The sequence below is a fragment of the Curvibacter soli genome, from assembly GCF_029211125.1.
Lineage (GTDB): Bacteria > Pseudomonadota > Gammaproteobacteria > Burkholderiales > Burkholderiaceae_C > Curvibacter_A > Curvibacter_A soli.
On sequence record NZ_JARGEN010000031.1, the window covers coordinates 54,644 to 111,515 of the forward strand.

Genomic DNA, 56,872 nt, shown 5'->3' on the forward strand with positions numbered 1-56,872 from the left:
GCACCCTGCTGTACCCCGCCTTGCAGGCCGCCGAGGCGCTGGACGCCACCGCGGTCAACATGCGCTGGGCCAAGCCGCTCGATGCCGGGCTGCTGCTGCAGGTGGCCGCCCAGCACGAGGCGCTGGTGACGGTGGAGGAGGGCGCGGTGATGGGCGGGGCCGGCAGCGCCGTGGCCGAGGCGCTGGCCGCCGCCGGCGTGGTGAAGCCGCTGCTGCACCTGGGCCTGCCCGATGCGTTCATCGAGCACGGCGACGCGGCCAAGCTGCTGGCTCTGCAGGGGCTGGACGCGGCGGGCATGCAGCGCTCCATCGAGGCGCGCTTCGGCGCCGCCGCGAACCGGCCATCCGTGAGCGCCACCGGCACCTGAAGCGGCGGCCCATCCGCCGGATGGCTGCCATCGCCGCCCCATCTTCTGCGCTGGGGATTGCGCAACTGCGGCGCAGGCGTTCAGCGACGGCGGGCCCCGTTCGGCTCGCGGCATGCGATGCCAGGACTTCTGTGAAGCGATTGCTGGGATTTGGCTCCACCCTCCCCCGTTTCCCCTGAGCCTGTGCCCGTGGAGCTGGGGTATCGCGCCTACTCGGAAGCACCAAATGCCATGTGGTTCCCTGGACTGTCTTGGCCGCCCACCGTTTGCACTGGAAACCATGCTGCGAGCGCCATCTTTATGCAGCAATGGTTCAGCCTGTCGAACCCAGCCATGGAAGAAGCCTTCTTTGACACGCATTCTTATTCAAATGCGATGAATTCTTATTTATAATGGACGCATTCATCAGCCAGCCGTCTGCGTTCCGCTCCATGATCGTCTGCGTATGCCACCGGGCTTCCGACCGCGAGATCGTGCGCCATGCGCATGCGGGCATGAACTTTGACGACATCCAGTTCGAATTTGGCATGGCCACACAATGCGGGCGCCGCGAGAGTTGCGCCCGCGACGCGGTGGCCCCATGCAGTGCAACCCGCCCTGTGGCGGCGCTGCACGACACCCCGGCAGAACTTGCGATCCAGCTCGCCGCCTCCAGCACGCAGAGCAAGGCATGGGCTTCCTCGGCACTTTCGCTGGCAGTCTGATGCTGGTTCTGGTCGTGGGCTGTCTCTGGTGGGTCTTCCGCAAGTAAAGTCGCGGGCTGCGTTGCAGCGCAGCAACGGCACCACTCTGTTTCCATGACATCAGCCGAACAAACCCTGGCGCCTCCGCGCGTTCCCCGCAATCTCGTCATTGCCGGCGTCGTCGTGGCGCTGCATGTGGTCGCGCTGTGGGCCATGCAGGCCAGCCTGCTGCAGCGCGCGGTGGAGGTGATCGTGCCGGTGCAATTGCTCAGCGAGTTCATCGAGCCGCCCAAGCCCAAGCCTGCGCCACCCGCCCCCCCGCCGCCGCCCGCGCCGATCAAGCGCCCGACCATCAAGTCGCCGCCGCCCGCCCCCATGCCGCTGGCGATTGCCGACCCTACGCCCGCGCCCGATGCGCCCGTGGGCGTGACCACGCCGCAACCGCCTGCGCCACCCATCGCCGCGCCCGCGGCGCCGCCCGCCCCGCCACCGGCTCCACCCGCGCCTCCCGCGCCGCCCAAGATCGAGCTGCCGTCGAGCGCGGCGGACTACCTGCAGAACCCATCGCCACCCTACCCCACCATCAGCCGCCGGCTTGGCGAGCAGGGCAAGGTCGTGGTGCGCGTGCTCATCGGCACCGACGGGCTGCCGCAGAAGGCCGAGATCCGCCAATCCAGCGGCTACGAGCGTCTCGACCAAGCCGCCTACAACACCGTGCTGAAGTGGCGCTACGTGCCGGGCAAGCGCAATGGCGCGCCCGAGGCCATGTGGTTCAACATACCACTCAACTTTGTTCTTGAATAAGCCTCTGGAGTATTTCTATGGATTCGCAATTCGGTCTCGCACATGTCTGGGCCCAGGGGGATTTCGTCACCAAGGCGGTCGCGGTGCTGCTGCTGGGCATGTCGCTCGCGTCGTGGATGGTGATCCTCATCAAGGCGATGGACATTGTCCGGTTCAAGAAGTTCGCGCGCAGCTCGGAAGATTTCTGGTACAGCGAAGACTTGGCTGCGGGCCTGTCCAAGCTGGGCTCGGACGCGAACAATCCGTTTCGCCAGCTCGCGCTGGAAGGCCGCGAAGCCGCCGCCCACCACCGCAACACCAAGGCGCACCTGCACGACAGCCTCGACGTGAGCGACTGGGTCACACGCAGCCTGCGCAACTCCATCGACGAATTCACCGCACGCCTGCAGTCGGGCCTGGCCATCCTGGCCTCGGTGGGCTCCACGGCGCCGTTCATTGGACTGTTCGGCACGGTCTGGGGCATCTACCACGCGCTGCTGAGCATCGGCAGCTCAGGCCAGGCCACCATCGACAAGGTGGCCGGCCCCGTGGGCGAGGCGCTGATCATGACGGCGCTGGGACTGGCCGTGGCGATTCCCGCCGTGCTGGGCTACAACGCGCTGGTACGCGGCAACAAATCGATCCTGCTCAAACTCAACAGCTTCGCCCATGAGCTGCATGCCTACTTCGTAACCGGAGCGCGCGTCCACAACGCCAGCCAGGCCCCCGTGGTCGCCATGAAGAAAGGAGCCTGACGTGGCCGGACTCACCGCACTCGTGCTGGCCGGCACACGGCCCGGCGGCGACCCGCTTGCCGACTACGCTGGCGTCAGCCACAAAGCGTTGATCGAGATCGGCGGCTCGACCATGATCGAGCGCGTCGTTGCCGCGCTGGCTGCCGCACCCGCGGTCGGGCGCATTGTTATCGCGATCGACCGGCCCGAGTTGCTGAGCAACCTGCCGGGGCTCCAACCCAGCGTCTGCGGCAAGCCGTGGGTCACCATGCCGACGCAGGTAGGCCCCAGCGCCACCGTATCAGCGGCGATTGCGCGCGAAGGCACGCCGCTGCTCGTGACTACTGCAGACCACGCCCTGCTGCGGTCCGCGTGGATCGACGAGTTCCTAGCCGCATGCCCACCCGATGCCGACGTAGTTGCCGCACTGGCGCCGCGTCAGGCCGTCGAGGCAGCCGCGCCCGCCACGCGGCGCACCTGGCTGCGCTTCTCGGACAACGACTTCTCGGGCTGCAATCTATTCCTGCTGGCGCAGCCCAACGCGACCGGCGCGATCGCGTTCTGGGGCGAAATGGAGCGCGCTCGCAAGGAACCGCTGCGCATGATGCAGCGCCTGGGCTGGCTGTTCGCGCTGCGCTATCGGCTGGGTTGGCTCAGTTCGGCGGCGGCGGCCGATCGGCTGGGCACGTTGTCCGGCGGTGTGCGGCTGGTGCTGGTGTCGATGCACGATGGACGCGCCGCTATCGACGTGGACAAGCCCGCGGACCTGGACCTGGTGCGCCGGATGGTGTCGGCGACTTGAACAAACGCCCCACTTCAGGCGGCCGCAGAAACCTCGGCAATGTGTGCCACGGCGTTGCCCTCCAACCAGCCCGACGTCAAGTTCCTGGCATGGGTCAGATCGGCCGGGAAGTCGAGCTCCCCCCACTGCAGGCCTTCGATCGAGGCCACGCGGATGTCCGCACCGGCGCCCGCCAGACGGTTGATCGCCGACAGGTACCACAGGCCCGGGCCTTCAGCGGTGCGCATGGTGCGTTCGAGCTCGGCGACGAACAGCGCGGCGCCATCGGCCTCGAAGCGCAGGAAGCCAATCGATTCACCGTTGACGCGCTCGGCCGACAGCGTCTTGCCGATGGCGCGCAGGCGATCGCCCTCGACCTCGACCTTCATGTCGTCGGCATCGTAGTCCGGTTTCCGGTCGATCGTGACCGTGATCGGCGCCGCGGGCGCTGCCAGCAGACGGCGGGCGATCTCGGGCTCGAACAAGGTGTCGCCGTTGAGCACCAGGCAGGGCCGTTGCAGTTCGGCGCGGGCCATCCAGCAGCTCGCGAGGTTGTCGGCCAGCTTGTAGAAGGGGTTGAACAAGGTGCGCACGGTCATGCCGGGCGGCGTGATGTGTTGCAACGCCTGCTCGACGAGGTCGGAACGGAAACCAGTCACGATGACCACTTCTCCGATGCCCGCCTCGGCTAGTCCGCGCAGTTGCCATTCGAGCATGCTGCGGCCGGCGCCCAGGTCGAGCAGACACTTCGGGAGTTGTTCGGTCAGCGGCAACAGACGGCTGCCTTGGCCGGCGCCGAGGATAAGGGCTCGCTCAGGTCTAGACACGATGATTCACCAATCAGAAAAAGAAGAGACGATGGGGATGGATCGGCGATTCGGCGACAGGACGGGTTGGGCAATCACGGACGATCAACGCAGAGGTCGTGCTCGAGCCAAGCCCTGGACACCTGCGTCGCGCGCCAGTGCGTGCGCCGGTCTCGAAACGCGAGATGCGCTATGTGGGTGCATCCCATTTCGAGCGCCCAAGTCTGCCAGAGTCGGCCCGCGAATACAGCACCCTCACCCGCCGGCCGGGTATCGATGTCGCGGAGATCCGCCAGGCTGTCGGTTCCGGCCGCCTTGGCCACAGCTTCCTTGCGCGTCCAGACCGTATAGAAGCGCCGCGGGTCGCGACCAACCCAAGAGCGCTCGCTGTCATTGAGATAGCGCGGCAAGTCGCCGGCCGTCAACGCACCGACCCGCTCGACGTCGATGCCGACCGGTCCGTCCGTCGACACGGCGCAGGCGATGCGTCCATCACAATGGGAAATGCTGAAGTCGACCGGCAGATCAAGCGATGGCCGGCCGCGCGCGGTGTAACGCAAGGACGCCAGCACGGTGCCGTGGTGACCGAATTGACGAAGCCCTTCGCACAACAGGCGGCTGGCGATCAGCGACCGATGCCGCGCCCGGACACTGGGCCAGCGTGCGATCTGGGCCTGGCGGGGCTCCGGCAGTTCAGCCATCCATGCGGCCTCGAGCGCCATGGAAAGCACGGAGTCGTTGGAAATCAAGACGGCTATGGGCATGGACGCAGCATTTGGCGCGCGCATGACATAAAATCGAAACTTCAGCACCAAGGTTAATTTTGGATTATGGCACAGGGAAATTTGGCGCCGGGCCCTAACGAGGGCTACGACCTCGACGCCAATGAAGAAACCTTGCCGGTGCTGCAGCAACTGCGCTCCAGCTATGGTCCCATCTGCCGCGTTCCGTCGCTGACACGCGCGGGCGATGGCCTCGTCCTCCATGATCCCGAAGACATCCGCCGCGTACTGCTGACCAACCGCGGCAACTACGTCAAGGGCGCCGGACTCGAACGTGTCCGCGTGCTGCTCGGGAACGGCCTGATCGTCAGCGACGGCGACCTGTGGGCACGCCAGCGCCGCATGATCCAGCCCGCATTCCAGGGTCAGGCCACCCGCGGCTTCGCCCCAGTGGTACAGCAGGTCAACGCGGATCTGCTCACGCGTTGGAGCGCCCATGCCGACAGCGGCGAACCCATCGACCTGACGCACGAGCTCAGCAGCGTCGCCCTTGAGATCGTGCTGCGTGCGCTGTTCAGCCAGGACTTCGACCGGATGCTCGAGTCCGAAGGCAGAAACCCCTTCGGCCTGCTGACCGAAGAGAGCCGGCGCGACCTGCAGTTCGCCGCACGCTTCCGCGACCTCGCGCGCTTCGTGCGCGCCATCATCGACGTACGTCGCCAGGAAGCGCGCGTCGAATCCGACTGGCTTTCGATGCTGATGCAGGTGCGCGACAAGGCCAGCGGCGAGCCGATGCCCGACCGCGCCCTTCTCGATGAAGTGATGACGCTCATCGTTGCTGGCCATGAGACCACCGGCAGCACGCTCAACTGGACCTGGTACCTGCTGTCCCGGCATCCCGAGGCCGAAGCGGCGCTCCATGCCGCCATCGCACATGCCGCGCCCACCGAAGCCCCGCAGGACCAAGCCCTGACCACACCCTTCGCCTCTACCGACTACGTCGAGCAAGTGCTGCAGGAGGCACTGCGGCTCTACCCGCCGGTGTGGCTCTTCAGTCGCCGTGCGCTGCAGGACGACACCCTGGGCGGCTACCACGTGCCGGCCGGCACCGACATCTTCATTTGTCCCTACCTGTTGCACCGCGACACCGCGCAGTGGGACCGCTCCGAGGAATTCTTGCCGGCGCGCTTCATGCCCGACGCAGCGACGGGGCGGCATCGCTTCGCCTACCTGCCTTTCTCGGCCGGCCCGCGCTTCTGCGTGGGCGCCGGCTTCGCGATGGCGGAGATGGCGACGCACCTGACGATGGTCGCGGAGCGCTTTCGATTGGTTCCTGTCAGCACCGAGCCGGCCGAGGCCGAATTCCAGATCAACCTGCGCACGCGCCATCCCCTGCGGATGCGGCTCGTGTCGCGCCGATAAGCGGCATGCCTTCCATGCGATTCGACACCCTTCACACCATCCTGCCCGCCACCGCGCGCGACGACCGCCAGATCACCCTGATCGAGGGCGACAAGGAGCAGCGCGTACTGAGTTTCCAGCGGCTGCGCCAGCGCGCGCTCGTCGTGCTCGGGGCGCTGCAGCGCCAGTTGATCGGGCCCGGCGACACGGTGATCCTCTGCCTCGGCGACAACGAGCGCTTTCTGGAGATGTTCTGGGCCTGCGTGTTGGGCGGCATCGTCCCGGTACCCCTGGCCCCTGGCGCCACAGATGCGCACCGTCGGAAGCTACTGCGTGTGTTCGCGCAGCTTGGCCCGAAGACATCGGTCTACATCGACACCCCATCGCTGGAGCGCCTCGACGGCTTCGCCACAGCCCAGGGGTTTGCGAAGGAAGCCGCGGCGCTACGCGCCCGCGCCTTGATCCCGGGCGTCCTCGACATCGGCGGCGAACAGGGACAGCCCCTGACGCCGCAGCCGGACGATCTGGCGTTCATCCAGTATTCCTCCGGCTCCACGGGCGAACCCAAAGGCGTGCTGCTGACGCACCGCAACCTGTGCACCAACATCGCATCGATCATCGAGGCCGGGGCGTTTTCGGCCCGCGACGTGGCGCTTAGCTGGATGCCGCTGTCTCACGACATGGGGCTGATCGGCTTCCACCTGAACATGCTGGCCTGCGGCGCCAGCCACGCGATCATGCGAACCGATCTGTTCGCGCGGCGCCCCCTGCTCTGGCTAGAACAGGCCAGCCAACGCCGAGCCACGGTGCTCTGCTCACCGAACTTTGGCTACCAACATTACCTACGGCAGTTCGCGCTCAAGCCGCCACCCCAAGGGCTGAACCTCTCGTCTGTACGGCTGATCTTCAATGGCGCCGAACCCATCTCGGCCGAACTGTGCCGACGTTTCACCGCAGCGTTGGCACCCTACGGCCTCAAGTCGAACGCAATGTTCCCGGTATACGGACTGGCCGAGGCGAGCCTGGCAGTCAGCTTTCCGCTACCGTCGATGACGCTCGAAACCGTCGACCTCGACCGCACGGCCCTGCGCATTGGCGCGCCGGTGCACGTTGTCCCGCATGGCTCGGACCACGCGGCCGAATTCGTCAAGCTGGGCCGCGCCGTGCCCGGCTGCACGGTACGGATTGCGGATGACACAGGCGCTGAACTGAGCGACCGCACAGTCGGCCACGTTCAGATCCGGGGCGATAACGTGTCCAGGGGCTATTTCGGCGACGAGGCAGCCACCACGGCCTCGCGGTCACCCGGGGGATGGCTCGATACCGGGGATCTGGGGTTGCACATCGATGGACAACTTGTCATCACCGGACGGGCCAAGGACCTGATCATCGTCAACGGGCAAAACTACTACCCCGACGATTTGGAACTGATCGCTCAGCAGGTTCCGGGCATCGAGGCCAACCGCGTAGCCGCGGTCGGGGTGCGCGCCACCGGCGAAGACACTGAATCGGTCGCACTTTTCGTGATCCACCGCGGCGAACTGGCGGATTTCGTACCGAAAGTTCGGGCATTGCGGCGCGCGATCAGCCAGCAAACCGACTTGGAACTAACAGAAGTCGTTCCGGTCATGGCCATCCCGAAGACAACAAGCGGCAAACTTCAGCGGTATGCACTTGCTCATGCTTTCAAAGAAGGCGAGTTCGATACAATACGCACAGAATTGGCTGAATGTCTATCAGCGGACGCCGCAACGCCCCCTGCTGGGGGCGGGCAGAAGTCCACGGCCCTGCGCCTCAAGGAGATCTGCGAGCCTTTGATTCCAGACCAGCAGATCACGGTCCAAACCAACCTGCTGGAAATCAACCTCAAATCGCTCACCCTGGCGCGTATTCATGAAGCTATCGAGCGCGAATTTCCCCAGCGGATCGAGGTCACCGATCTTTTCGAGTACCCGACGCTGGAGCAATTGGCGAACTTTCTGGACGAAACCCGAGCCTGACTACTGTGCGCAATAATTATGACGGTTTGAAGTGCGCAGGATTTTTCAATCCTGCAGACCTTGAGTTCCTTCCATAGGGCACGCAGCTAGCGGTTAGCCCGAATCGTACAGTTCCAAGTTTTAGAGTGAAGCAGTGCATGCCCAAAATATTGTGGTCTAGCGTTCTCCTGAGCGTTCAGGAACACGAAAAGCAGGGGGGTGCACAGTGATGGAAGCCACGCTTCTCGGTGCAGTTCCAACGCCGACGATCAGCGGAATTCCGCTGCGCAGTGCCGTCTTCTCCACCCTCACCGAAGCCCTGGACTACGCCGCCACCGGCGAAAGCGGATTCAACTACTACGACGGGCGCGACAAGCTCTCGGCGGTTTTGCCCTACCGCGAGTTGCGTCGGCGCGCCCTCGAAATGTCGCGCCGTCTGGCGCCGATCGGTCGCGGCCAGCGGCTAGCCCTGGTCGCGCACACGCATCCCGACTTCGCCGTGATGTTCTATGCGTGCCAGTACGCCGGGCTTGTGCCCGTGCCACTGCCCGCTGCCGTGCACCTGGGTGGCCGCGACGCCTACGTCCGCCACCTGCGGCAACTGATGCGCGACTGTCAGGCGGTGGCCGCCTTCGCCCCGTCCGAATTCATCGGTTTCCTCAACGAAGCGAGCCAGGGCCTGCCACTGACGCTGTCGGGCACGTTCGAGGACTTCATGCAGTTGGATGCGCAGGCCGATCTGCCGCCGGCCCCGCTGCCAACCGACCTGGCCTACTTGCAGTACACCTCGGGCAGCACGCGCTTCCCGCGCGGCACCATGATCACGCAGGCCGCGGTCATGGCCAATCTCAGCGCCATCTTCAACCATGGCTTCACACTCACTGTGAACGACCGCTTCTGCTCGTGGCTGCCGCATTACCACGACATGGGCCTCGTCGGCATCGTGCTGGGTTGCGTCGCCACGCAGCGCACGGTCGACTACCTGCCAACGCGTGAGTTCGCGATGCGCCCACGCCTGTGGCTCAAGGTCATCTCGCGCAACCGCTGCACGATCTCCTTCAGCCCGCCCTTCGGCTACACGCTGTGCGCGCGTCGCCTGCGCCCTGCGGACATCGAATCGCTCGATCTGTCCTCGTGGCGCGTCGCCGGCGTCGGTGCCGAGATGATCCATCCAGGGTCGCTGCAGCAGGTGGCCGAGATCCTGGCACCCGCCGGCTTCGACGAGCGTGCCTTCCTGCCCTGCTACGGCATGGCCGAGTGCTCGCTGGCGGTCAGTTTCGCACCCGTGGGAAGCGGCCCGCACGCCGACATCATCGATATCGACAGGCTGTCGCGCACTGGTGAGGCGCGACCGCCCATCGAGGGTGAAGCCGCCATGAAAGGCAAGGCCTTCATCAATTGCGGTCGCCCGCTGCCGGGCTTCGAGGTAGAGGTGCGCGGTGATCGGGGCCATGTGCTGCCAGACCGCCGGTGCGGCACGGTGTACCTGCGGAGTGCCAGCGTGATGTCGGGCTACTTCGGCAACCCCGAGGCCTCACACGAGGTATTGTCGGACGACGGTTGGCTGAACACCGGCGACCTGGGCTACTTTGCGGATGGTTCCCTGTTCATCACGGGACGCGCCAAGGACTTGATGATCATCAAGGGACGGAACATCTGGCCACAAGATCTTGAGTATCTAGCCGAGCAGCAGCCCGAAGTGCGCCCGACCGACGCCTCGGCCTTCACGATCACGGACGCGAACGAGAGCGAAACCGCAGTGCTCGTTGTGCAAGTCCGGGAAACCGACCCGGTCAAGCTCGCATCCCTATCGGTGCGCCTGAAGCAATCGATCCACGCCGAATTCGGCATCCATTGCCTGATCGAACTGGTGCCGCCGCACACCTTGCCGCGCACGTCGTCGGGCAAGCTGTCGCGCAGCATGGCGCGCAGTGACTTCCTGAAGCGCTGCGGCGAGGAGCAGCAGTTCGGCTTCGGCAAGGACGACGCGTGCATTTCGCCCCCAACGCCAGTGTCGACCGCGACGTGACCCTGACGACCCCTGACTGAGTGCACCGTGACTGAATTGAATCTGGTAACTATCGAGCATGCCATCCGGGACGCGCTCCATGCGATCCGCCCCGGCAACGCAGACCTGGGCGGCGACGCCGACCTGATGCAGGAAGCCGACCTCGACTCGATCGGCGTGATGGACCTCGTGATGGAGATCGAAGACCGTCTCGATCTGTCAATCCCGGTCGAGACGCTAGCCCAAACCCGCACGATCAACGGGCTCCGCGCTGGCATTAGTCAACTGAGCGGCGGTGGTGCAGCGTGAGTCTTCTCGACAAATTCGGCACCCAGCGCCAGTTGCAGGAGAGTCTGGCCGAAATGGGTGGGGTGGCACCGATCGCGACGCCGATGGATGCGATCCATTCAGCCACCTCCGCCACCATAGGCGGACGTCGCATGATCCTCGCGGGAACCAACAACTACCTCGGCCTGACCTACGACGCGGCCTGCCGCGCAGCCGCCATCGAGGCCATCGAAACACAGGGCACCGGCTCCACCGGCTCGCGCATGGCCAGCGGCAACTACGCCGGTCACCGGGCGCTCGAACGTGCGCTGGCCGATGCCGTCGGCTGGCCGTCCTGCATCGTCTTCTCCACCGGCTACCAAACCAACCTCGGCGTGATCTCCGCGCTGGCCGACACCGGTGACTACCTGCTGGTCGACGCCGACAGCCACGCCAGCATCCACGACGGCTGCCGGCTGAGCAACGCCACCACCATCCGCTTCCGGCACAACGATCCGGAAAACCTCGACCGCCGCCTCGCGCGCATGGGTGACGATGCGCACCGCGCCCTGATCGTTGTCGAGGGCGTTTACAGCACGCTCGGCGACCGTGCGCCGCTGAAGGAAATTACCGAGATCAAGCGCCGCTACGGCGCTTGGCTGCTGGTTGACGAAGCGCACTCTTTCGGCGTCTTCGGCCCGCGCGGCCTCGGACTGTCCGAGGAACTGGGCGTGCTAGATGACGTGGACTTCATCGTCGGCACCTTCTCCAAAAGCCTGGGCGGCGTCGGCGGCTTCTGCATCGGTCGGCATGCAGAACTAGAGTTCCTGCGCATGGTGAGCCGCCCATACATCTTCACGGCGTCATCGTCGCCGCCGTCGATCGCGGCGACGCGCGAAGCGCTGCGCCAGATGCTCGACGGCCATGCGTTGCGCGAACGCCTGCGCCGGCACGCCGAGCGCCTCTATGCCGAAGCGGCGCAGTTGGGCTACCGGCTGGGCACCGCGACGCCCGGCCCGGTGGCGGCCTTGGTCTTCAGCGAGCGCTCTGGCGCGCAGGCACTGTGGCAGTCGTTGCTGGACAACGGCATCTACACCAACCTGATGATTCCGCCCGCCACGCCCGCCGGACTGAGCCTGGTGCGCATCAGCCTCAGCGCCGCGCACAGCGAAGACGACATCGGGCACATCATCGCGGCGCTCGCTAGTGCTCGATGTTAAATTTTCACACGCCCTTCCACGTTTGGAACTGCTCTGCAGTCACTTGAAGTCTTGGGAAACCCGCATGGATATTGGGTTTCTTCAGTTTTCCGGTTGGCTCAACTGCGGTTTTTAGCGTGAATCGGCAAAGGCCCGCCGATGGCGGGCCAGAATGGAACTGCGCGCGGGGCGAAAACCGCTACAAGGCCAGCCACTCGCGCGCCTGCCGATATTCGCGCCGCAGGCGCTCCACCAGCTCCGCCGCGCCGGTCACCTCGTGCACGGCGCCGATGCCCTGGCCGCTGCCCCAGATGTCCTTCCATGCCTTGGCCTTGCTGCCTTCCCCGGTGGCGAAGTTCATCGTGCTCGGATCGCTTTCGGGCAGGTGCGCCGGGTCCAGCCCTGCGGCGCGGATCGACTGCGCCAGGTAGTTGCCGTGCACGCCCGTGAACAGGTTGCTGTAGACGATGTCGTCGGACGTGCCCTCGACGATGGCCTGTTTGTAGGCGTCGCTGGCGCGGGCCTCGTGCGTGGCGATAAAGGCCGAGCCGATGTAGGCGAAGTCCGCGCCCATCGCCTGCGCGGCCAGGATGGCGCCGCCGGTGGCGATGGCGCCCGAGAGCGCCAGCGGGCCGTCGAACCACTGGCGTATCTCCTGCACCAGCGCGAACGGGCTCTTGGTGCCCGCATGGCCGCCCGCGCCCGCGGCCACGGCGATCAGGCCGTCGGCGCCCTTGTCGATGGCCTTGTGCGCGAAGGTGTTGTTGATCACGTCGTGCAGCGTCACGCCGCCCCAGCCGTGCACGGCGTGGTTCACGTCCTCGCGCGCGCCCAGGCTGGTGATGATGATGGGCACCTTGTACTTGGCGCACAGCCCCATGTCCTGCTCCAGCCGGTCATTGCTCTTGTGCACGATCTGGTTGATGGCGAACGGCGCGGCAGGCAGTTCAGGGTGCGCCTTGTCCCAGGCGGCCAGGGTCTCGGTGATCTCGGCCAGCCATTCGTCGAGCTGCGACGCGGGGCGCGCGTTGAGCGCGGGCATGGCGCCGATGACGCCAGCCTGGCATTGGGCAATCACCAGTTGTGGGTTGCTGATGATGAAGAGCGGCGCGGCGATGACCGGCAGTGATCGGTTGCGCAGTACCGGCGGGAGTTGGGACATGGTGTCTCCTGGCGTTTCTCGGAAATAGGTTTATGCCAAAAACGGCTGCGCCGCTTGTCAATCAAGCGACAGCAGCTATTTTTTCAATAGCAATCAGAACGCTTCGAGCGGCAGCGCCGTCACGCTGGCGGCGCCCTCGACGATGCTGTCGCGCAGGCCCGGCGCCTTGGTGAGGATGTGCTCGGCATAGAAGCGCGCGGTGGCGATCTTGGCACGCATGAAGGCCTGGTCGCGGCCCTCGGCCAGCGCCGCCTGCGCGGCCAGCAGCGCGCGCCCCATCTGCCAGCCCGCGACGAGGTTGCCCGCGAGCAGGAGATAGGGCACCGAACCCGCGTAGACCGCATTGGGCTCGGCCTTGGCCTGGCCGGCCATGAAGCCCACCGCGTCCAGGAAGGCCGCGCGGGCGGCCCGCAGGCGCCGCGCAACGGCCTGCGCGTCGGCGCTGCCGCTGGCGGCCAGCTCGGCCTCGGTGGCCTCGATCTGCGCCGCGACCGCGCGGGCGGTCTGGCCACCGTCACGCACGGTCTTGCGGCCCACGAGGTCGTTGGACTGGATCGCCGTCGTGCCTTCGTAGATGGTGAGTATCCTGGCGTCGCGGTAGTGCTGCGCGGCGCCCGTCTGCTCGATGAAGCCCATGCCGCCGTGCACCTGCACGCCCAGCGAGGCGACCTCCTGGCCCACCTCGGTGCTGTAGCCCTTGACCAGCGGCACCAGGAATTCGTAGAACACGGCGTTCTGCCGGCGCGTATCGGCGTCGGGGTGGTGGTGGGCCGCGTCGTAGGCGGCGGCGGCCACGCTGGCCATGGCGCGGCAGCCCTCGGTGTAGGCGCGCATGGTCATGAGCATGCGGCGCACGTCGGGGTGGTGGACGATGGTGGTGCTGCCGGCCACGCTGCCGTCCACGGGACGGCTCTGCACGCGCTCCTTGGCATAGGCCGCGGCCTGCTGGTAGGCGCGCTCGGAAATCGCGACGCCCTGCACGCCCACGGCGTAGCGCGCGGCGTTCATCATGATGAACATGTATTCGAGGCCGCGGTTCTCCTCGCCCACGAGGTAGCCCACGGCACCGGGTCCGGTGCCGTTCACATCCTTCGCCGCCGTTGCGTCGCCGAACTGCAGCACCGCCGTGGGGCTGGCCTTGATGCCGAGCTTGTGCTCGATGGAGACGCAGTGCACGTCGTTGCGCGCGCCCAGGCTGCCGTCGGCGTTGACGAGGAACTTCGGCACCACGAACAGGCTGATGCCCTTCACGCCCTCGGGCGCACCGGCCACGCGGGCGAGCACCAGGTGCACGATGTTCGCGGCCATGTCGTGCTCGCCATAGGTGATGAAGATCTTGGTGCCGAAGATCTTGTAGGTGCCGTCGGGCTGCCCGGATGGACCCGCCTGCGGCTCGGCGCGCGTGCGCACCAGTGCCAGGTCGCTGCCGGCCTGCGGCTCGGTCAGGTTCATGGTGCCGGTCCACTGGCCGCTGATGAGCTTCTCCAGATAGGTGGCCTTGAGTTCGTCGCTGCCGGCGGTGAGCAGCGCCTCGATGGCGCCGTCGGTCAGCAGCGGGCACAGCGCGAAGCTCAGGTTGGCGGCATTGAGTATCTCGCCGCAGGCCGCGCCGATGGTCTTGGGCAAGCCCTGGCCACCGTACTCCACCGGATGCTGCAAGCCCTGCCAGCCGCCTTCGGCGTACTGCTGGAACGCCTGCCTGAACCCCGGCGTGGTGGTGACCACGCCGTCCTTCCACGACGAGGGATTGCGGTCGCCTTCGACGTTGAGCGGCGCGACCACGGCCTCGTTGAACCTGGCGCACTCCTCCAGCACGGCCCGGGCGGTCTCCAGGCCGGCATCCTCGAACCCCGGAATGGCGGCGATGCGGTCGATGCGGGCCAGGTGTTCGATGTTGAACAGCATGTCCTTGACGGGGGCGGAAAAACTCACGGTGGCACTCTCCTGAAAAAATGATGGCGCGCGCGTAGTCCGGGCGCCGCTACTGCCGCAGGCGCCCGGCGGCGTTGACGATGGACATTTCCACGACATGCGCGCCGACGCGCGGGTCGGTACGCAACGACACGGGGTAGCCGCCCGCGTCGAAGCCGTCGAGGCCCTCCATCGCGGCGGTGAAAGCCTCGCGGCTGGCGCGCGGGCCCATGCGGCGCGCGGCCTCGGCGATGACTTTGGCGTTGATGTAGCCCTCCATCATGGCGTAGCTCACGGGCGTGTCGGGCGCCTGCGAACGCGCGATGGCATCGCGCAGTTCCTTGCTCAGGCGCGTGGTGATCTTGTAGGGGTTGGGCACGACCTGGGCGATGGACAGGCCCGCCATGTGCGACTCCGACAGGCGCTTCTGCAGGAACTCCAGGTCGCAGTCGGAGTTGGCGAACAGTTGCGCCGTGCCGCCGTTCATGCGGTACTGCTCGATGAAGCCGCCCGCCGCGGCGCCGTCGGCCAGGATGCTCGTGTTGCGGTTGCCGAAGTAGCCGGCCAGCGCCAGCGGCTTGCTCTCGGCCAGCATCTGCTTCGTGGCCGCGAGCGTGTCGTCGCTGCGCCCGCCGTCGTCCTTGGTGACCAGGGTGATCTGGGCCCCGTTGGCGCCGCCCGCCTTGTTGACCTGCTCGAAGTACAGCCGCATGCCCGCCGCATAGGCGCGGCCCGGGCCGGCGTTGGGGCCGCTCAGCGGCAGGGCCCCGGCGAGCACCAGTTCTCTTCGTCTCCATGGCAGCCACTCTTTCCCGCAACGATCGATGGGCACGAGAGGGCCGGGTGCGCCGGCAGCGGCGCCCCGGCCCGCAAGAGGCGTCTTACAGCGCCTCGATCAGTTCCGGCACGGCCGTGAACAGGTCGGCCTCCAGGCCGTAGTCCGCCACCGCGAAGATCGGGGCTTCCGGGTCCTTGTTGATCGCCACGATCACCTTGGAATCCTTCATGCCGGCCAGATGCTGGATGGCACCGCTGATGCCCACGGCCACGTAGAGTTGAGGGGCGACGATCTTGCCGGTCTGGCCCACCTGCCAGTCGTTGGGGGCGTAGCCCGCATCGACCGCGGCGCGGCTCGCGCCCAGGGCCGCGCCGAGCTTGTCGGCCAGCGGCGTGAGCACTTCGGTGAACTTCTCGCTGCTGCCGAGCGCGCGGCCACCGGAAACGATGATCTTGGCCGCCGTGAGTTCGGGCCGGTCGTTCTTGGCGATTGCGCTGCCGACGAAGCTGCTCTTGCCGCTGTCGGCCACGGCGGCCACCGTTTCGACCGCCGCGCTGCCGCCCGTGGCCGCCGCCGGGTCGAAGCCGGTGGTGCGCACGGTGATGACCTTGGTGGCATCGCCGCTCTGCACGGTGGCGATGGCGTTGCCGGCGTAGATCGGGCGCTCGAAGGTGTCGGGGGAGACGACCTTGATGATGTCGCTGATTTGCGCCACGTCGAGCCTGGCGGCCACGCGCGGGGCGCTGTTCTTGCCGCCGGCGGTGGCCGGGAACAGGATGTGGCTGTAGCCGCCCGCGATGGCGAGCACCTGGGCCGCGACGTTCTCTGCCAGTTCATGGGCCAGGGATGCGCCGTCGGCATGGATGACCTTGGCGACGCCCGCGATCTGCGCGGCGGCCTGCGCCGCCGCGCCGGCGCCGGAGCCGGCCACCAGCACGTGGACTTCGCCGCCCAGCGCCACGGCGGCGCTGACGGTGTTGAGGGTGGCCGGCTTGATGCCGGCGTTGTCGTGTTCTGCGATGACAAGTGCGGTCATGGTGCGGTTTCCTCTTTAAACGACCTTGGCTTCGTTCTTCAGCTTGGCGACCAGCGTGGCCACGTCGGGCACCTTGACGCCCGCGCCGCGCTTGGGCGGCTCGCTGACTTTGAGGGTCTTCAGGCGCGGCGCCGCATCCACGCCGAGATCCGCCGGGGTCACGATGTCGAGCGTCTTCTTCTTGGCCTTCATGATGTTGGGCAGGGTGACGTAGCGCGGCTCGTTCAGGCGCAGGTCGGTGGTGATGACTGCGGGCAGGCTGAGCGACAGGGTTTCGAGGCCGCCATCGATCTCGCGCGTGACCTGCACCTTGCCGTCGGCCAGTTCGACCTTGCTGGCGAAGGTGGCCTGCGGCAGATCGGCCAGGGCGGCGAGCATCTGGCCGGTCTGGTTGGCGTCGTCGTCGATGGCCTGCTTGCCGAGGATGACCAGGCCGGGCTGCTCCTTGTCGACCAGGGCCTTGAGCAGCTTGGCGACGGCCAGGGGCTGCAGTTCCTCGTCGGTCTGGACCAGGATGGCGCGGTCGGCGCCGATGGCCAGCGCCGTGCGCAGGGTTTCCTGGCACTGGGCCACGCCGCAGGAGACGGCGATGACTTCGGTCACCGCGCCCTTCTCCCGCAGGCGCACGGCCTCTTCGACGGCGATCTCGTCGAACGGGTTCATGCTCATCTTGACATTGGCGATGTCCACTCCGCTGCCGTCCGACTTCACCCGGACTTTCACGTTGTAGTCCACCACGCGCTTGACGGGGACCAAGACTTTCATTGCTGCTCCTTGTATGTAGTTGATGGTTGGCTTAGGCGTAAACCTCAGCATTTTATGCGGCGGCCCCGCGGCGCCCCGTCACCGGACGGCAGCGCCGTGCGGCTGCGGCGCCGGCCAGGCGCCTTCGATGCGCAGCACGCGCTGCGGGTAGGCAATGTCCACGCCCGCGGCGCGCAGCCGCTCCAGCATGGCGATGTTGACCGCCGAGCGCACATTGACTTGGCCGTTGGTCGGGTCGGCGATCCAGAAATGGAGCTGGAACTCCAGCCCGTCGGGCGCGAAGTTCAGCAGGTACGCCTGCGGCGCGGGGTCTGCCAGCACGCGCGGCTGGGCGCACGCGGCGTCGCACAGGATCTGCTGCACCTGCGCCACGTCGCTGTCGTAGCCCACGACGATGCCGGTCGTGATGTTGAACTTGCGGTCCGCCTCCACGAGGTTCTCCACGCGCTGGGTGATGAGGGTTTCGTTGGGCACGATGGATTCGCGCCCGTTGCCCGCGCGGATCACGGTATAGCGGGTCTTGATATCGGTGATGCGGCCCTCGAAGCCGTCCACGCGCACGTTGTCGCCGATGCGCAGCGCGCGCTCCAGCAGCACCACGAAGCCGCTGACATAGTTGGCCGCGAGCTTCTGCAGCCCCAGCCCCAGGCCCACGCCGAAGGCGCCGCCGAACACCGACAGCGCCGTCAGGTCCACGCCCACGGCGGACAGCGCGAACAGCAGCCCCACGAACAGCAGCACGGCGCGCGTGGCGTTGACGGCGATCTTGCGCAGCGACAGGTCGGACACCGCGTTGTCGAGCACGCGCTTCTCGATGGCCGCGGAAATCCACAGCGCCACCACCAGCACCAGGCCCGAGGACAGCGCGCCTTCGATCAAGGTGCGCAGCGTGACGGTGGACTTGCCGAACATGAGCGCGATCGCGTCCAGGTCTTCCATCACGGCGGGCAGGATGCCCAGTATCCACAGCACCGCCGCGCCCCAGGCCACCCACGACACCACGCGCTCGACCAGCCGCATGGCGCCCGAACGCGGGAACACCACCGTGAGCACGCGCGCGATGAAGCGGATGACCGCCAGCGACAGCAGCACCGGCACGGCCGCGCTGAGCAGGAACACCGGCTGGTAGCGCACCACCACGGCGCGCGCCGCGTACACCAGCGCCAGCGCGGCCAGCGGGAACAGCACGCCGTCGACGGTGTTGCGCCCGAACCAGACCGAGCCGGCCTCGTGCCGGCGGCCCAGCAGCCGGCACGCGCCCCAAGCCAGGCCCACGACGGCCAGCAGGATCAGCAGCTCCAGCCAGGTCTGCGATTTGTCGAAGTCGCGCAGCAGGCGCTCGAAGATGTCACCCGCCACCTGCGCGTCGCCCAGCGCCATCAGGCCCTCCTGCGCGGCAAGGCGGCGCGAGGTTGAACCGACGGCCCGGCGGGTGTGTCCATTTTCTTCATGCGGCCCCGGTCCGCTTCACAGGTCGGCCAGCACGCGCACGTGGGCTTCCACGCTGCGCGCCAGGGCGTCGAGGTTGTAGCCGCCTTCCAGGCACGAGACGATGCGTCCCTTGGAGAAGCGCCGCGCGATGTCCTTGATGCGCATGGTGATCCAGGCGAAGTCGTTTTCGTTCAGGGCCAGTTGGCCCAGGTCGTCGTCGCGGTGGGCGTCGAAGCCCGCGCTGACGAAGATCATCTCGGGCCGGAAGCGCTCCAGGCGCGGTATCCACGCGGTCTCGATCAGCTCGCGCACGTCCATGCCACGGGTATAGGCCGGCACCGGCAGGTTGAGCATGTTGTCCGCCGGCGATTCGGTGCCGCTGAAGGGGTAGAACGGATGCTGGAAGAAGCTCACCATCAGCGCCCGCTCGTCGCCCGCGAGGATGTCCTCGGTGCCGTTGCCGTGGTGCACGTCGAAGTCGACGATGGCCACGCGATGCAGCCGGTGGCGCTCCAGCGCGTAGCGCGCCGCGATGGCCACGTTGTTCAGGAAGCAAAAGCCCATGGCCTTGTCGCGGCAGGCATGGTGGCCCGGCGGGCGTACCGCGCAGAAGGCGTTTTCCAGCTCGCCCGCCAGCACCGCGTCGGTGGCCGCCAGCGCCGCGCCCGCCGCGCGCAGGGCTGCGTCCCAGGTGTGGATGTTGATGCTGGTGTCGGTGTCGATGGCGTCGTAGGCGGGGCCGCCGGCCTGGATATCCTCGCGCAACTGGTCGCACAGGCCGCGCAGGCCGGCCACGTACATGCGGTCGTGCGCCAGTTCCACGTCGGCCAGCGCCGCGGCGGGGGCTTCGCGGCGCTGCAGCGCGTCGGCCACGCCGGTGACCAGCAGGCGGTCTTCGATGGCATCGAGGCGCTCGGGGCATTCGGGGTGGCCCCGGCCCATTTCATGCTTCCAGCAGTCACGGTGGGTGTAGTAGCCCGTCGTATTCACAGTCGTTGCCCCTTGCCTCTGTTTTTCGGATAACGTCATGCGCCATGCACGCACAAACCAAGATCGCATCCCTGCTGAGCCAGCTTAACACGGTGATCGTGGGCAAACAGGCCCAGGTGCAGGACTGCGTGGCCTGCCTGCTCGCGGGCGGGCACCTGCTGATCGAGGACGTTCCTGGCGTGGGCAAGACCACGCTGGCGCACGCGCTGGCGCGCACCTTCGGGCTGCAGTTCTCGCGCGTGCAGTTCACCGCCGACCTCATGCCCAGCGACCTCACCGGCGTCTCGATCTACGAGCGCGGCAAGGAAGGCTTCGTGTTCCACCCCGGCCCGGTGTTCGCGCAGGTGCTGCTGGCCGACGAGATCAACCGCGCCAGCCCCAAGACGCAGAGCGCGCTGCTCGAAGCCATGGAGGAAAAGCAGGTCACGGTGGAAGGCGAGACGCGGGCCCTGCCCGAGCCCTTCTTCGTGATCGCCACGCAGAACCCGCTGGACCAGTTGGGCACCTTCGCGCTGCCCGAATCGCAGCTCGACCGCTTCCTCATGCGCATCTCGCTGGGCTACCCCGACCGCGCGGCGGAGCGCGAGCTGCTGGCCGGCAGCGACCGCCGCGCGCTGGTCGAAGACATGCTGCCGCTGCTCAGCGCCGAGGACCTGGCCGCGCTGCAGCAGCAGGTGCAGGCCGTGCATGCCGCCGCGCCGCTGCTCGACTACGTGCAGGACCTGATCGCCGCCACGCGCTCGGGCCGCTGGTTCCTGCAGGGCCTGTCGCCGCGCGCGGGCATCGCGCTGGTGCGCGCGGCGCGTGCGCAGGCGCTGATCGCCGGGCGCGACTACGTGGCGCCCGACGACGTGCAGTCCATCCTGCCGCAGGCCGTGGCGCACCGCCTGGTGCCCGTGGGCGATGCCGGGCGCGGCGCGGTGGAGCAGGTGCGCGCGATGATCGAGGCGGTGCCGATACCGTGACCCACCCCCGCAGGTCTCGCGCTACCGCGTGTAGCCCCGGCCCCTCAAGGGGGCGACGCCTGTGGCCGGGCAAAGCCCGCTCCACGGCGTCCGCCGGCCCCCATGGCGCCCTCCCTCCTGCGCTGGACGTGCAATGGCATCCCTGGCTCTCGGCGACCTGAACCCGTTGACGCTGGCCCGGCGACGCTTGCAGCAGTGGTGGCAGTCGCGCCTGCCGTTCACCGACACGCTGGCGCTGACGCAGCGCAACGTCTACATCCTGCCCACGGGCGCGGGGTGGATGCTGGCCCTCACGCTCGCGGTGCTGCTGGTGGCGTCGATCAACTACCAGCTCAACCTGGGCTACCTGCTCACCTTCCTGCTCGCGGGCAGCGCCGCCGTGGGCATGCACATGTGCCACGCCACGCTGCGCGGGCTGGAGCTGCACCTGGCGCCGCCGCAGCCGCAGTTCCTGGGCACGCCCGTGGGGCTGGATATCCGCCTGGCCAGCACGCGCGGCGGCACGCGCTACGGCATCGGCGTGGCGGTGCACGGCGCGGGCCACTGGGCCTGGACCGACGTGCCCGCGCAGGGCAGCGCCAGCCTGCGCATCGCCTTCCAGCCCGCGCGGCGCGGGCTGCAGCACGTGCCCACGCTCACCGTGCAGACGCTCTACCCGCTGGGCACCTTCCGCGTCTGGAGCCTCTGGCGGCCCGCCGCGCAGGTGCTGGTGTACCCCGCGCCCGAGGTCGGCGCCCCGCCGCTGCCGCCGGGCGAGCCGCGCGCGGGCGGCGGCGGCGCGGCGCCTTCGCGCGGTGCGGGCGAATTCGACGGCGTGCGGCCCTACCGGCGCGGCGACCCGCTGAAGCTGGTGGTGTGGAAGCAGGTGGCGCGCGCCGCGGCGCGCGGCAGCGACGATCTGGTAAGCCGCGACGCGCAGCAGGCGCAGCAGCAGGCGCTGTGGCTGGATGCGCAGCGCACGGGCCTGCCCACGCTCGACGGGCGCCTGTCGCGGCTGTGCGCCTGGGTGCTGCAGGCCGACCGGATGGGGCTGGAATACGGGTTGCGGGTGCCGGGCGCGGAGATCGCGCCGGGGGGCGGGGAAGCGCATCGCAGGCGCTGCCTGGAGGCGCTGGCTTTATGCTGAATTATTATACTCCCTGGGAGTATGTATCTTTCTCGCTTAATTTTACTGCGGTGGCGAGTGCCATATGGGGGAGTATTCTGTTTTTACCTGTGTTTTTGGTTTTGATGTGGCTGGCCGGGATGTGCGCCCGGCGGCGCAGTAACTTTCTTTCGCTTCGCCGAAAGAAAGTCACCAAAGAAAGGGCGACCCCACTGCGCTCGGCCCCCAAGGACGGGACGCGCAAAGCGCGTCCTCGTTTGTTGCAGGCCGAGCAACGCGATGGCCTGTTGGTGGTGTTTGGGGTTTTGCGTCCCCTCTGTGCGTGCCGAGAAGCGCAGGTTGCCCGTAGCGCAGCGGAGGGACGCGCACAGTGGGGTCGCCTTTCTTTTGCTTACTTTTCTTTGGCCAAGCAAAGAAAAGCGAGTGCGCCGCCGGGCGCACATCCCGGCCAGCGCCCTTCGCAAAGGACCGCAACCGCATGAGCAGCACGACACCCCCCATGGCCCGCGCCACAGCACCGAGAAAGCCCCTTTTCCCCGCCCTCCCCCGCGACAGCCGCGACACCCTGTTCCTCCTCGCGGTGGTCGCCTGGCTCATTCTCCCCCAGGCCGCCAACCTGCCAACGTGGAGCACGGCGCTCGCCTACGCCCTGCTGGCCTGGCGCGCATGGCTGGCCTGGCACGCCCGCGCCCTGCCCAGCCGCTGGGTGCTGGCCGGCGTGCTGGTGCTCGCCATCGCGGGCACGCTGCTCACCTACCGCACCGTCCTGGGCCGCGACGCGGGCGTCACCCTCGTCGTGCTGCTGCTCGCCCTCAAGACGATGGAGCTGCGCGCGCGCCGCGACGCGCTGGTGATCTTCTTCCTGGGCTTCTTCACGATGCTCACCAACTTCTTCTATTCGCAGTCGCTGCTCACCGCGCTGGCCATGCTGCTCGGGCTGCTGGGCCTGCTGGCCGCGCTGGTCAACGCCCACATGCCCGCAGGCCACCCGCCGCTGGCGCAGCCGCTGCGCATGGCCGCCACCATGGCGCTGCTGGGCGCGCCCATCATGGCCGCGCTGTTCATGCTCTTCCCGCGCCTGGCGCCACTCTGGGGCACACCCAGCGACGCCATGAGCGGGCGCACGGGGCTGTCCAACAGCATGCAGGTGGGCGCCATCGCCCGCATCGCGCTGGACGACGCCGTGGCCATGCGCATCCGCTTCCTCGACCTGCCCGCCGGCACCGCGCCGCCGCAGCGGGGCCTGTATTTCCGCGGCCCCGTGCTCTCCACCTTCGACGGGCGCGAGTGGACGCCGCTGTCGTACCGCATCGAGGGGCACGGCATGCCGCGCATCGACACGCCCGCGGAGCTGAAGACATCCGGCGCGCCCCTGCGCTACGAGGCCACGCTGGAGCCCCACCAGCGCCCCTGGCTGCTGGTGCTGGACGCCGCGCGCGACAAGCCCGATCTGCCCGGCATGGACAGCTTCATGGCCCAGGACCTGCAGTGGATGGCCAGCCGCCCCATCACCGACGTGGCGCGCTACCGCGCCGAAAGCTACGCCGACTTCCGCCACGGCCCCGAGGCCATGACGCCGCGCCTGGCCGCCTACACCGAGCTGCCGCCCGACGGCAACCCGCGCACGCGCGCGCTGGCGCAAGCGCTGCGCGCCGCCCTGCCCGCGGACGCCGGCACGCAGGCGCTGGTGAACGCGGCGCTGCAGCGGCTGCGCACCGGCGGCTACGTCTACACGCTCGACCCCGGCGTGTACGGCCCCGACACGGCGGACTTCTTCTGGTTCGACGTGAAAGAGGGCTTCTGCGAGCACATCGCCTCGGCCTTCGCGGTGCTGATGCGCGCGGCGGGCGTGCCGGCGCGCATCGTCACCGGCTACCAGGGCGGCGAGATGAACTCCGTGGACGGCTACTGGACCGTGCGCCAGAGCGACGCCCACGCCTGGACCGAGGTGTGGATGGAAGGCCGCGGCTGGGTGCGCGTGGACCCGACGGCCGCCGTCGCTCCCGCGCGCCTGGGGCTCGCGGGCCGGCTGCGCGCACCCGAAGGAGCACTCGCCTCGGCCTTCGGCACGGTGGTCGCCCCCACGCTGGTGCAGAACCTGCGCGCCGCGTGGGAGGCCGTGAACAACCGCTGGAACCAGTGGGTACTGAACTACACGCAAAGCCGCCAGATGGACCTGCTGCGCCAGTTGGGCTTTTCGTCGCCGAGCTGGGAAGACCTGGCCACCGTGCTTGGCGTGCTCGTCGCCGCCACGGCCAGCGCCGCGGGACTCTGGACGCTCTGGGGCCGCAGCCGCCGCGACCCGTGGCTGCGCCTGCTCGACGACGCGCGGCACCACCTGCGCCAGGCCGGGCTGCAGGGCGCCACGCCCGGCGCCGCGCCGCGCGCGCTGGCGGCGCAGGCGCGCGCGCGCTTCGGTGCGGCGGGGGAGCCCGTGGCCGACTGGCTGCTGCGGCTGGAACAGCAGCGCTATGCCCGCACGCCCGGCGCGGGCCTGGACGCGCTGCGGCGCGAGCTGGCGAGCCTACACTGGCCGGCGCATTCCCCGTGACCACCATGCGCCCTGCCCGCAACGCCGCCCTCATCGCTCCTTTTTTGATAGCTGCATGCGCTTTCTCCGCCTGCGCTGCGGCCCAAAAACACCCCAAAAAAACCCCGAGCCGGCAGGCCGCCGCGCAGCCGCCCCAGGCCGGCCCCGCCTACGCCAGCCGCCCCGACGCCATGGCCTTCGCCGACGACCTGGCCGAGCGCCGCGGCCTGAGCCGCGAATGGGTGCGCCAGGCCATCGGCCAGGCCCGGCTGCTGCCCGGCGTGCCCCGGCTCATGCTGCCGCCGCCGCGCGGCACGGCCAAGAACTGGCGCGCCTACCGCGCCCGCTTCATCGAGCCGGTGCGCATCCGCGCCGGCATGCGCTTCTGGCAGAACAACCGCGATGCGCTGGCGCGCGCCGAGCGCGAATACGGCGTGCCCGCCGAAATCATCGTCGGCATCCTCGGCGTGGAAACCCTCTACGGCGAGCAGACCGGCACCTACCGCGTGATGGACACGCTCGCCACGCTGGCGTTCGACTTCCCCGCCGCGCACCCGCGCGCCGCCGAGCGGCAGGCGTACTTCCGCGGCGAGCTGGAGCAGTTCCTGAGCCACTGCGACCGCACGGGCGTGGAGCCGTTCACCCCGCGCGGCAGCTACGCGGGCGCCATGGGCATGCCGCAGTTCATGCCGTCGAGCTGGGTGCAATACGCGGTCGACTTCGACGGCGACAGCCGCATCGACCTGTGGAACAGCCCCGCCGACGCCATCGGCTCCGTGGCCAGCTATTTCAAGGGCTACGGCTGGCAGCCCGGCATGCCCGTGTGGTACCCGGTGCGCTTCGCCGACGACGGCGCGCGCGTGGACATGCAGACGCTGCTCGCGCCCGACATCCTGCCCACCTTCGGCGTGCAGCGCTTCATGGCGCTGGGCGCGCTGCTCGACGGCGACGCCGACAGCCACGCCGGCCCGCTGGCGCTGGTGGAGCTGCAAAACGGCGGCGATGCGCCCACCTACGTGGCCGGCACCGAGAACTTCTACGCCATCACGCGCTACAACTGGAGCAGCTACTACGCCATGGCCGTGAGCGAGCTGGGGCGCGCGGTGGCGGCGGCGCGGCTGGTGGCGCCGTAGCCGGGTCAGCCTCGCGCGGACGCGGCGGCGACGGCGCCGTCGCCGTCGCAGAACACGATCTCGACCGTAGCGTGCGCGATCTCCTCGTGCACCGCGAGCCAGCCGCGCACCTGCTGCGGCGTGAGCGCGCGGTCATGCGTCACGATGCCGATCGCGCAGGCAAAGGACTGCCGGCCCACGCGCCAGACGTGCAGGTCGCTCACGCGCGCCTGGCCGGCCGCGCCATGCTGCTCCACCGCCTCGCGGATCTCCTGCACCACGGGGTGGTCCATCTCGCGGTCGAGCAGCACCCGGCCCGTCTCCGCGAGCAGCCCGCGCGACCACAAGGCCACCAGCACCGCGCCCACGATGCCCATGGCCGGGTCCAGCCAGACCCAGCCGAAGTGCCAGCCGCCCAGCAGCGCCGTGATCGCCAGCACCGACGTGGCCGCGTCGGCCAGCACGTGCAGGTAGGCCGAGCGCAGGTTCAGGTCGTCGTGGCGATGGTGGTCGCCGGCATGCGCATGGTGGTGCGCATGCCCATGGTCATGGCCATGGTCGTGCGCGCGCGCAAGGATGGCGGCGCACGCCACGTTCACCAGCAGGCCGAGCACGGCGACGACGACCGCCTCGCGGTAATGGATGGGCTGGGGCGCGAACAGCCGCTGCACCGAGCCCGCCACCATCCACGCCGCCACGAACAGCAGCGCCAGCGCGCTGGCGAAGCCGCCGAGGATCTCTATCTTCCAGGTGCCGAAGGCGAAGCGCCTGTCGCGCGCATAGCGGCGCGCCGCCGCGTAGGCGAAGGCGCTGACGCCAATGGCCACGGCATGCGAGCTCATGTGCCAGCCATCGGCCAGCAGCGCCATGGAGTTGAACCAGCCGCCCGCGCCGATCTCCACCGCCATCATCGCCAGCGTGATCGCCAGCACCCAGCGCGTGCCGCGCTCGGCGGCGGCGCTACCGGTGTCGAACACATGCTCGTGGGTCCAGGAGGAAAGGTTGTCGGTATGCATGCCCATGCTCCAAAATATCGTGGCAGTATCCCACTTTCCCCGCGCCGCCATGGGCTCCCGATCGCCGTCACCCGGGTGCCGTTGCGTTCCGCCAGCGCGACAGAACGGGGGAAGAAGCCGGTCCTCAGGGCCGGCGCATGCGGCAGGTCGTGGGCATTTCGGCCTCGGCGGCGGGGATGTCACGAACCACGCGGAAGCCGTAGCCCGAGCCCTCCACGTCGAAGCGCACGCCCGGCGCGCCCTTGCGGTCCATCACGCCCACCACCAGCGGCTGCTGCAACTGATGGTCCGCCGCGCGCATCGCGCCCGCGCGGCCCGCGAGCTGCACGCTGGCGGTCTCCAGACTGCGCGCCACGGCCACGACATCGGTTCCACCCGCGCGCTCGACGGCCTGGGCCAGCGCCTCCACCATGAGCTGCATGCGCATGTGCACGTAGTCGTCCTCGGGCCTGGGGAAGCGCTGGCGGAACGCCTCGTAGAACGCCGCGCTGTGCGCGTCGGGCACGTTGGGCATCCAGTCGGCCACGGCCACTACCCGGCCCACGCCGGCATCGCCCAGCGCCGCCGGGGCGCCCAGGGCGTTGCCGTAGAAGGTGTAGAACATGCCATTGAAGCCGCTCTCGCGCGCGGCCTTCACGAGCAGCGTCAGGTCGTTGCCCCAGTTGCCCGTGACCACGGCCTGCGCGCCGCTGGCCATGATCTTCGCGGCATAGGGCGCAAAGTCCTTCACGCGGCCCAGCGGGTGCAGCTCCTCGCCCACGATCCGCACGTCGGGGCGCAGCGCGGCGAGCTGGCGCCGGGCCTCGCGCAGCACGGCCTGACCGAAGCTGTAGTCCTGCCCGATCAGGTAGGCACTGACGAGCGCCTTGTCGGCCTGCACCACCTGCATGAGCGCGGCCATGCGCATGTCGGCGTGTGCGTCGAAGCGGAAGTGCCAGAAGCTGCAGCGTTCGTTGGTCAGCGCCGGATCGACGGCGGCGTAGTTGAGGAACAGCACGCGCCGCGCCGGTTCGCGCTCGTTGTGCTTGCCGATGGCGTCGATCAGCGCCGCCGCCGTGGCCGACGAGTTGCCCTGCATGACGAAGCGTGCGCCGTCGTCGATGGCCGCGCGCAGCGCGGAAAGCGCCTCCTCGTTGCTGCCCTTGCTGTCGTAGCGCAGCAGTTGCAGGGGCCGCGCGCCGCCGGGCAGTTGCAGGCCGCCGCGCGCGTTGATGCGCTCGGTGGCCCAGAGCAGGTTGCGGAACACGGCCTCGCCCGTGTTGGCGAACGGGCCGCTGAGGCTTTCGATCATGGCGATCTTGACGGGCGCGGCCTGCGCCATGGCGGCCAGCGGGGCGGCGCATAGCGCCAGCGCGGCGGATTTCAAGACCGCGCGGCGGAGATATTTGTGCATGGGGTCTCCCTTGAAAAGCACGGTGCGGCGCGCAGATGCAGGACATGCGGCGCTCGTGGTTGAGAGCCGCGCAGTGTAATAGGAGCCTCTCATGATCTTCGCCCCCGTCATCCGCCGCGCCGCCTACGGCGTCACCCCGCGCGCCTTCGACCTGACCCTGGAGCGCCTGTTCAGCGACACGCTGTTCGCGCCCGCCCAGGCCCGCAGCCGCGGCCATGCCATCACGCAGGACGACAGCGCCTACACCGTGCAGATCGATGTGCCGGGCCTCTCGCGCGAGCAGTTGCAGGTCGGCATCGAAGGCGGCGTGGTGCGCGTGGAAAGCGTGGCCGACGCCCCGCGCGCGTTCAAGGCCGCCTACGAGTTGCCGCAGGACGTGGACGTGGCCGCCAGCGGCGCCAAGCTGGAAAACGGCGTGCTCACACTCACGCTGGCCCGCAAGGCCCCCGCGCGCAGCGCGGTGCAGCTCATGATCCAGTGAGTTCCGTGGCGCCTGCGCGCGCATGCCGCAGGCCGCTGCATGCAGCGGCCTTTTTGCGGACGCTCACTTGACGGGGGCCGCCGCCGAGGCGGCGGCGGTGGAAGACTGCAGCGCCGGGCGCTGCGCCAGGAAACGCTCCAGCAGGGCGAAGAAGCCTTCGTAGAAGCGCGCGTCGGACACGGTTTCGCTCGCCACCTTGACCATGGCGTCGTCGCTGGCCGAGAACGGCAGCGACAGCGAGCCCAGGCTGCCGACGCCGAGCGAAGCGGAGTTGTTGACCTTCTTGACCGCGTAGCGGTCCTGCAGCGCGCTGGCGAAGGCGAGGCTGGTCTTCTGCTCCGCGCCTTCGCGGGCGCAGACCACGCGGAACTCGAGTTCGAGGTGGTCCTCGCCCGACACCTGGAAGTTCTTGCGCCCGATGACCATGTCCTCCGTGGCGGTGCCGATCATGTAGCCCTGGCTCAGCAGGGCGCGGCGCGCGGCCTCGCAGGTGGCGCCTGTCGGGGCGTCGAAACGGCGCGTGTGCGTGGTGGTGGAGTCGAAGTCTTCGGCCGACACCACTTCATGCATGGAGGACGGTCGCCCCGGCAGGCCCGCGCAGCCCGCCAGCAGGCCCGCGGCGATGGCTGCCGCGCACAGTGCAGCGGAAGGGCGGAAGGTTCGGAAAGTACGCATGGGGTTGCGAAGCAGGTCGGGGCGTTGTCGGAAGAAGACCCGCGCCGGTCGCGCGGGTTCCGTGGCGCCGCCCCCGTCCATCATGCCGGCACCGCCTCCAGTTCAGCCAGCGGCCAGCGCGGCAGTACGCCGAAGCCGTAGTCGCGCACCGCCTGCTGCCGGCCCGACTGCAGCCGCATGGCGGCGGCCAGGGCGATCATGGCGCCGTTGTCGGTGCACAAATGCATCTCGGGGTAGTGCACGCGCACCCGGCGCGCCGCGCAGGCCGCGTCGAGCTGTGCGCGCAGCAGCCGGTTGGCGCCCACGCCGCCGGCCACCACCACGCGCTGCAGGCCCGTGCGCTGCAGCGCGGCCAGCGTCTTCTTGACCAGCACCTCGACGATCGCGGCCTGCGTGCTGGCGGCCAGGTCGGCCCGGCGGGCGTCCAGCCCGTCGCCCAGTTTCTTCGCCTGCGTCAGCACCGCCGTCTTCAGGCCGGCGAAAGAAAAATCCAGATCGCCACTGTGCAGCAGCGGGCGCGGCAGCTTGAACGCCTGCGCGTCACCCTGCTCGGCCAGCCTGGAGAGCGCCGGCCCGCCGGGGTAGCCCAGGCCCATGAGCTTGGCGCTCTTGTCGAACGCCTCGCCGGCGGCGTCGTCGATGGTTTCGCCCAGCAGTTCGTAGCGGCCCACGCCGTCCACGCGCATGAGCTGCGTGTGCCCGCCCGACACCAGCAGCGCCACGAACGGGAACTGCGGCGGGTCGGCGCTCAGGAACGGCGACAGCAGATGGCCTTCGAGGTGGTGCACGCCCAGCACGGGCACGTCCAGCGCCGCGCCTAGAGCGCAGGCAATGCCCGCGCCCACCAGCAGCGCGCCAGCCAGGCCGGGGCCGCGCGTGTAGGCCACCACGTCGATGTCGGCCAGCGCGGCGCCGGCATCGGCCAGCACGGTTTCGGTGAGCGGCAGCACGCGGCGAATGTGGTCGCGGCTGGCCAGCTCGGGCACCACGCCGCCGTAGGCCTGGTGCATGGCGATCTGCGTGTGCAGCGCGTGGGCGCGCAGCGCGGGCGTGGCGCCGTCCGGGCGGGTCTGCACCAGCGCCACGCCGGTTTCGTCGCAGGAGGATTCGATGCCGAGCACCAACATGGAGGACGAGTGTACGCGCGCATCTCGGTGGCGCCGGCACGGGGCGCACGCCCGCACACCATCAGCGAGCGCGACCGAAACCCGCCCGCATCAATCCCCATATAACCACTGGTAATCAACCCTGCCCGACAATGACCGGCTTGCGGCATTCATTCCCCACGACGCAAGCACCCTCATCCTCCATGAGCATCAGCCAGTACATCAAGGAAATCGGCCGCGGCGCGCGCGGCGCCAGGCCGCTCGCGCGCGAACAGGCCGCCGACCTGTTCGGTCAGGTGCTCGACGGCGCCGTGACCGACCTGGAGGTGGGCGCGTTCTGCCTGGCCATGCGCATCAAGGGCGAGACGGCCGACGAGATGGCCGGCTTCCTCGACGCCACGCACGCGCGGCTGGCGCGCTTCCCCGCCACCGGCCGGCCCCTCGTCGTATTGCCCAGCTACAACGGCGCGCGCCGCCTGCCGGTGCTCACGCCGCTGCTGGCGCTGCTGCTGGCGCGCCAGGGCCTGCCGGTGCTGCTGCACGGCGCACAGACCGAGGCGCGCCGCGTTACAGCACAAAATGTGCTTGAAGCGCTTGATATACCTGCGCTGGCAGCTCCTGAAAAAATAGCAGACGGCGAAGTGGCCCACATCGCCACCGCATTGCTGCACCCCGGCCTGCAACGCCTGCTGGAAGTGCGCCAGGCGGTGGGTCTGCGCAACCCGGGCCATAGCGCGGTGAAGCTCATGAACCCCGGCGACGCCAGGGCCATCGTGGTCACCGCCTACACGCACCCGGAATACTTCGACATGATCGGCGGCACCTTCGCGCTGCTGGGCATGAACGCCCTGCTCTCGCGCGGGCTGGAGGGCGAGGTGGCGGCGGACCCGCGCCGCAGCCCGCGCTACGACGCCTGGCTGCGCGGCGAACACCGCGTGCTCGACGCGCAGCAGCCGGGCACGCTGGCCGAGGTGCCCGGCCTGCCCACGGACATCGACGCGGCCAGCACCGCCGCCTACACGCGCCGCGTGCTCGAAGGCGGCGCCCCCGTGCCCGCGGCGATCGCGCGGCAGGTCGGGCACATCACCGAACTGGCAGGACAGCTATGAACACGCAAGGAAGCTGCACGCTCGTGGGCGCGGGCCCCGGCGACCCGGAACTGCTCACGCTCAAGGCCGTGCGCGCCATACAGCGCGCCACCGTGCTGTTCGTGGACGATCTCGTCGGCCCCGACATCGTGGCCCTGGCCGCGCCCGGCGCGCGCATCGTGCGCGTGGGCAAGCGCGGCGGCTGCAAGAGCACGCCGCAGGCGTTCATCGAAAAGCTCATGGCCACGGCGGTGCGCGAAGGCCACCGCGTGGTGCGGCTGAAGGGCGGCGACCCGTTCATCTTCGGGCGCGGCGGCGAGGAAGTGGAGCACCTGCGCGCCGAAGGCATCGCCGTCACGGTGGTCAACGGCATCACCTCGGGCCTGGCCGCGCTGACCACGCTGGGCGCCCCACTCACGCACCGCGACCATGCGCACGGCGTGGTGTTCATCACCGGCCACGCCCAGCCCGGCGACACGGGCGTGGACTGGGCGCAACTGGCCGCCACCGCGCACGCGGCGCGGCTCACGCTGGTGATCTACATGGGCGTGCGCGGCGTGGACGCCATCCAGCACGGGCTGCTGCAGGGCCTGCCCGCCGCCACGCCCGTGGCCGTGGTGCAGAACGCCAGCCTGCCCGCGCAGCGGCATGCGGTGGCCACGCTGGGCAGTTTGGGCGCCGCCATCGCGGCGCACGGCCTGGCCAGCCCCGCGATCATCGTGGTGGGCGACGTGGTGCGCGGCGTGGCGGCGGCGGGCGCGCCTGCACACGGCCTGAATCACAGGGCCGCGCAGACGCCCACGAGTCCCGCGGCCACCAGCAGCAGCCCCCAGCGCTCGCGCGCCGCCAGCTTTTCGCCGAACAGCCGGCGCGAGACGGCATAGCTGAACAGCACCTCCACCATGCCCAGCGTGCGCACGTCCGCCGCCGGGCGCAGCGCCATGGCGGTGAACCAGCCGATCGAGGCCAGCGCGCCCATCGAGCCCGCCACCAGCGACAGCCGCCAGGCACGCCCGGTGGCCGCCAGCCCCACCGGATCGCGCAGCGCCAGATAGCCGCCCAGCAGCAGGCTTTGCAGCGCCTGCGCCCACAGCACGCCCCAGGCCCCGGCCAGCCAGGGCGAGACCTCCGGCCCCAGGCGCAGCGCGGCGCCGCGAAAGCCCACGGCGGACAGCGCGAACAGCGCCCCCGACGCCAGGCCCCAGGCCGCAGCGCGGCCTGCACACCTCTGCGCCGCAGCGCGGCCCGCACACCTCTGCGCCGCAGCGCGGCCTGCAGGCCCCTGCGGCGCGGCACCACCGCTCGCGGGGCGCGACAGCAGCGCCACGCCGGCCACCGCCACGGCCATCGCCGCCATCTGCCACGGGCCCGGCGGCTCGCCGAGGAACAGGGCGGAGAACAGCGCCACCTGCAGCACCTCGGTCTTGGACCAGGTGATGGCGACGATGAAGTTGCGCTCCTGCATCGCGCGCAGCAGCGCCGCCGTGGCCCCGAGCTGCGACACCGCCCCCAGCGCGAGCCAGCCCAGGTAGCCCGGCGCCAGCCCCGGCAGCGCCCCGCCGCCCTGCCCGCCCCATACCGCCAGCAGCCATGCCGCCGCGCACGGCAGGCCGTAGAGGAAGCGCGCCAGCGTGGCCGACAGCGTGCCCGCCTCGCGCGTCAGGCTGCGCTGCGCGGCGTTGCGCACGGTCTGGGCAAAGGCGGCCCAGACCACGATGGGAATCCAGACCCAGGCAAGAGCGGCGGTGCAGGCATGCATGGGCCACGGTTATAGCGGCTGGCGGCACCCGCGTCCGCCCGCGTTTGGGCAGGTGCGCCGTGCACGGGCGCGATGGCATGGTGGCATGGCGCGGCTGCGGCCTACACTGCGCGCCATGCAAGATTTCGATGCCGTCATCGTCGGCGCGGGCGCCGCCGGCCTGTTCTGCGCCGCGCAGGCCGGCCAGCGCGGCCTGCGCGTGCTGCTCGTCGACCATGCCGACAAAGTGGCCGAGAAGATCCGCATCTCCGGCGGCGGGCGCTGCAACTTCACCAACCGCGACCTGGACCCTGCCGCGCCGCACAAGCACTTCACGGGCCAGAACCCGCAGTTCTGCCGCTCGGCGCTGGCGCGCTACACGCCGGCGGATTTCGTCGCACTGGTACAAAAGCACGGCATCGCCTTCCACGAGAAGCACAAGGGCCAGTTGTTCGCCGACCGCTCGGCGGAGGACATCATCGCCATGCTGCTGGCCGAATGCGCGGCGGGTGGCGTTACGCGCTGGCAGCCATGCGGCCTGAAAAAAGTAGTGTTTTCGGCCTCCAGCGCAGGCAGGACGGGCGGTGGCAGCTATCAAATCGATACCGACCGCGGCGCCGTGCGGGCGCGCAGCCTGGTGGTGGCCACGGGCGGGCTGTCGATCCCGAAGATCGGCGCCAGCGACCTCGGCTACCGGCTGGCGCAGCAGTTCGGCATCCCGCTCGTGGAGCGCCGCCCGGGCCTGGTGCCGCTCACCTTCGACGGCGCCGCCTGGGCGCCCTACGCGCAGCTCGCCGGGCTGGCGCTGCCGGTGGCGATCGGCACTGGAGATCATGAAGCCCCCCACGCTGCGCCGCTGCGCGGGTCGCCGCCCCCCGAGGGAGCCGCTTTTGCCTTGGGGCGGCCCGGCGGCAAAAGGAAATCCCGCATGGCCTTCGACGAGGACTTGCTGTTCACCCACCGCGGCCTGTCGGGCCCGGCGGTGCTGCAGATATCGAGCTACTGGCGCGAAGGCGCGCCGCTGGCCATCGACCTCGCGCCCGGCGTGGACTTGCCCGCCGCGCTGGCGCAGGCCAAGGCGCGCTCGCGCAGGCTGGTCGCCAACGAGCTTGCCGCGCTGGTGCCGGCCCGCCTGGCCGACGCCTGGGTGCAGCAGAGCGCGGAGTGGCAGCGCCCCATCAACGAGGCGACGGACAAGGCGCTGGCGCGGCTGGCGCAGCAGCTCGCGCGCTGGCAGCTCACGCCCACCGGCACCGAGGGCTACCGGAAGGCCGAGGTCACGCTGGGCGGCGTGGACACGCGCGCGCTGTCGCAGCAGTCCATGGAGGCGCGCGCCCAGCCGGGGCTGTACTTCATCGGCGAGGTGGTGGATGTCACCGGCTGGCTGGGCGGCTACAACTTCCAGTGGGCCTGGGCCAGCGCCCATGCCTGCGCGCAGGCGCTGGCGAACCCGCGAGGAGACTGAGAGAGAGAGAGTGGGCACGGGCGCCGGTTTGCCTTAGTATCCCGTAACCATTCGCAACACCCGTGCAGCATGGGCGGCGCGGCGCAGTTCCATCGCGGAGTGTGAACAGACTTTTGGCATTCGTGGACACCTTCCCCACTCCCACCCCGGCCCGGGCATCGCAGCCCTGCGCCGACGGCGGCGGACACCTGCGGGCCCTGGTTGCCGGCCTGCCGTTCGCGGTGATGGAGTTCGTCCACGCCCCGCAGGACGGCACACCGCTGCTGCTGGCCGCCAACCCCGCCGCCGATGCGCTGCTCGGGCGCGCCTGCGCGGCCAGCGTGGGCCAGCCGCTGGCCGCGTTCTTCGCCCCCCACGCGCTGGCCGCCCTGGCCAAGCTGATCTACATGGCCAGGCACACCGGGGCGCCGCAGGCGCGCCGCCACGTGTGCCGCGAGGACGGGCAGATCATGCTGGCCTGGGACATGTGGGTGTACACGACGGCGCCCGACCGCGTGGCGGCCAATCTCCGCGACGTCACGCGCGAGACGCAGATGCGCGCGCACAGCGAGTTCAGCGCGCTGGCGCTGGCGCAGAGCAATGCGCGGCTGCAGGAACAACTGGCGCTCTATTCCACGATGGAGCGGGTGGCGCAGATCGGCCACTGGACGCGGCGGCTGCACGAGCCGCTGGCGCACTGGTCGCCGGGACTCTTCCGCATCGCGGGCATGGTGCCGCAGGCCACGATGGACCACGCGACGGCCATCCTCGGCCTGCCGGCGGAGGACCGCCCGCGCTTCAAGGCCGCGTGCGACCGCGCCGACGGCACGCCGTTCGACCACGATTGGAACCACCCCGACGGGCGGCAGCGCCGCATCCGCTGCAGCATCCAGCGCGTGGGCCCGCCGCACGACATGGAGATCGGCGTGGTGCAGGACATCACCGAGGCCCACCACATCGGCGTCCAGCTACGCGACCAGTTGGCGCTGATCCAGCAGATCGCCAGCCGCCTGCCGGGCTACATCTTCCAGTACCGCTCGCGCCCGGGCGAAAAGGGCCGCTTCCTCTACCTGAGCGATGCGGTGCAAGACATGCTGGGGCTGGCGCCGCAGGACATCGAGCGCGACAAGCGCCACCTGCTGGCCCGCATACATGCGGACGACCTGCCGCGCGTGCTGGCCTCCTCCGAGCTGTCGCGCGCGCAGCTACTGCCCTGGCAGTGCGAATACCGCGTGAACCTGCCCGACGGCAGCGTGCGCTGGCACCTGTCGAACGCCGCGCCGCGCCTCGAAGCCGACGGCGCGGTGCTGTCGCACGGCTTCTCGATGGACGTCACCGACCGCAAGCAGGCCGAGGAGGATATCCAGCGCCTGGCCTTCTACGACGCGCTGACGGGCCTGCCCAACCGCCGCCTGCTCACCGACCGGCTGCAGCATGCCGTGGCGGCCTGCGTGCGCGGCGGCTACCACGGGGCGCTGCTGTTCATCGACCTGGACAACTTCAAGGACCTCAACGACACCCTGGGCCACGACATGGGCGACCGCCAGCTCACGCAGGTGGCCGAGCGGCTGCTGGCCTGCGTGCGCGACAACGACACGGTGGCCCGGCTCGGCGGCGACGAGTTCGTGGTGCTGCTGCACGAGCTGGGCGGGGACGCGCACACCGCTGCCCAGCAGGCCGAGCGCGTGGGCCTGAAGCTGCTGGCCACGCTCAACGAGCCTTTCGTGCTCGTCGGCCAGCCGCACTACAGCACGCCGAGCATCGGCATCACACTGTTCGGCGCCCAGCGCGAGCGCACCGACGAGATCTTCAAGCGCGCCGACCTGGCCATGTACCAGGCCAAAGCCGCGGGGCGCAACACGCAGCGCTTCTTCGACCCCGCCATGCAGGCCGCCGCCAGCGCGCGCGCCGCGCTGGAGGCCGACCTGCGCCAGGGCATGGCGCGCGGCGAGATCGTCGCCTACTACCAGCCCGTGGTGGATGCCGAGGGCCGCATCCGCGGCGCCGAGGCCCTGGCGCGCTGGCGCCACCCGCAGCGCGGCCTGGTGCTGCCAGGCGAGTTCATCGCCATCGCCGAGCAGTCCAGCCTCATCCTCGAACTGAGCCAGCAGGTGCTGGAGGCAGCCTGCGCACAGCTCGTGCGCTGGGCGGCAGACTCTGCCACCCGCACGCTGGGCATCGCAGTCAACGTGAGTGCGCGCACCTTCCGCCAGCCCGACTTCGCCGACGGCGTGCTAGCCGCCCTGCAGGCCAGCGGCGCGCATCCCGGCCTGCTGCGCCTGGAACTGACCGAGAGCATGCTGCTCGGCGACGTGGAGGACGCCATCGGCAAGATGCGGCGGCTCAAGGACCATGGCGTGGGCTTCTCGCTCGACGATTTCGGCACCGGCTATTCGTCGCTCGGCTACCTGCAGCGGCTGCCGCTCGACGAGCTGAAGATCGACCGCTCGTTCGTGCGCGGCCTGCCCTCCAACGCCAACGACGCCGCCATCGTGCGCACCATCCTGACCCTGGCGCGCAGCTTGGGGCTGCGTGCCGTGGCCGAGGGCGTGGAAACATCCGCGCAGCGCGACTTCCTGCGCGCGCACGGCTGCGACGCGTTCCAGGGCTACCTGTTCGGCCGGCCCGTGCCGGCGGAAGAATTGCCCGTGCAGCACCCATGAGCGCAGCGCCGGGCCGCCCCAAGCAAGCGAACGCCCCCTCGGGGGGCAGCGAACCACACGCAGTGGGGAGCGTGGGGGCAATCCCGAGCGCAGCGCCGGGCCGCCCCAAGCAAGCGAACGCCCCTCGGGGGGCAGCGAACCACACGCAGTGGGGAGCGTGGGGGCAATCCCGAGCGCAGCACCGGGCCGCCCCAAGCAAGCGAACACCCCCTCGGGGGGCAGCGCGCAATGCCGCGCCGGGACGGCGGGAGTGACCGGATGATCCTCGATGACGTGTTGGGCCGGCAGCGGCACCAGTGGCGCGGCCTGGCGCTGGCGGCGGCGCTGGCGCTGCTGTGCGCGACGCTCGTGGTGCAGTGGATGGCGGTGCAGCACACGCAGGAGCGCCATGCGGAGCTGGACCAGGCCGTGAAGCGCCTGGCCGGCGGCATCGCCGCGCGGACGCAGCAGGGCAATGCCATGGCGGCGCTGACGCTCATGGGCCTGGCCGAGCCACAGATCAAGGAGATGGCGCAGCGCCAACTGCCGCCCGACGCCGCCGAGGCGCTGGCCGTGCTCTCGCTCGCACGCGCGCGCGACGGCGTCCACGCGGCGCTGGTCGTCGGCGAGGACGGCACGGTGCTGGCCCACCAGACCGAGGGCTCGCGCCTGACGGGCCGCAACCTGCTCTGGCGGCCCTACGTGGCGCAGGCGCTCAAGGGCCTGAGCGTCTCGTACCCGGCCATCGACGACGTTTCGGGCGAGCTGGCGCTGTTCCTGGCGGCGCCGCTGCGCTACGACGCCAGCGCGGCGAGCCAGGTCATCGGCGCACTGGTGTTCCACATGCCGGCAGCGCCGCTGCAGAAGCTGCTCGACGACAGCGGCCAGCCCGCGCTGCTGCTGTCGCCGCAAGGCGTGGCGGTGCTGGCCACGCGGCCCGAATGGCAGTACGCGGTGGAGCCGCCGCTCACGCAGGAGCGCATCGGCGCCATCGCCGCGCTGCAGCAGTTCGGGCACCGCTTTGACCGCGGCGCGGCCACCGCGCTGCCCTTCGATGCACGCGCCCGCGACGCCATGATCGACGGCGTGCCCTACCTGGTATCCACCCATGCGCTGGAGTGGAACGACCCGGCGGGGCCGTGGCGGCTCGTGTCGCTGGCCCGGGCGGACACGCTGATGCCGCTGGCCGAGCGCCTGCGCGTCGGCGGCTTGGCGTTCCTGGCGCTGCTGGCGCTGGGCGTGCTGGCGCTGGAGATCGCGCGCAACCGCATCCACGCGGCGCGAACCACGGCGCGCTTCAGCATCCTGGGCACGGCGCTGGAGGCCAGCCCGGTGGCCGTGCTCATCACCGATGCCGGGGGCATGATCGACTGGGTCAACCCGCAGTTCGAGCACAGCACGGGCTATGCGCTCGACGAGGTGCGCGGCAAAAATCCCTCGCTGCTGGCCAGCGGCCAGACCCCGCCGCAGGTCTTCCAGGAAATGCGGGAGGCGCTGGGCGCGGGCCGACCCTGGAGCGGCCATTTCGTCAACCGGCGGCGCGACGGCAGCATCTGCCACGCGCATGCATCGATCTCGCCGGTGCTCGACGCGCGCGGCAGCCGCATCGCCTTCGTCGGGCTGCTGGAGGACATCACCCAGCGCATGGAGGAGCAGCAGGAGCTGGCCCGGCGCGAGCGCCGGCTCAACGAACTGCTGGAGCAGCGCAACGCCATTTTCGACAACGCACCGCCGATCCTGCTGGCCAGCGAGAACGCCGTGCGGCAGTTCAACCCCGCCTTCGCCAGGTTGTTCGGCGGCACGCCGGAGCAGCTCACCGACAGCCCGGTGGCCCAGTTGCTCGGCAGCCAGGGCGCGTATGACGCGTTCCTCGCCACGTTCCGCGACAGCCTGCGCACGCTGCAACCGGTGCGCACCGACCTGACGCTGCAGCGCCTCGACGGCAGCCGGTTCGCCGCCCGCATCTCGGGCCAGGCCATCGCCATCGAAGGCTACCGGAACGCCTCGATCTGGGTCATCGAGGATGTGAGCGACATCCAGCGCGCCGAGGTCGCCATGCGCGAAGCCAACGACCGGCTGGAGATTGCGCAGAGCACGGGCGGCATCGGCGTGTTCGACTTCAACATCCGCACCGGCCGCAACGTATGCACGCCGCAGCTCGCGCGCATGTTCGGCGTGAGCCCCGGGGCGTTCGAGATCCGCCCCGATGCCTGGATCGACTACCTGCACCCCGCCGACCGCCTGCGCGCCGATGCCCACTTCAAGACCTGCATGCGCATGGGCGAGACCGAGTACCGCGACTCCTGGCGCATCGTGCTGCCCGACGGGGAGGTGCGCTGGCTGCTGTGCGCCGCGCGCATCTTCCGCGACGCCAAGGAGCGCGCCGAGCGCATCGTGGGCGTGGCGGTGGACATCCACGACCAGAAGCTGCTGGAAGAACGCCTGGCCGAGCAGCTACTGTTCCAGGACGTGCTGATCGACACCATCCCGATCCCGCTCTTCTACAAGGATGCCAAGGGCCGCTACCTCGGATTCAACCGCGCCTATGAAGAGGCGTTCGGCGTGCGGCGCGAGGACCTGCAGGGCAAGACGACGCTGGACCTGGATTTCTTCACTCCCGCCACGCGCGCGGAGTTCCAGCAGGACGGCGACCATGCGCTGCAGCAGGGCGCCGCCGTGCACAAGACGATGGACATCCATTTCAGCGACGGCCATGTGCAGCACACGCTGTACTGGGTGCGCGGCTTTCGCCGCAGCGACGGCTCCCCGGGCGGCGTCATCGGCACCTTCGTGGACATCTCCGACCGCCGCCGCGCCGAACAGGAGCTGCGCCAGGCCAAGGAACTGGCCGAAGATGCGGCCCAGCTCAAGGCCAACTTCCTGGCCAACATGAGCCACGAGATCCGCACGCCCATGAACGCCATCCTGGGCATGACGCACCTGGCCCTGCGCACCGGGCTGGACCCGCGCCAGCGCGACTATCTCGACAAGATCCAGCAGGCGGGCGAGCACCTCATGGGGGTGATCAACGACATCCTGGACTTCTCCAAGATCGAGGCCGGCAAGCTCGACGTGGAGGCTGCGCCGTTCGCGCTCGAATCGCTGCTCGGCAGCGTGGCCGACGTGATGGCGCACAAGGCCGCGGCCAAGAACCTGGAGCTGATCCTCAACGTGGCCCACGATGTGCCGCCCAACCTCGTGGGCGATGCGCTGCGGCTGGGACAGATCCTCATCAACTACGTACACAACGCAATCAAGTTCACCGAGCGCGGCGAAGTGGAAGTTGCCGTGCGCGCCGCAGAGCAGGGGCCCCGCGACGTGCTGGTGCGCTTCGAGGTGCGCGACACCGGCATCGGCCTGTCGCCCGAGCAGATGCAGCGGCTGTTCCAGAGCTTCCAGCAGGCCGACGCCTCCACCACCCGCAGGTACGGCGGCACCGGCCTGGGCCTGGCAATCTGCAAGAGCCTGGCCGAACTCATGCACGGTCAGGTGGGCGTATACAGCACGCCGGGCGTCGGCTCCACCTTCTGGCTTTCCGTGCCGCTGGGCCGCGGCGCCGCCAGGCCCGCGCTGCTGCCCGACCTCGACCTGCGCGGCAGGCGCATCCTGGTGGTGGACGACAACGAGCACGCCGCGCTGGTGCTGGCCGAGATGCTGCGTGCCATGAGCTTCCAGGTGGTGCCGGTCTACAGCGCCGCCGACGCCTTGCAGGCGGTGCACGATGCCGAGGCGCGGCAGCGGCCCTTCGACGTGGCGGTGCTGGACCTGCTGATGCCCGTCATGGACGGCTTCGAGCTCGCCCGGGCCCTGCGCGCCGCCGGCAGCCATGCGCCGCACCTGCTCATGGCCACCGCCTTCGGCGACGAGAGCGTGGTGCGGCGCGCCCGCGCCCAGGGCATCACGGAAGTGCTGCCCAAGCCGGTCAACCCCTCGACGCTGTTCGAGGCGCTGCTGCGCGTGCTGGGCCGGCGCGCGCCGCGCGCGCCCGCGCCCGTGCCCGCCGGCGATGACGGCACCGCCGCCGTGGCGGCGGTGCGCGGCGCCCGCATCCTGCTGGTGGAGGACAACGACCTGAACCAGCAGGTGGCGTGCGAGCTGCTGCAGAATGCCGGTTTCGCGGTGGACGTGGCGGGCAACGGCCAGGTCGCCCTCGACATGGCGCACGCCACGCGCTACGACATCGTGCTCATGGACATGCAAATGCCAGTGATGGACGGCCTGGAGGCCACCCGCGCCCTGCGCGCGGACCCGGCGCAGGCGGGCCTGCCCATCGTCGCCATGACGGCCAACGCCATCGCCGCCGACCGCGAGCGCTGCCTGGCCGCGGGCATGGACGACCATCTGGCCAAACCCATCGACCCCGCCGCGCTGTGGCGGGCGCTGGGCCGCTGGATCCGCCCGCGCCCCGGGCTGGGTGCCGCACCCGCGCAGGCGCCGCACCGGCCTGCGCAGGGCCGCGCAGCGGTAGCGCCGCCGCAGATCGACGGGCTCGACACCGTGTCCGGCATGCGCCACATGGCGGGCAATGCGGCGCTCTATGCCGAACTGCTGGAGCGCTTCGCCGCCGGACAGCGCGAGGCGGTGCAGGCCATCCGCGCGGCAGTGGCCGGCGCCGCGCCGGATGGGCGCGCGCATGCCGCGGAGGCGGAGCCCCTGGCGCACACGCTCAAGGGCCTGGCCGGCAGCATCGGCGCCACGGCGCTGCAGCAGGCCGCGGCGGCGGTGGAGGACGCCATCCGCGCCGGGCAGCCAGCCGCGGATGTGCATGGGCTGGTCGATGCCGCCGATGCCGCGCTGGCCCCGGTGATTGCCAGCATCGACGCCTGGGCCGGCGCCCGCGGCGGCGGCGCGCCGGCGCCCGCCGCCGTGGACGCCGCGACGGCCCAGGCCGAAGCCGCCCTGCGCCGGCTCGCCGCCCTGCTGTCGGAAAATGATTCGGCAGCCATTGATGTTTTGCAACACAATGGACCTATGCTCTTTGCCATGCTGGGGCGCGAGTTCCGCGCGGTGGAGGAGCACATGGAAAACTTCGATTTCGATCTGGCGCTGCAGGCGCTGCGAGCGGCAGCCGGCGCGGCAGCCCTTTCGCACTGGCTGCCTTGACGTTCTGCCTTCAGGAATGCCCATGGACATCGTGCCCGCTCCCATGGACCAGCCGTCGCTGGTCGACAAGCCCATCGCCACCGTGCTCGTGGTGGACGACACGCCCGACAACCTGGCGCTCATGGGCAGCCTGCTCAAGGCCCACTACCGCGTGAAAGTGGCCAACAGCGGCGAAAAGGCATTGAAGATCGCCCATGGCGACATGCCGCCGGACCTGGTGCTGCTCGACATCATGATGCCCGACATGGACGGCTACGAAGTGTGCCGGCAGCTCAAGGCGCACGCCGCCACGCGCGACATCCCGGTCATCTTCCTGACCGCGCGCAGCAATACCGAGGACGAGCACCGCGGCCTGGAGATCGGCGCGGTCGACTACATCACCAAGCCGATCAGCCCGCCGATCCTGCGCGCGCGCGTGCAGACGCACCTGTCGCTCAAGGCCACGGCCGACTTCCTGCGCGACAAGAGCGCCTACCTGGAGCGCGAGGTGGCGCTGCGCACGCTGGAGGTGCGCGCGATCCAGAACGTCACCATCATGGCCATGGCCTCGCTGGCCGAGACGCGCGACAACGAGACCGGCAACCACATCCGCCGCACGCAGCTCTACGTGCGTACGCTGGCAGAGAAGCTGCGCTACCACCCGCGCTTCGTCGATGCGCTCAACAACGACCGCACCATCGACATGCTCTACAAGTCGGCCCCGCTGCACGACATCGGCAAGATCGGCATCCCCGACAGCATCCTGCTCAAGCCCGGCAAGCTCACGGTCGAGGAGTTCGAGATCATGAAGACCCACACCACGCTGGGCCGCGACGCCATCGAGGAGGCCGAGCGGCGCCTGGGAACGAAGGTGGAGTTCCTGCAGACGGCCAAGGAGATCGCCTACAGCCACCAGGAGAAATGGGATGGCAGCGGCTACCCCGAGGGGCTCGTGGGGGACGCGATCCCCGTGTCGGCGCGCCTCATGGCCGTGGCCGACGTGTACGACGCGCTCATCAGCCGGCGCGTGTACAAGCCCGCATTCACGCACGAGCAGGCATGCGCGATCGTGAGCAAGGGGCGCGGCACGCACTTCGACCCCGACATCGTGGACGCCTTCATGGAACTGACGGAAGACTTCCGCGGCATCGCGCAGCGCTATGCCGACGACTGAGCCGGCGGCGTAATCAGTCCGCCGCCTCGCCCGCGCCCGCGCCGCCTTCTCCTTCTACCTGCACGCCCTCTTCCTGTATGCCTTCACGCGCCGCCTGGCGCACCGCAGCCTTGTCGCCGGCGCTGGCGAACTTGCTGTACTTGCCGAGCAGGGGCACGAGTTGCCCGTAGATGCGCGGGTTGGCGGCCATGCATTCGCGCTGGTCGATGAAGTCGGCCTCGCCCGTGAAGTTGCCGATCAGGCCGCCCGCCTCGGTGACCAGCAGCGAGCCGGCTGCCACGTCCCAGGGCGAGAGGCCGGTCTCGAAGAAGCCGTCGGTGAAGCCCGCGGCCACGTACGCCAGGTCCAGCGCGGCGGCGCCGGGGCGGCGCAGGCCGGCGGTGCGGTGCATCACGTCGGACATGATCTGCAGGTAGCACTTGAAGTTGTCGCCGGGGCGGAACGGGAAACCGGTGGACAGCAGGCAGTCCTTGAGCTGGGTGCGCTTGCTCACGCGGATGCGGCGCTCGTTCATGTAGGCGCCGCGTCCGCGCGTGGCGGTGAACAGGTCGTTGCGCGTGGGGTCGTAGACCACGGCCTGCTCGATCTTGCCGCGCACCGACAGCGCGATGCTCACGCAGTAGACCGGGAAGCCGTGGATGAAGTTGGTCGTGCCGTCCAGCGGGTCGATGATCCAGACCAAATCCGCGTTCCGCGCACCGTGGGTGCCGCCCGACTCCTCGGCCAGGATGCCATGGTCCGGGTAGGCGGTGAGCAGCGTCTCGATGATGGCCTGCTCGGCGGCCTGGTCCACCTCCGTCACGAAGTCGTTGACCTGCTTTTGCGAAATGCGCACGGACTCCACATCCAACGCGGCGCGGTTGATGATGGCGCCGGCGGCGCGGGCGGCCTTGATGGCCACGTTGAGCATGGGGTGCAGGTTGGACGACATGGATTGTGTGAAGAGCGGAACAAAGGGCGCATGCGGCGATGCGCACGGCGGCAATGCTGCAATTTTACCGCCCCGCCAGCGACAATGGCGGGCTTGCCAGCCCTGCCTTTTGCCCCCATGAAAACCCGCTTCATCCTCATCAACACCAGCCATGCCGGCAACGTCGGCGCCGCGGCGCGCGCGATGAAGACCATGGGCTTCGGCGACCTGGTGCTGGTCGCGCCGCGCTGGCCCAACGTGCTGCGGCGCGAGGAAACCATCCAGCGCGCCAGCGGCGCCCTCGACGTGCTGGAGAACGCGCGCATCGTCGCCACGCTGGACGAGGCGCTTGATGGCATGAGCCACCTGTGCGCCACGGCCATGACGCCGCGCGACTTCGGCCCGCCCACCCGCGCACCGCGCCCGCACTTCGAGGCGCTATTGAAACAGGAGCTGCCAGCGCAGGCAGAACAAGCGCTGGAGGCCGAAAACGCTTCAACCCCTGGAAGCCCTCCCGTGCAGACCGGCGTGGCCTTCCTGTTCGGCAGCGAGCGCTTCGGCATGGCCAACGACGACGTGTACCGCTGCCATGTGGCGCTCTCCATCCCCACCGATCCGGGCTTCGGCTCGCTCAACCTCGGTGCGGCGGTCCAGGTCATCGCCTACGAATGGCGCATGGCGCTGGGCGGCTTTGCGGTGCCGGCAGGCGCCGCCCAGCCGCAGGTGGCGGACGCCGCCCAGGTGGCGGGACTGCTCGCCCACTGGGAGCGCGCGCTGGTGGAGATCGGCTTCCTCGACCCCGCCGCGCCCAAGAAGCTCATGCCGCGCCTGAACCAGCTTTTCAACCGCGCGCAAATCAGCCCCGAGGAAATCCATATCCTGCGTGGTGTTGCCAAGGCCATGGAGCAGGCCGCCAGGGCGAAACGCTAGACTCGGCGGCCCACATAAGCACATAAGCACATAGCCAAGAGCCATGTTCCCCCGCCTGCGCGCCGACATCCAGTGCATCCTCGACCGCGACCCTGCCGCGCGCAGCGCGTGGGAGGTGCTGACCTGCTACCCGGGCCTGCACGCGGTCCTGCTGCACCGCCTGGCGCACTGGTGCTGGGGCCATGGTTTCAAATGGCTGGGGCGCTTTGTTTCGCACTGTGCACGCTGGCTCACGGGCATAGAGATCCATCCCGGCGCCAGGATTGGCGAGCGCGTCTTTTTCGACCATGCCATGGGCGTGGTGGTGGGCGAGACGGCCGAGATCGGTGACGGCTGCACCATCTACCAGGGCGTCACGCTGGGCGGCACCTCGCTCTTCAAGGGCACCAAGCGCCACCCCACGCTGGGGCGTGACGTGGTGGTGAGCGCTGGCGCCAAGGTGCTGGGTGGTTTTGAAGTGGGCGATGGCGCCAAAATCGGCAGCAATGCCGTGGTCATCAAGCCGGTGCCGGCGGGTGCCACGGCGGTGGGTATTCCGGCGCGCATCATCCCGTCCAAAGAGGGCCAGAGCGCCGACGTGACCGAGCCGCAGCAGGCGCCCAGGTTCACGGCCTACGGCATCACGCAAGAGGACGACCCGCTCTCGCAGGCCATGCGCGGCCTGATCGACAGCGCATCTTCGCAAGAGCACCAGATCGCGCTGCTGTGGCAGGCCATCGAGAAGCTGTCCGAATGCGTCAAGACGGGCGATTGCGTGCCCGCTGACGCGGCGCTCAAGGAGCGGTTCGAGGCGGGCAAGTTCAACGACCTGGTGGGCAAGTAGGCCGGTTTCTCCAAGCCGCCGGGCGGCATGTCCAAGGCAGCGCAGACGCAAGAACGCCCCGCAACATTTCTGCTGCGGGGCGCTGGCGCCGTCTATTCTGGCCGCGTTTCAGCGGGGCTTGATCGCCACCTTCAGCACGCCGTCGCGCTGGTGGGCAAACAGGTCATAGGCGGCCACGATGTCGTCGAGTTTGTAGTGGTGCGTGACCATCACGCCCAGGTCCAGGCGGCTGGCGGCAATCACGTTCATCAGGCGGCGCATGCGCTCCTTGCCGCCGGGGCACAGCGCGGTGCGGATGGTGTGGTCGCCCAGGCCCGCGGCAAACTGCGCCAGCGGAATGGTGAGGTCTTCGGAATACACGCCCAGGCTGGACAGCGTGCCACCGGGCTTGAGCACCTTCATGGCCTGCGCAAACGTGGCCTGGGTGCCCAGCGCCTCGATGGAGCTGTCGGCGCCCTTGCCGCCGGTGAGCTTCATCACCTCGTCGATCACGTCCACGTTGTGGAAGTTCAGCGTCACGTCGGCGCCCATTTTCTTGGCGATGCCCAGGCGGTGGTCGTTGCCATCGACGGCGATGACGGTGGTGGCGCCCAGCAGGCGCGCGCCCGCCGTGGCGCACAGGCCAATGGGGCCCTGCGCAAACACCACCACGGTGTCGCCGATCTTGATGGCGGCGTTTTCCGCGCCCTTGAAGCCGGTGGACATGATGTCGGGGCACATCAGCACCTGCTCGTCGGTCAGGCCGTCGGGGATGGGGGCCAGGTTGGCCTGTGCATCGGGCACCAGCACATATTCGGCCTGGGCGCCATCGATCAGGTTGCCAAAGCGCCAGCCGGCGGTGGCCTTGTAGCCGTGGCAGCCGCACAGGCCGCGCGCCACCAGGTAGCTGCCGTCCTGTGATGGCACGCCATCCTGCGCGGCATACGAGTTGAAGTTGGGGCAGATGGCGCCGGCAATCACGCGCTGGCCTTCGGTGTAGCCCTGCACGGCACTGCCCAGCTTTTCGATCACGCCCACGGGTTCATGCCCCACCGTCAGGCCCTTGGCCACGGGGTATTCGCCCTTGAGGATATGCACGTCGGTGCCGCAGATGGTGGTGGTGGTGATGCGCATCAGGGCATCGTTGGGGCCGATGTCGGGGATCGGCTTGTCGGCCAGCTCGATGCGGCCCTTTTCGACAAAAACAGCGGCTTTCATCATGGCGTTCATGGCGGTCTCCATTTGTGAAGAGCTCACCATACTCCGGCCGTATGTCCGCGGCGCAGCGACGCCTGAGTGGACTGCTCGGGTATGGGCAAAAGGGCTGGCGACCCTGCCTCAGCGGGTGCGCAGGGCCGATTTGGGCCGGAAGGCTTTGCAGACCTCGTCGCGCGTTTCCAGGTAAGGCCCGCCAATCAGGTCCACGCAGTAGGGCACTGCGGCAAAGATGCCCGGCACCAGTTGCGCACCGGCCGCATCCTTGAGGCCTTCCAGCGTTTCGGCAATCGCCTTGGGCTGGCCGGGCAGGTTGATGATGAGGCTCTGGTCGCGCACCACGGCCACCTGGCGCGACAGGATGGCGGTGGGCACAAAGCGCAACGAGATCTGGCGCATCTGCTCGCCAAAGCCCGGCATCTGCTTGTGCGCCACGGCCAGTGTGGCCTCGGGCGTCACGTCGCGCAGCGTGGGGCCCGTGCCGCCGGTCGTCAGCACCAGGCTGCAGCCCTCGTCGACCAGGGCGATCAGTGCGGCGCTGATGGTGTCCTGCTCGTCGGGGATCAGGCGGGGTTCGAAAGTGATGGGGTTGAGCAGGGCGCGGGTGAGCCAGTCCTGCAAGGCGGGCAGGCCCTTGTCTTCATATACGCCGGCGCTGGCGCGGTCGCTGATAGAGACGATGCCGATCTTGACCGGGTCGAAGGCGGCGGCCCGCGTCATGGCGCCTCGCCCTCGCCCTCGTCCTCGTCCGGGGCGCCGCCTTCGAACTGCTCGCGCACGAGCTGGAACAGCTCGCGGTAGGCGCGGCCATGGCGCAGGGCTTCGCCGGGCCGCTCGGGCCGGGCATCCTTGCGCGCCTGGCGCACCAGGGCGCGTAGCTGCTGGGCGTCGGTGGCGGGGAACTGCTCCATCCAGCGGCCCACGGCATCGTCGTCGCCGATGAGCCGCTCGCGCCACTGCTCGGCGGTGTGCAGGGCCATCTTCTCGGCCACGCTGCCGCCGTGCTGCTCGTCGAGCGCGGCACGCGCGGCCATCACGGTGCCGGCGTCGAGCTGGCGCATGAGCTTGCCCACGTACTGCATCTGGCGCCGCTTGCCCTCGAAGTTGGTGATGCGGCGCGCCTCGGCCAGCGCGTCCTGCAGCTTTTCTGGCAGTGCCAGGCGCTCCATGAGGTCGGCGCGCAGCGCCAGCAGGTCCGTGCCCAGCGCCTGCAGCGCAGCGCTCTCGCGCTTGAGGTCGGTCTTGCTGGCCTCTTCGGTGCCTTTGAGTTCGGCCTTGTACTGCAGGTCGAGCTCGCTGCCTTCGGCAATGAACTGGCCGCGGACGTAATAGCCTTTTTTGGGTTTGCGTGACATGGGGTGGGGGCATCCCGGCGGAGCGCCGCCGGGGCATGGAGGGCGGCAAGTATCATAGCCGCCGCCATGAACACATCTCGCAGCGCCGCGGACAGCGGCTTCAGCTATTCCCCCGCCTTCTTCGAAGAGCTCGTCGACACCGCCCTCGCCCATGCGAAGAAGATCGGCGCCACCGATGCCGGCGCCGAGGCGTCCGAGGGCTGCGGGCTGTCGGTCAGCGTGCGCCGCGGCGCGCTGGAGAACGTCGAGCGCAACCGCGACAAGTCGCTCGGCGTGACGGTGTACGCGCGACAGCGCCGCGGCAACGCGAGCACCTCCGATTTTTCGCGCCAGGCCATCGAGCAGACCGTGCAGGCCGCCTACGACATCGCCCGCTACACCGCCGAAGACCCGGTGGCCGGCCTGCCCGACGAGGCCGACGTCGTGCGCGCCGGCGAGGTGCATGACCTGGACCTGTTCCACCCCTGGGCCCTGACCAGCGAAGAGGCGGCGCGCATCGCGCTCGAATGCGAGGCCGCGGCGCTGGCCACCAGCCGCCGCATCACCAACAGCGAAGGCGCGGGCGTGTCGGCGCAGCAGTCGCATTTCTTCAGCGCGCACACGCACGGCTTTCGCGGCGGCTACGCCAGCTCGCGCCACAGCCTGTCGGTGTCGCCCATCGCGTCGCTGCCGGGCCGCAACGGCGACATGCAGCGCGACGCGTGGTACAGCTCCATGCGCGACGCGCACGAGCTCGCCAGCCCCGCCGCCGTGGGCCGCTACGCCGCCGAGCGCGCGCTGGCGCGGCTGGGCGGCCGCAAGATTCGCACCACGCAATGCCCGGTGCTGTTCGAGTCGCCGCTGGCCGCCGGCCTGCTGGGCGCCTACGTGCAGGCCACCAGCGGTGGCGCGCTCTACCGCAAGAGCAGCTTCCTGCCCGATTCGCTGGGCAAGGCGGTGTTCCCCAGCCACGTAGACGTGACGGAAGACCCGTTCGTGCCGCGCGGCAAGGGCAGCTCGCCATTCGACGAGGAAGGCGTGCGCACCCGCGCGCGCAAGGTGGTGGACGCGGGCCGGGTGCAGGGCTACTTCCTGTCCACCTACTCGGCGCGCAAGCTCGGCATGAAGACCACGGGCAACGCGGGCGGCTCGCACAACCTCACGCTGCTGTCGCGCCAGACCCGGCCCGGCGACGACCTCGACGCCATGCTGCGCAAGCTCGGTACCGGCCTGTTCGTGACCGAGCTGATCGGCCAGGGCGTGAACTACGTGACGGGCGACTATTCGCGCGGCGCCAGCGGTTTCTGGGTGGAAAAAGGCCGCATCGCCTACCCGGTGCACGAGATCACGATCGCGGGCAACCTGAAGGACATGTTCAAGGGCATCGCCGCCATCGGCGCCGACATCTACACCTACGGCGCCAAGAGCGTGGGCTCCATCCTCATCGACCGCATGAAGGTGGCGGGAGCCTGAAGGCCGGGCCTTCCAACACGTCCCAGGAGCGCGCCGCACCCGAACCAGCCCCATACTCCCGGGGAGTATGGCATCAGTATCCGCATATCTTCTGCAGTAGCCGGCATGGGCATTGGGAGTATATATTGCATCCTCTATTCCACATGAACGGATTGCCGCTCACGCGCGGCGCCCTCCAGCATCGGCGATTGGCCGCAGCATGTACCAACTTCATGCCTGCGTTGCTGTGTGGGTCTGCATGCCCCCACATCCCATGAGCGTGCCGTTCAGCGCAGCAGCACAGGGCCGTACTTGAGCTTCTTGCAGTCTTTGCCCGTTGCTTCCTTGATGAAGCGCTTGTCCTGCGGCGTGATCCAGCGCATGTTCTCCTTTTTGTCCTGTCCGCCGGCACAAAGCTCGACGACGTAGCCCACCTGCCAGCCGGGGCAGGCCCCTTCGGTCCGGCCCGTGGACGGGCAGGGATGGTTCAGGCGAAAGGCGCGCTGCTCGGCGCGGTCGCGGTGCTTGCTGCGCGCGTCGGCCGGCCCCGGCAGGGCGGCGAACAAAAGGCAGAGAAGCAGGGTCTTGTTCATGCGCAAAGAGCCGCAGCCATCGGGCCGCAGTGCTCTATTATGCTGTCGGCCTCCACCCTCACTCACCGAGAGCCATGCTGCGCCGCTCGTGGACTTTCCCCCTTGCCTCTCCTCAATGCCTGTGCCTCCCCTGACTTCTGGAGCGACCGCCGCGCGTGTGCCCCTGGTCGCCGTGACCGGGGCGACGGGCTTCATCGGACGGCATCTCATTGCCGCGCTGACGCAGGCGGGCTGGCGGGTGCGGCTGCTGTTGCGGCGCGAGCCGTCGGGCTCCGGATGGCGCCAGTCGAAGCCCGAGGTCGTGGCCGGCGCGCTCGACAACAGCGCCGCACTGGCACGCTTGGTGGAGGGCGTGGATGCGGTGATCCATCTGGCCGGACTCATCAAGGCGGCGCGACGGGCGGACTTCTTCGCGGTCAACGAGCAAGGCGTTGCGCGGATCGCGCAGGCAACCAGGCGACTGTCCCCTGACGCGCATTTCCTGCAGGTGTCCAGCCTGGTGGCGCGCGAACCCTTGCTCTCGGACTACGCCGCCAGCAAGCGCGCCGGCGAGGCGGCCGCGCTCGACGCCATGGGCACACGCACCACCGTGCTGCGCCCGCCCGCGGTCTACGGCCCTGGCGACCGCGAGACGCTGCGCTTCTTCCAGGTGGCCCGCTGGCCGTGCGTGCCTTTGCTCGGCGGGCCAGACGCGCGCGCGGCGTTGATCCACGTGCGCGATGTAGTGCGGCTGATCGTCACGCTCGTTGCGGCGACACCGCGGGGCCAGGTGATGGCGGCGGCCGACGGCCAGCCGCAGGGCTACCGCTGGAGCGAACTGCTCGGCGCTGCAGCGCGTGCCGTCGGCAATCCCTCGCCGCGCTTCATCGAGGCGCCGCAGAGCCTGCTGCGTGGCGTTGCGCTGCTGGGCGATCTGGCGCGCCTCGGTGGCTCGGCCAGCATGCTCAATTCGCAGAAGCTGCGTGAGCTGCGCCATGCCGACTGGGGTGTCGCGTCTGACGAACTCGCGCAGCCGGACGGTTGGTCGCCGCAGTTCGACATCGACACCGGCTTTGTCGATGCGGTTGCCTGGTACCGCTCGGCCGGCTGGCTACCAGGCTGATGCGCCGGCGAGTGACATGGCCCGGGTGACGCCTTGCGGTGCCGACGCGGCACCGGTCTGGGTATTGCTGGGGGCGCGCCACGGCGACAACCAGCAGTTGCTGGCCATCGCCGATGCCTTGGGCGTGCCGTACCGTACCGTACCCTTGCGTTTTCGTGTCGCTGCCGGCTTGCCGCCGATCCTGCTGGGCGCTTCGCGCCTGAGCTGGCGCAGCAAGGACACGGCAGCGCTGCAGCCGCCCTGGCCGCGCGTGGTGTTGGCGGCGGGACGCAGGAGCGTGCCGGCAGCGCGATGGATTCGGCGCCAATCCGGCGAGCGTACGCGACTGGTCCACGTCAATCGACCGTGGGCGCCGCTGTCGTGGTTCGACCTGATCGTCACCACGCCGCAGTACGCCCTGCCGGAGCAGGCCAACGTGTTGATGCACCGCCTGCCGTTCATGCAGCCGCAGCAGCCCATCGACGTACCGCTTCCGCTGGCGTTGCAGCCGTATGCGGCGCGCATGCCGCGGCCCTGGACCCTCGTGATGGTCGGCGGCAACAGTCGCCCCTTCGTATTCGACAAAGAGGCTGCGGTCGGGCTTGCGCACCTCGTGAATGCGCAGGTGCGAACACATGGCGGCAGCGCCTGGGTGCTTGGCAGTCCGCGGACGCCGGCTACCGCGATGGAAGTACTGGCCGGGTCGCTCGACGTGCCATCGCATGTCGTCCGCTGGGGTGAGGGCGAGAACCCCTACGCGGCCCTGCGCCAGCGCGCGCAGCGGATCATCGTCACGACGGACAGCGCGTCGATGCTGACCGAAGCGTTGCTCACCGGTCGTCCGGTCGTGCCCTTCGCGTTGCCACGGCAGCCGGATTGGCGCTGGAGCTTGGCGACGGCCTGGCGCGTCGCTGCGACACGGCGACCGACGTCGATGGTCGCGCGCAGCTTCGATATCCTGCAGGGCCTCGGACTGCTGTCGTCTCTGCGCGATCTGGCGCTGCTGCACCGTGCGTTGGAGGCGGCTGGCGCGTTCGACGGCAGCGGGCGTGTACTCGACATGGCACGGCAGGAGCGCGAAATCACGCTGGCGCGCATCCATGCGCTGATCGCGCGCTACTGAGCCGTCGGAGGGCGTGCCCTCAGGCCGCGATGTGCGCGGCGCGGGCCACGCAGTCCATCGCGTCGGCACGCACGTGGCCGTGCGCGATCTCGGCGTCGAGCAGGGCACGGTCGATCGAGCCGTTGTCCAGGCATTCGCCCAGCAGTCGGAAGAACAGTCGCTCCTGGGCCGGGTCTGGATGCCTGCGGTAGCGACCCGCGCCGCGCCCCGTCAGCTTGCGCAGCCAGATGCCAGCGCGCGACTTGAGCGTGGTGCCGCGCGGCGTGAAGTCCGAGGACAGACCGGTTTTCCACGGTTGCGTGCGGCGGTGCGTGTTGTGCAGCAGCTTGGTGTCGGGTGCAAGACGGTCGAAGTCATTCCACTCGGACTCGAGCGCCGCGACGCTGCCCGGCGGTTCGAGCAGCAGCCACATCCAGTCGCGGTAGTCGCGTTCGCCGCGGAAAACGCGCTCGAAGTCCACTTCCCACTGCCAGTGCCGCAGACGCGCGCAGTCCATCAGCATCACGCTCGACGCGTAGTGCAGCGGGCGGCGGAAGTTGCCATCCATTTGCCGTGCCATCAAGGCGGCGCCACCCATGTCGCGCTCGAGCAGTATGTTGATGTCTGCGAGCGCGAAGATGTCCGGGTCGATCAGCACCGCGCGGCCGGTGTAACCCATCTGTTGCGGCACGGCGAAGCGCAGCGGCGTGAATGACTGCAGGTCGTCGTTGCGCCAGACTACCTGCTGGCCCTCGCGCAGATAGCGGCGCCCCTCGAAGCGCTCGAAGACCGGGAAGTCCGTCGTCTGGAGGATGTGCACGTCGAAGCGTTCGGGCGCGGCGCTGTGGCGACGCAATGCGTGCTGCGCCACCAGGGCGCCGACGATCTGCTTGGGGTTGGTGTGGATGAAGACGGCGTTGCGCATGCCGCATTTTCACCTCTCCGCCGGCTCGGGCATCCCGCTGCGGGCTCGGACCAATGCTTTTTTTCGGCCATCTCGGTGCTGCCGTGCACCTTGTAGCGCTGATCGCTTCTCCGCAAACGCCGGGAACCGCCAGGGCCTTGGGATGAGCTCTCCAGTGTCGGCAGTCGCGGTACACTGCCACCATATGAAATTTATGCGCATGCCCTGTGGCGAACTCTTCAAGCAGGTGATGCGAGATGCAGACGAAGTCCGCAGCGGTGTTGCGCCGGAGGGTTCGGTGTGCATGTGCTGATCACCGGCAAGGGCTCTAGTGGTAGCTGGCAAATCCGTGGAGTTCAACTAGGGCAGACGCTGGGGGCTTCAATAGTCCCGAATGCCAAGGACGTGGCGCCCTACGACTTGGCAGTCCTCGTGAAGCGGCAGACCACCGATCTGCTGCGAAGCCTGCATCGTTGCGAGGTGCCGGTGATCTGGGATGTGGTCGACGCCTGGCCACAGCCAGTCGGAAATGCGTGGCAGAAAAAGCAGTGCTTAGAGTGGCTGGCCAATGAAGTGAGGACGATTCGGCCTGCCGGGATTGTCGCAGCGACGCGCGTGATGGCTCAGGACTGCGAGGGCTTTGGCGTGCCCGTGCTAACGCTACCGCATCACGCCCGTCCGGGCCTGCGGCCGAATCCAATCCGGCCGCTGAAAGTGCTGGGTTACGAAGGAGGAGAGAAGTATCTGGGACGCTGGCTGCCGATTGTCAAGCGGCAATGCGCGGCTCGCGGATTGCAGTTCGTCATCAATCCGGCGGAGGTGGCCGACGTGGACATTCTGGTTGCGTTGCGGGACTGCCCTGGCTACGCCCCAAGGAACTGGAAGAGCAACGTCAAGCTGGCTAACGCGCAAGGCAGCGGGACGCCGGTGATTTGTAACCGCGAGGCGGGGTATCTGGAGACGGCATGCGGCGTCGAACAGTGGGCCGACGACGAGGCCGAACTCGCTGCGGCGCTGGATGCACTGGAGTCTGTCGAAGTGCGGCGCCGAACGGGGCAAGTCTTACGCGCCTCGACCCTGAATATCGATAGCGTCGCGGCTATTTACCTGGAGTGGCTACGGTCGAAATTCTGATTTTCTGATCCCCGGCGGCGACCCAAACTGCTCCACCTGCCCGGGGTGAGTTGGCCCATTGAGAACGGCGAGTCAGGCGCCTCAGCCCTGACGATCCGAAGGCGGGCGTTCTCTGCCCGCAAGCGGGTTAGACGTGAATCGAAACCTTGCGCATGCCACGGCCCATCACAGGATGCGGCGCCTCTGGCGGCGAAATGCAATCCGGCTTGCAGGCCACCGCCTTGACCGGCGGCGCGGTCAGGCCCGCGGCAGCGTCACGCCGTGCTGGCCCTGGTATTTGCCGCCGCGGTCCTTGTAGCTGGTCTCGCACACCTCATCGCTCTCGAAGAACAGCACCTGCGCGCAGCCCTCGCCCGCGTAGATCTTGGCCGGCAGCGGCGTGGTATTGCTGAACTCCAGCGTCACGTAGCCCTCCCACTCGGGCTCGAACGGCGTGACGTTGACGATGATGCCGCAGCGCGCGTAGGTGCTCTTGCCCAGGCAGATGGTGAGCACGTTGCGCGGGATGCGGAAGTACTCCACCGTGCGCGCCAGCGCGAAGCTGTTGGGCGGGATGATGCAGGAGTCGCCGTGGAAGTCGACGAAGCTTTTCTCGTCGAAGTTCTTCGGGTCCACCACCGTGCTGTGGATGTTGGTGAAGACCTTGAACTCGGGCGCGCAGCGGATGTCGTAGCCGTAGCTGCTGGTGCCGTAGCTGATGATCTTGCGGCCCTCGGCCTCGCGCACCTGACCCGGCTCGAACGGCTCGATCATGCCGCGCTGCTCGGCCATGCGGCGGATCCACTTGTCGCTCTTGATGCTCATCGGCTGCTCCTGCGCTGGGCGCGTATTCTAGTCAGTCACCACGGCATACGGCGCCGCGCATGGGTGGGATTAGAACTGCGCGATGGCGCGGCGGGCGGCACGGTTCATGCTTCAGACCTCGCGCCGCCGCAAAAAAATCGCCCGCCATGCACCGCCACCTGTCCATCGCCGCCATTGCCGCCCCGCTGTTGTGCGGGACCGGCGGCATGGCGCGCGCCCAGGCCACCGCACCCGCCACGGGCTACACGGTGCAGGCGCAAGACCCGTGCCGGGCCGAGTATTCGAAGTTCGAGCAGGCCATCGGCTTCGCCCGCCAGACCCAGGGCACCGAGGCCGCCGCCGCGCTGAAGGAAAAGCTGCTGCCCGCCAAGACCGCCGACGAGATCCTGTTCAAGGACGGCTACTGCGGCCTCGTGAAGTACCTGCGCCAGAAGAAGCTGCTCGGGCCCGCGGATGCCGCCGCACCCACGCCGCGCTGAGCCCCGGAAACTCCTGATTTGATAGCTGCTCCCGCAGGTAAATCAAGCGCCAGAGGCCAATTTTGCTTGTGAAATGACGGTGCGCTCGACCAGCCGGTCGTCGCCCAGCACGATGAGCGCGAACAGCAGCTCGTCGAGGCTTGCGGCCTGCGCGGTCTTGCGCGCGATGAGCGGCGTGGCCTGGGGATTGAGCACGATGAAGTCGGCCTCGCAGCCCGGCTGCAGGTTGCCCACCACCCCTTGCAGCCCCAGCGCACGCGCCGCACCTGCCGTGTGCTGCCACCACAGGTGCTGCGGCGGCAGCGACAGGCCCGTCTTGGTCTGGCCCTCGCGCCCCACGTAGTAAGCCGCCCGCATGGTGTGGAACGGACTGAAGCTGGTGCCCCCGCCCACGTCGCTGGCCAGGCCGTAGCCGAAGCCCGCGCGGTCGGCACCCGCGTAGTCGAAGAAGCCGCTGCCGAGGAACAGGTTGCTCGTGGGGCTGACGGCGGCCACGGTGCCGGTGGCGCGCATCAGGGCGCGATCCTCGTCGTCGAAGTGGATGCAATGGGCATAGACGGCGCGCGGGCGCATCAGGCCGAAGCCCTCGTACACGGCGAGGTAACTGCGGGCCTCGGGAAACAGCTCGTGCGCCCATGCGATTTCGCCCAGGTTCTCGGCCACGTGCGACTGGATCCACACATCGGGGTAGCGGGCCGCCAGTTCGCCCGCGCCGCGCAGTTGGGCCGGCGTGCTGGTGGGCGCGAAGCGCGGCGTGATGGCGTAGCCCAGGCGGTC

50 protein-coding genes and 1 pseudogene (2 of these 51 cut by a window edge) are annotated in these 56,872 nt (G+C 69.1%); 29 read left to right on the plus strand and 22 right to left on the minus strand.

The genetic code is table 11. From position 1 onward, the window contains the following. The 6 genes and pseudogenes from dxs to PY257_RS07665 all read left to right on the plus strand — a co-directional run. Positions 1-368, plus strand: partial view of a 1-deoxy-D-xylulose-5-phosphate synthase gene (gene dxs, locus PY257_RS07640; protein ID WP_275740578.1) — the final stretch only. It extends 1,543 nt beyond the left edge of the window; the window shows 368 of its 1,911 coding nt (coding positions 1,544-1,911); the start codon falls outside the window, past its left edge; it ends in the stop codon at positions 366-368. Between the two features lie 253 nt (positions 369-621). After that, a pseudogene (locus PY257_RS07645) lies at positions 622-734 on the plus strand (transposase); the annotation flags it as partial. Positions 735-799: 65 nt separating this feature from the next. After that, entirely contained in the window at positions 800-1,072 is a 273-nt protein-coding gene (locus PY257_RS07650; protein ID WP_275740697.1) for a (2Fe-2S)-binding protein, read from the plus strand. Positions 1,073-1,165: 93 nt separating this feature from the next. Continuing rightward, the gene (locus PY257_RS07655) at positions 1,166-1,855 is read left to right on the plus strand and encodes an energy transducer TonB (protein ID WP_275740580.1); all 690 of its coding nucleotides are present in this window, start codon (positions 1,166-1,168) and stop codon (positions 1,853-1,855) included. A 17-nt stretch (positions 1,856-1,872) separates the two neighbouring features. Further along, the gene (locus tag PY257_RS07660; RefSeq protein WP_275740582.1) at positions 1,873-2,589 is read left to right on the plus strand and encodes a MotA/TolQ/ExbB proton channel family protein; all 717 of its coding nucleotides are present in this window, start codon (positions 1,873-1,875) and stop codon (positions 2,587-2,589) included. A gap of 1 nt (position 2,590) precedes the next feature. Continuing rightward, complete coding sequence (locus tag PY257_RS07665; RefSeq protein WP_275740584.1) at positions 2,591-3,370, plus strand: nucleotidyltransferase family protein; 780 nt, start codon at positions 2,591-2,593, stop codon at positions 3,368-3,370. Positions 3,371-3,384: 14 nt separating this feature from the next. On the opposite strand, the gene PY257_RS07670 is transcribed toward PY257_RS07665, so the two are convergent. Continuing rightward, positions 3,385-4,176 carry a phosphocholine cytidylyltransferase family protein gene (locus PY257_RS07670; RefSeq protein WP_275740586.1) on the minus strand — a complete coding sequence of 264 codons (792 nt, stop codon included), beginning with the start codon at positions 4,174-4,176 and terminating at the stop codon, positions 3,385-3,387. A gap of 74 nt (positions 4,177-4,250) precedes the next feature. Further along, a complete protein-coding gene (locus PY257_RS07675; RefSeq protein WP_275740588.1) occupies positions 4,251-4,919 on the minus strand; it encodes a 4'-phosphopantetheinyl transferase family protein in 669 nt (222 codons plus the stop codon). A 66-nt stretch (positions 4,920-4,985) separates the two neighbouring features. On the opposite strand from PY257_RS07675, the gene PY257_RS07680 reads away from it, so the two are divergent. The 5 genes from PY257_RS07680 (at position 4,986) to spt (ending at position 11,752) form a co-directional block, all read left to right on the plus strand. Then, the gene (locus PY257_RS07680; protein ID WP_275740589.1) at positions 4,986-6,299 is read left to right on the plus strand and encodes a cytochrome P450; all 1,314 of its coding nucleotides are present in this window, start codon (positions 4,986-4,988) and stop codon (positions 6,297-6,299) included. A 14-nt stretch (positions 6,300-6,313) separates the two neighbouring features. After that, positions 6,314-8,278 carry a non-ribosomal peptide synthetase gene (locus tag PY257_RS07685; RefSeq protein ID WP_275740590.1) on the plus strand — a complete coding sequence of 655 codons (1,965 nt, stop codon included), beginning with the start codon at positions 6,314-6,316 and terminating at the stop codon, positions 8,276-8,278. Between the two features lie 208 nt (positions 8,279-8,486). After that, entirely contained in the window at positions 8,487-10,286 is a 1,800-nt protein-coding gene (locus PY257_RS07690) for a fatty acyl-AMP ligase (protein WP_275740592.1), read from the plus strand. A gap of 27 nt (positions 10,287-10,313) precedes the next feature. After that, entirely contained in the window at positions 10,314-10,574 is a 261-nt protein-coding gene (locus PY257_RS07695; RefSeq protein ID WP_275740594.1) for an acyl carrier protein, read from the plus strand. Then, positions 10,571-11,752: a serine palmitoyltransferase gene (spt, locus tag PY257_RS07700; RefSeq protein ID WP_275740596.1), complete on the plus strand. Its 1,182-nt coding sequence runs from the start codon at positions 10,571-10,573 to the stop codon at positions 11,750-11,752. Before PY257_RS07695 ends, spt begins: the two co-directional genes overlap by 4 nt. Before the next feature lie 178 nt (positions 11,753-11,930). On the opposite strand, the gene PY257_RS07705 is transcribed toward spt, so the two are convergent. From PY257_RS07705 to PY257_RS07735, 7 genes are all read right to left on the minus strand, one after another. Next, complete coding sequence (locus PY257_RS07705) at positions 11,931-12,893, minus strand: NAD(P)H-dependent flavin oxidoreductase (RefSeq protein ID WP_275740598.1); 963 nt, start codon at positions 12,891-12,893, stop codon at positions 11,931-11,933. A 93-nt stretch (positions 12,894-12,986) separates the two neighbouring features. Next, positions 12,987-14,825 carry an acyl-CoA dehydrogenase gene (locus PY257_RS07710; RefSeq protein ID WP_275740600.1) on the minus strand — a complete coding sequence of 613 codons (1,839 nt, stop codon included), beginning with the start codon at positions 14,823-14,825 and terminating at the stop codon, positions 12,987-12,989. 49 nt (positions 14,826-14,874) lie between these two features. Then, positions 14,875-15,582, minus strand: coding sequence for an ABC transporter substrate-binding protein (locus PY257_RS07715; protein WP_275740602.1), 708 nt, complete (start codon positions 15,580-15,582; stop codon positions 14,875-14,877). A gap of 103 nt (positions 15,583-15,685) precedes the next feature. Beyond that, a complete protein-coding gene (locus PY257_RS07720; protein WP_275740604.1) occupies positions 15,686-16,618 on the minus strand; it encodes an electron transfer flavoprotein subunit alpha/FixB family protein in 933 nt (310 codons plus the stop codon). A gap of 15 nt (positions 16,619-16,633) precedes the next feature. Continuing rightward, complete coding sequence (locus PY257_RS07725) at positions 16,634-17,383, minus strand: electron transfer flavoprotein subunit beta/FixA family protein (RefSeq protein WP_275740606.1); 750 nt, start codon at positions 17,381-17,383, stop codon at positions 16,634-16,636. A 78-nt stretch (positions 17,384-17,461) separates the two neighbouring features. Continuing rightward, positions 17,462-18,763: a mechanosensitive ion channel family protein gene (locus PY257_RS07730; RefSeq protein ID WP_275740608.1), complete on the minus strand. Its 1,302-nt coding sequence runs from the start codon at positions 18,761-18,763 to the stop codon at positions 17,462-17,464. Between the two features lie 87 nt (positions 18,764-18,850). After that, positions 18,851-19,804: a histone deacetylase family protein gene (locus PY257_RS07735; RefSeq protein WP_275740610.1), complete on the minus strand. Its 954-nt coding sequence runs from the start codon at positions 19,802-19,804 to the stop codon at positions 18,851-18,853. A gap of 44 nt (positions 19,805-19,848) precedes the next feature. Between PY257_RS07735 and PY257_RS07740 the strand changes: the two genes are divergently transcribed. From PY257_RS07740 to mltB, 4 genes are all read left to right on the plus strand, one after another. Further along, the gene (locus PY257_RS07740) at positions 19,849-20,769 is read left to right on the plus strand and encodes an AAA family ATPase (RefSeq protein ID WP_275740612.1); all 921 of its coding nucleotides are present in this window, start codon (positions 19,849-19,851) and stop codon (positions 20,767-20,769) included. Between the two features lie 133 nt (positions 20,770-20,902). Then, entirely contained in the window at positions 20,903-21,895 is a 993-nt protein-coding gene (locus PY257_RS07745; protein ID WP_275740614.1) for a DUF58 domain-containing protein, read from the plus strand. Between the two features lie 478 nt (positions 21,896-22,373). Then, a complete protein-coding gene (locus PY257_RS07750; protein WP_275740699.1) occupies positions 22,374-24,425 on the plus strand; it encodes a transglutaminase TgpA family protein in 2,052 nt (683 codons plus the stop codon). A 5-nt stretch (positions 24,426-24,430) separates the two neighbouring features. Further along, complete coding sequence (gene mltB / locus PY257_RS07755) at positions 24,431-25,537, plus strand: lytic murein transglycosylase B (protein ID WP_275740616.1); 1,107 nt, start codon at positions 24,431-24,433, stop codon at positions 25,535-25,537. A gap of 5 nt (positions 25,538-25,542) precedes the next feature. Here the strand turns inward: mltB and dmeF are convergent, their stop codons facing one another. After that, entirely contained in the window at positions 25,543-26,532 is a 990-nt protein-coding gene (dmeF, locus tag PY257_RS07760) for a CDF family Co(II)/Ni(II) efflux transporter DmeF (RefSeq protein ID WP_275740618.1), read from the minus strand. A 124-nt stretch (positions 26,533-26,656) separates the two neighbouring features. Continuing rightward, the gene (locus tag PY257_RS07765) at positions 26,657-27,925 is read right to left on the minus strand and encodes a branched-chain amino acid ABC transporter substrate-binding protein (RefSeq protein WP_275740620.1); all 1,269 of its coding nucleotides are present in this window, start codon (positions 27,923-27,925) and stop codon (positions 26,657-26,659) included. Between the two features lie 91 nt (positions 27,926-28,016). Here PY257_RS07765 and PY257_RS07770 point away from each other — a divergent pair, with 91 nt between their 5' ends. Continuing rightward, entirely contained in the window at positions 28,017-28,406 is a 390-nt protein-coding gene (locus PY257_RS07770; protein ID WP_275740622.1) for an Hsp20/alpha crystallin family protein, read from the plus strand. A 63-nt stretch (positions 28,407-28,469) separates the two neighbouring features. Here PY257_RS07770 and PY257_RS07775 read toward each other — a convergent pair whose 3' ends face one another. Together PY257_RS07775 and tsaD are read right to left on the minus strand one after the other, a co-directional pair. Continuing rightward, entirely contained in the window at positions 28,470-29,081 is a 612-nt protein-coding gene (locus PY257_RS07775) for a DUF2242 domain-containing protein (RefSeq protein ID WP_345799238.1), read from the minus strand. Between the two features lie 80 nt (positions 29,082-29,161). Continuing rightward, a complete protein-coding gene (tsaD, locus tag PY257_RS07780) occupies positions 29,162-30,208 on the minus strand; it encodes a tRNA (adenosine(37)-N6)-threonylcarbamoyltransferase complex transferase subunit TsaD (RefSeq protein ID WP_275740624.1) in 1,047 nt (348 codons plus the stop codon). A gap of 182 nt (positions 30,209-30,390) precedes the next feature. On the opposite strand from tsaD, the gene ybiB reads away from it, so the two are divergent. Both ybiB and cobA read left to right on the plus strand, forming a co-directional pair. Beyond that, entirely contained in the window at positions 30,391-31,296 is a 906-nt protein-coding gene (gene ybiB / locus PY257_RS07785) for a DNA-binding protein YbiB (RefSeq protein WP_275740626.1), read from the plus strand. Next, the gene (gene cobA / locus PY257_RS07790) at positions 31,293-32,159 is read left to right on the plus strand and encodes a uroporphyrinogen-III C-methyltransferase (RefSeq protein WP_275740628.1); all 867 of its coding nucleotides are present in this window, start codon (positions 31,293-31,295) and stop codon (positions 32,157-32,159) included. The genes ybiB and cobA overlap by 4 nt, the downstream gene beginning before the upstream one ends. Here cobA and PY257_RS07795 read toward each other — a convergent pair. Next, a complete protein-coding gene (locus PY257_RS07795; RefSeq protein ID WP_275740630.1) occupies positions 32,054-33,034 on the minus strand; it encodes an EamA family transporter in 981 nt (326 codons plus the stop codon). The genes cobA and PY257_RS07795 overlap by 106 nt on opposite strands. A 115-nt stretch (positions 33,035-33,149) precedes the next feature. Between PY257_RS07795 and PY257_RS07800 the strand changes: the two genes are divergently transcribed. The 4 genes from PY257_RS07800 to PY257_RS07815 all read left to right on the plus strand — a co-directional run bounded on the left by PY257_RS07800 (position 33,150) and on the right by PY257_RS07815 (position 43,355). Next, the gene (locus tag PY257_RS07800; protein ID WP_275740632.1) at positions 33,150-34,478 is read left to right on the plus strand and encodes a BaiN/RdsA family NAD(P)/FAD-dependent oxidoreductase; all 1,329 of its coding nucleotides are present in this window, start codon (positions 33,150-33,152) and stop codon (positions 34,476-34,478) included. A gap of 122 nt (positions 34,479-34,600) precedes the next feature. Next, positions 34,601-37,120 carry a sensor domain-containing protein gene (locus PY257_RS07805; protein WP_419095673.1) on the plus strand — a complete coding sequence of 840 codons (2,520 nt, stop codon included), beginning with the start codon at positions 34,601-34,603 and terminating at the stop codon, positions 37,118-37,120. A gap of 258 nt (positions 37,121-37,378) precedes the next feature. Then, positions 37,379-42,202, plus strand: coding sequence for a PAS domain S-box protein (locus PY257_RS07810; protein WP_275740634.1), 4,824 nt, complete (start codon positions 37,379-37,381; stop codon positions 42,200-42,202). Positions 42,203-42,224: 22 nt separating this feature from the next. After that, complete coding sequence (locus tag PY257_RS07815; RefSeq protein WP_275740636.1) at positions 42,225-43,355, plus strand: response regulator; 1,131 nt, start codon at positions 42,225-42,227, stop codon at positions 43,353-43,355. A gap of 13 nt (positions 43,356-43,368) precedes the next feature. Here the strand turns inward: PY257_RS07815 and PY257_RS07820 are convergent, their stop codons facing one another. Continuing rightward, a complete protein-coding gene (locus PY257_RS07820; protein WP_275740638.1) occupies positions 43,369-44,286 on the minus strand; it encodes an inositol monophosphatase family protein in 918 nt (305 codons plus the stop codon). 117 nt (positions 44,287-44,403) lie between these two features. On the opposite strand from PY257_RS07820, the gene PY257_RS07825 reads away from it, so the two are divergent. Both PY257_RS07825 and cysE read left to right on the plus strand, forming a co-directional pair. Beyond that, positions 44,404-45,195, plus strand: a complete 792-nt coding sequence (locus tag PY257_RS07825; RefSeq protein WP_275740639.1) for an RNA methyltransferase — start codon at positions 44,404-44,406, stop codon at positions 45,193-45,195. A 43-nt stretch (positions 45,196-45,238) separates the two neighbouring features. Next, entirely contained in the window at positions 45,239-46,018 is a 780-nt protein-coding gene (gene cysE, locus PY257_RS07830) for a serine O-acetyltransferase (RefSeq protein WP_275740641.1), read from the plus strand. A gap of 108 nt (positions 46,019-46,126) precedes the next feature. Here the strand turns inward: cysE and PY257_RS07835 are convergent, their stop codons facing one another. From PY257_RS07835 to yjgA, 3 genes are all read right to left on the minus strand, one after another. Further along, entirely contained in the window at positions 46,127-47,227 is a 1,101-nt protein-coding gene (locus PY257_RS07835; protein ID WP_275740643.1) for an NAD(P)-dependent alcohol dehydrogenase, read from the minus strand. A gap of 108 nt (positions 47,228-47,335) precedes the next feature. Further along, positions 47,336-47,932, minus strand: a complete 597-nt coding sequence (gene mog, locus PY257_RS07840; protein ID WP_275740645.1) for a molybdopterin adenylyltransferase — start codon at positions 47,930-47,932, stop codon at positions 47,336-47,338. Further along, positions 47,929-48,567, minus strand: a complete 639-nt coding sequence (yjgA, locus tag PY257_RS07845) for a ribosome biogenesis factor YjgA (RefSeq protein ID WP_275740647.1) — start codon at positions 48,565-48,567, stop codon at positions 47,929-47,931. The genes mog and yjgA overlap by 4 nt, the downstream gene beginning before the upstream one ends. Before the next feature lie 66 nt (positions 48,568-48,633). On the opposite strand from yjgA, the gene pmbA reads away from it, so the two are divergent. Then, positions 48,634-50,019 carry a metalloprotease PmbA gene (gene pmbA / locus PY257_RS07850; RefSeq protein WP_275740649.1) on the plus strand — a complete coding sequence of 462 codons (1,386 nt, stop codon included), beginning with the start codon at positions 48,634-48,636 and terminating at the stop codon, positions 50,017-50,019. Positions 50,020-50,285: 266 nt separating this feature from the next. On the opposite strand, the gene PY257_RS07855 is transcribed toward pmbA, so the two are convergent. Then, on the minus strand, positions 50,286-50,591 hold the full coding sequence (locus tag PY257_RS07855) for an HNH endonuclease (RefSeq protein WP_275740651.1): 306 nt from the start codon (positions 50,589-50,591) through the stop codon (positions 50,286-50,288). Positions 50,592-50,748: 157 nt separating this feature from the next. On the opposite strand from PY257_RS07855, the gene PY257_RS07860 reads away from it, so the two are divergent. Further along, complete coding sequence (locus tag PY257_RS07860) at positions 50,749-51,693, plus strand: NAD-dependent epimerase/dehydratase family protein (RefSeq protein WP_275740653.1); 945 nt, start codon at positions 50,749-50,751, stop codon at positions 51,691-51,693. A 16-nt stretch (positions 51,694-51,709) separates the two neighbouring features. Then, positions 51,710-52,795, plus strand: coding sequence for an ELM1/GtrOC1 family putative glycosyltransferase (locus tag PY257_RS07865; RefSeq protein WP_275740655.1), 1,086 nt, complete (start codon positions 51,710-51,712; stop codon positions 52,793-52,795). Positions 52,796-52,814: 19 nt separating this feature from the next. Here the strand turns inward: PY257_RS07865 and PY257_RS07870 are convergent, their stop codons facing one another. Beyond that, positions 52,815-53,699, minus strand: coding sequence for a hypothetical protein (locus tag PY257_RS07870; RefSeq protein WP_275740657.1), 885 nt, complete (start codon positions 53,697-53,699; stop codon positions 52,815-52,817). 279 nt (positions 53,700-53,978) lie between these two features. On the opposite strand from PY257_RS07870, the gene PY257_RS07875 reads away from it, so the two are divergent. Then, positions 53,979-54,812, plus strand: coding sequence for a hypothetical protein (locus PY257_RS07875; protein WP_275740659.1), 834 nt, complete (start codon positions 53,979-53,981; stop codon positions 54,810-54,812). 237 nt (positions 54,813-55,049) lie between these two features. Here the strand turns inward: PY257_RS07875 and dcd are convergent, their stop codons facing one another. Beyond that, complete coding sequence (dcd, locus tag PY257_RS07880) at positions 55,050-55,616, minus strand: dCTP deaminase (protein ID WP_275740661.1); 567 nt, start codon at positions 55,614-55,616, stop codon at positions 55,050-55,052. A gap of 146 nt (positions 55,617-55,762) precedes the next feature. Between dcd and PY257_RS07885 the strand changes: the two genes are divergently transcribed. After that, positions 55,763-56,095: a hypothetical protein gene (locus PY257_RS07885; RefSeq protein ID WP_275740663.1), complete on the plus strand. Its 333-nt coding sequence runs from the start codon at positions 55,763-55,765 to the stop codon at positions 56,093-56,095. Between the two features lie 42 nt (positions 56,096-56,137). Here PY257_RS07885 and guaD read toward each other — a convergent pair whose 3' ends face one another. Then, positions 56,138-56,872: the 3' portion of a guanine deaminase gene (gene guaD / locus PY257_RS07890; RefSeq protein ID WP_275740665.1), read on the minus strand. The gene runs 567 nt beyond the window's last position; only the last 735 of its 1,302 coding nucleotides appear in the window; the start codon falls outside the window, past its right edge — the gene reads right to left on this strand; the stop codon is at positions 56,138-56,140.

Coding starts and splice junctions, on each gene's coding strand:
- PY257_RS07650 (WP_275740697.1), top strand. CDS start 800: ATGATCGTCTGCGTATGCCACCGGGCTTCCGACCGCGAGATCGTGCGC.
- PY257_RS07655 (WP_275740580.1), top strand. CDS start 1,166: ATGACATCAGCCGAACAAACCCTGGCGCCTCCGCGCGTTCCCCGCAAT.
- PY257_RS07660 (WP_275740582.1), top strand. CDS start 1,873: ATGGATTCGCAATTCGGTCTCGCACATGTCTGGGCCCAGGGGGATTTC.
- PY257_RS07675 (WP_275740588.1), bottom strand. CDS start 4,919: ATGCCCATAGCCGTCTTGATTTCCAACGACTCCGTGCTTTCCATGGCG.
- PY257_RS07680 (WP_275740589.1), top strand. CDS start 4,986: ATGGCACAGGGAAATTTGGCGCCGGGCCCTAACGAGGGCTACGACCTC.
- PY257_RS07685 (WP_275740590.1), top strand. CDS start 6,314: ATGCGATTCGACACCCTTCACACCATCCTGCCCGCCACCGCGCGCGAC.
- PY257_RS07690 (WP_275740592.1), top strand. CDS start 8,487: ATGGAAGCCACGCTTCTCGGTGCAGTTCCAACGCCGACGATCAGCGGA.
- PY257_RS07705 (WP_275740598.1), bottom strand. CDS start 12,893: ATGTCCCAACTCCCGCCGGTACTGCGCAACCGATCACTGCCGGTCATC.
- PY257_RS07720 (WP_275740604.1), bottom strand. CDS start 16,618: ATGACCGCACTTGTCATCGCAGAACACGACAACGCCGGCATCAAGCCG.
- PY257_RS07725 (WP_275740606.1), bottom strand. CDS start 17,383: ATGAAAGTCTTGGTCCCCGTCAAGCGCGTGGTGGACTACAACGTGAAA.
- PY257_RS07730 (WP_275740608.1), bottom strand. CDS start 18,763: ATGGCGCTGGGCGACGCGCAGGTGGCGGGTGACATCTTCGAGCGCCTG.
- PY257_RS07740 (WP_275740612.1), top strand. CDS start 19,849: ATGCACGCACAAACCAAGATCGCATCCCTGCTGAGCCAGCTTAACACG.
- PY257_RS07745 (WP_275740614.1), top strand. CDS start 20,903: ATGGCATCCCTGGCTCTCGGCGACCTGAACCCGTTGACGCTGGCCCGG.
- PY257_RS07750 (WP_275740699.1), top strand. CDS start 22,374: ATGGCCCGCGCCACAGCACCGAGAAAGCCCCTTTTCCCCGCCCTCCCC.
- mltB (WP_275740616.1), top strand. CDS start 24,431: ATGCGCCCTGCCCGCAACGCCGCCCTCATCGCTCCTTTTTTGATAGCT.
- dmeF (WP_275740618.1), bottom strand. CDS start 26,532: ATGCATACCGACAACCTTTCCTCCTGGACCCACGAGCATGTGTTCGAC.
- PY257_RS07765 (WP_275740620.1), bottom strand. CDS start 27,925: ATGCACAAATATCTCCGCCGCGCGGTCTTGAAATCCGCCGCGCTGGCG.
- PY257_RS07770 (WP_275740622.1), top strand. CDS start 28,017: ATGATCTTCGCCCCCGTCATCCGCCGCGCCGCCTACGGCGTCACCCCG.
- PY257_RS07775 (WP_345799238.1), bottom strand. CDS start 29,081: ATGCGTACTTTCCGAACCTTCCGCCCTTCCGCTGCACTGTGCGCGGCA.
- tsaD (WP_275740624.1), bottom strand. CDS start 30,208: ATGTTGGTGCTCGGCATCGAATCCTCCTGCGACGAAACCGGCGTGGCG.
- ybiB (WP_275740626.1), top strand. CDS start 30,391: ATGAGCATCAGCCAGTACATCAAGGAAATCGGCCGCGGCGCGCGCGGC.
- cobA (WP_275740628.1), top strand. CDS start 31,293: ATGAACACGCAAGGAAGCTGCACGCTCGTGGGCGCGGGCCCCGGCGAC.
- PY257_RS07795 (WP_275740630.1), bottom strand. CDS start 33,034: ATGCATGCCTGCACCGCCGCTCTTGCCTGGGTCTGGATTCCCATCGTG.
- PY257_RS07800 (WP_275740632.1), top strand. CDS start 33,150: ATGCAAGATTTCGATGCCGTCATCGTCGGCGCGGGCGCCGCCGGCCTG.
- PY257_RS07810 (WP_275740634.1), top strand. CDS start 37,379: ATGATCCTCGATGACGTGTTGGGCCGGCAGCGGCACCAGTGGCGCGGC.
- PY257_RS07815 (WP_275740636.1), top strand. CDS start 42,225: ATGGACATCGTGCCCGCTCCCATGGACCAGCCGTCGCTGGTCGACAAG.
- PY257_RS07820 (WP_275740638.1), bottom strand. CDS start 44,286: ATGTCGTCCAACCTGCACCCCATGCTCAACGTGGCCATCAAGGCCGCC.
- PY257_RS07825 (WP_275740639.1), top strand. CDS start 44,404: ATGAAAACCCGCTTCATCCTCATCAACACCAGCCATGCCGGCAACGTC.
- cysE (WP_275740641.1), top strand. CDS start 45,239: ATGTTCCCCCGCCTGCGCGCCGACATCCAGTGCATCCTCGACCGCGAC.
- PY257_RS07835 (WP_275740643.1), bottom strand. CDS start 47,227: ATGAACGCCATGATGAAAGCCGCTGTTTTTGTCGAAAAGGGCCGCATC.
- mog (WP_275740645.1), bottom strand. CDS start 47,932: ATGACGCGGGCCGCCGCCTTCGACCCGGTCAAGATCGGCATCGTCTCT.
- yjgA (WP_275740647.1), bottom strand. CDS start 48,567: ATGTCACGCAAACCCAAAAAAGGCTATTACGTCCGCGGCCAGTTCATT.
- pmbA (WP_275740649.1), top strand. CDS start 48,634: ATGAACACATCTCGCAGCGCCGCGGACAGCGGCTTCAGCTATTCCCCC.
- PY257_RS07855 (WP_275740651.1), bottom strand. CDS start 50,591: ATGAACAAGACCCTGCTTCTCTGCCTTTTGTTCGCCGCCCTGCCGGGG.
- PY257_RS07865 (WP_275740655.1), top strand. CDS start 51,710: ATGGCCCGGGTGACGCCTTGCGGTGCCGACGCGGCACCGGTCTGGGTA.
- PY257_RS07870 (WP_275740657.1), bottom strand. CDS start 53,699: ATGCGCAACGCCGTCTTCATCCACACCAACCCCAAGCAGATCGTCGGC.
- dcd (WP_275740661.1), bottom strand. CDS start 55,616: ATGAGCATCAAGAGCGACAAGTGGATCCGCCGCATGGCCGAGCAGCGC.
- PY257_RS07885 (WP_275740663.1), top strand. CDS start 55,763: ATGCACCGCCACCTGTCCATCGCCGCCATTGCCGCCCCGCTGTTGTGC.